The following is a 57,671-nucleotide window of genomic DNA, read 5'->3' as shown; positions in this document are numbered from 1 at the left end:
GCTATTATATTATTATCATTCGCCACAGGAAAAATTAACTGGTTTAGCGACAGTTACGAACGCGTTGTAAATTATAAAACGGCCTACGAGCCACCAGCACCATTTCAGTTTTTTGTATTGAATGATAATTTACAAGCAATTGAAAATAAAGACTTTAAGTTGAATGTGTCAACCGCAGGAAACGTCATTCCTGAGAATGCACAAATTAAATTCAACGGTCAATCGTACTTTTTACAACAAGTTGCACCAGGTGAATTTCAATACACTTTCAGTCTGCCAAAAGAAGCTATAGAATTTACATTATCTGCAAATGATGTCACCTCAAAACCATACAAACTGACTGTGGTTAACACACCAAATTTGGTCAATTTCGAAATGGTTTTAGATTATCCATCACACACCAAAAAGCAAGATGAGGTTTTAAAAAGTACAGGTTCTGCTGTTATTCCAGAAGGCACAAATGTCACGTGGAAAGCAAAGACAAAATCTACAACTGGAGTTCAAATTTATGCTGAAGACACCTTGCGTTTTACATCCAATGACAAAGGTAATTTTGAAACTACCAAACGACTTTTTAAGAATTACAATTATAGCATTACCACAAGTAATGAGGATTTAAAAGATTACGAGAATTTAGCTTATAACATTAATGTAGTTAAGGATACGTATCCAGAAATGAAGCTTAAAGTTCAAAAGGACTCCATAGATCAACAAAGCCTTTATTTCTATGGACAAGCGAGCGATGATTATGGCTTAACGAAGCTACAATTGGTGTATTACCCAACGGAAGATGAATCTAAAAAAGTAGTTGAACCCATTGCGATTTCAAAATCAAATTTTAGTGAGTTTGTAAGTGCCTTTCCAAATCAGTTTAATTTAGAAGACGGAGTGAGTTACCAACTCTATTTTGAGGTGTTCGATAATGATGTCCTTAATAATTATAAACGCACAAAAAGTGCAACATTCAGTTACCGAAAACTAACTAAAGACGAAGAAGAGCAGAAGCAACTCAATGAACAAAACGAAACCATAAAGGACATTAGTAAAACTTACGATAAACTTCAAGAACAAGACAAAAAGCTTGAAGAAATTTCCAAAACTCAAAAGGAAAAAGAAAAGCTAAATTTTAATGACAAGAAGAAATTTGAAGAGTTTTTAAAACGTCAGAAAAATCAGGAACAGTTGATGAAAAATTTCAACAAGAAACTGCAAGATAATTTAGAAGAATTTCAAAACGAAGATAAAGAAGAGGATCAATTTAAAGAAGACTTAAAGGAACGATTAAAAGAAAATGAAGAGCAACTAAAAAAAGACGAAAAGTTACTCGAAGAGCTTGAAAAATTACAGGATAAAATTAATAAAGAAGAGTTCACTCAAAAACTTGAAGAATTAGCCAAGCAAAATAAAAATAAGAAACGCAGCATGAAACAACTCTTAGAGTTGACAAAGCGTTTTTACATGATGAAGAAAGCTGAAAAAGTAGCAAATGCTTTAGAAAAATTGGCTGAAGAACAAGAAAAATTGTCAGAAAAAGAGCAGGATAATACTAAAGAGGCTCAAGAAAAATTGAATGAGGAATTTGATAAACTTCAAAAGGATATTGAAGAGTTACAACGTGAAGATAGACAACTTCAAAAGCCAATGAATCTTCCGAGAGATGAGTTTTTAGAAGATGAAATAAAATTCGATCAAAAGGAAGCTAAAGAAGCCTTAGAAAAAAAAGAAGACAACCAATCTAAAGGGAAATCACAAGAAGCTCAAGAGCAGCAAGAACAGGCTAAAGAAAAGCAAAAGAAAGCGGCTAAAAAGATGAAGCAAATGAGCGACATGATGAAATCGTCTGGTGGAGGTGGTGGTTCTGGTGAGCAAATGGCGGAAGATATTGATGCATTACGTCAAATATTAGAGAATTTGTTACGCTATTCGTTTGATCAAGAAGACCTTATGAATACTTTTGAGAGTATAGGTATTAATAATAATAAGTACGGAAAATACATTATTGAACAGAGCAATCTAAGATCGCATTTTGAACACATTGACGATAGTTTATTTGCCTTATCATTAAGGCAACCCAAAATTTCAGAACAAGTAAATTCTCAAATTACTGACGTCTATTTTAATATAGACAAAGCGCTTGATTTATTAACAGAAAACAGACTTTATCAAGGTGTTGGTGCGCAGCAATATGCTGTAACCGCTACCAATGAATTAGCCAACTTTCTAAGTAATGTTTTAGATAACATGGAAATGTCTATGAACCCATCACCTGGTCAAGGTGAAGGTGGAGAACAGCTACCAGACATTATAATGAGTCAAGAAGAACTCAACAAACAAATGGAGGAAGGTGTTAAGAAGAGCCAAAAAGGTAAGGAAGGTGAAGAAGGAAATGAAGGCGAAAAACCTGGATCTGAAGGAGAAGAAGGTAAAGATGGTGAAAAAGGTAAAGAGGGTGAAGGTGAAAAACCTGGTGAATCAGGTAAATCTGGTAAAGAAGGTCAAAGTGGTGAAAGCGGTAAAGGAGGACAACAGCAAGGTCAACAAGGTGAAGGTGGACGATCTGGTGAGAATGGAAAACAAAATGGTGAAGGAAACCAAAGTGGAAAGGGTGGAAAAAATGGTAAAGATGGCCAAAATGGAGGTGACGGGAACGATGGACAAGGTGAGCAAAATGATGGTTATGGTGAAGGTGGAAGTGAGGAACAAAATGGTGAACTCTTTAAAATATATCAGCAACAACAACAATTACGTCAAGCTTTAGAAGATCGATTAGTTAAAGATGGAAAGATTCAGTCGGCTGGTCAATTGATTAAACAAATGGAGGATATTGAACTCGATTTGCTAAACTCTGGGTTTACAAATCAAACGCTTCAGAAGATGATGGATTTGCAACATCAGTTATTAAAATTAGAGAATGCAACCTTTATGCAAGGTCAAGACTCTAAACGTAAGTCTGAAACGAATACAAAAGAATTTAATCAAACAAATCCAAGTCAAATACCAACGGCGAAACAATATTTTAATACCATTGAAATTTTAAATCGTCAAGCACTACCTTTGCAGAATCATTATAAGAAAAAGATTCAACAGTATTTTAAGCAGAGCGATGATTAGTTTTAACTACGAAACCAATTTTAATTTAGAAAATGAAAGTGATTTTTCTAAATGGATTACCGAGACTATTTTAGAGGAACACTGTAAGGAAGGTGAGATTAATTACATCTTCTGTTCAGATGATTATTTACATCAATTAAATGTCGATTTCCTAAATCACGATACCTTAACAGATATTATTAGCTTCGATTACTCAGTAGGAAAAGAACTACATGGTGACATTTATATTTCTGTAGATCGTGTTAAGGAAAATGCTCAAGAGTTTAATACGAGTTTCGAAGATGAAATGGCACGTGTAATTATTCACGGTATTTTGCATTACTGTGGTTATAAAGATAAGTCAGAAAGTGATGAAAAATTGATGCGATCTAAAGAAGATTACTACTTAGAAAAACGAAATTAGAAGCTAGCTTTTCATTGTATATTTGCAAGCTAGTTATTTTACAAATAAGTGTTCCACGTGGAACAAAAAGAAATTAAGATATGTTTAATGAAGTTTATGATGTTATTGTAGTTGGAGCAGGACATGCTGGAAGTGAAGCTGCAGCGGCTGCTGCAAACATGGGAAGTAAGACATTATTAATTACAATGAACCTTCAAAATATTGCTCAGATGTCTTGTAATCCTGCTATGGGAGGTATTGCAAAAGGACAAATTGTAAGAGAGATTGATGCGCTTGGAGGTTATAGCGGTATTGTTTCAGATACGTCTGCTATTCAATTTAAAATGCTGAATAAATCTAAAGGACCTGCTATGTGGAGTCCAAGGGTACAATCTGACAGAATGCGTTTTGCTGAAGACTGGAGGTTGTTATTAGAGAACACTAAAAATCTCGACTTTTATCAAGAAATGGTTTCAGGACTGCTTGTTGAAAATCATAAGGTGGTTGGTGTTAAAACATCTTTAGGAATTGAAGTAAAAGCTAAAACGGTTGTACTTACAAATGGAACGTTTTTAAATGGTTTAATTCATATTGGTGATAAGAATTTTGGAGGGGGAAGAGCAGGAGAGAGAGCAGCAACCGGAATTACGGAACAACTTGTAAATCTTGGTTTCGAATCTGGAAGAATGAAAACAGGAACACCACCAAGAGTCGATGGAAGATCCTTAGATTTTTCTAAAATGATTGAACAGCCAGGTGATGAAATCCCTGAAAAGTTTTCCTATTTAGATACCACAAAACCTTTAACGGAACAACGCTCTTGTCATATGTCTTATACAAGTGAATTAGTACACGATTTGTTGCGCGAAGGGTTTGATCGTTCACCTATGTTTAATGGTAGAATTAAAAGTGTTGGACCGCGTTATTGTCCTTCGATAGAGGATAAGATAAATCGATTTGCAGACAAGGATAGACATCAATTATTCGTAGAACCTGAAGGTTGGAATACATGCGAATATTATATTAATGGGTTCTCTACATCCTTACCAGAAGATGTGCAGTTTAAAGCATTACGTTCTGTTGTAGGTTTTGAAAATGTAAAATTCTTTAGACCTGGATATGCAATTGAATACGATTATTTTCCGCCAACACAATTAAAGCATACTTTAGAAACAAAGCTAGTAGAGGGTTTATATTTTGCTGGACAAATAAACGGCACTACTGGATATGAAGAAGCCGCTTCTCAAGGGTTGATGGCAGGAATAAATGCAAGTTTAAAAGTGCAAGAAAAGGAGGCTTTTACATTACAAAGAGATGAAGCTTATATAGGTGTTTTAATAGATGATTTAATAACGAAAGGAACGGAAGAGCCTTATCGTATGTTTACCTCAAGGGCAGAATATAGAACCTTATTAAGACAAGATAATGCCGATTTTAGGTTAACTCCAAAAGGTTATGATTTAGGATTAGCTTCAGAAAAACGTCTAAAACGGATGGAAGAAAAGCAATCACAATCGGATGCTTTTGTTCAGTTTTTTAGAAACACAAGTGTGACTCCAGAAGAAGCAAATCCTGTGCTAGAATCTAAAAATTCGTCACCGGTTAAGCAGCAGGATAAGATGTTTAAATTGTATGCAAGACCCAATATTACGATAGATGATGTTAGACAATTTGAAGCTGTAGAAGATTATATTCAATCTCATAATTTGGATAGGGAAGTTATAGAGCAAACAGAAATTCAAGTAAAATATGCGGGTTATATTGAAAAGGAAAAGAACAATGCAGACAAATTAAATCGATTAGAAAACTTAAAGATTCCTTCAGATTTTGACTATTTAAAATTGAAATCGATGAGTATTGAAGCACGACAAAAATTAAATAAAATTCAACCTGTAACCATTTCTCAGGCTTCTCGAATTAGCGGAGTTTCACCTAATGATATTTCTGTTTTGTTGGTTTATTTAGGACGTTAATTCCTACGAAAGTAGAAATTTCATGATTAAAATTTTAATGTTCCACGTGAAACAATTATGATAAAAGGATTGAAAAACACCCATCAAAGGGGGTAATTTACCAAATCAGAATTGAGTGCATTGAAAAATTCATTCTTCAATTTGAAATAAGATTTTTATCCTAGACCTATAAAGTTTCTTAGAACGATTGTCCCCTTGAGGGGACTTTAGGGGTGTTAGTGAAGAATGAATTATTATAAAAAGTTTACAATTATATTGTTCGAAAATTTGGTGCATTATGTTTGTAAATTGAAACAGATGTTTTTTGTTAGGATGAAAAAATATTTGCTATTTATTATTGGTTTTAATTTTATTGTTAGTTGTGCCAAACAAGAAAAGGTGCCTCTTAATGAAAGAGTAGAAGAATTTCGAGTATCTGAGTGTAGAAGCGATTATGGCTTAGATTCAATAGGAATTCTCACTAAAAAAATTGAAAATAAAAACCTGAAAGTATCATTAGGTTATGTTTTAAATTGTTCTTGGGAACAAGCTTATTTCAAAAACATTACTGAGAAAAATGACACATTGATTGTAACATTAGACCGACCTCATTCTGAAGATGGACAATATCCATTAACTTCGTGTGATTGTTTCTTCTATTTCGATTTTGTTGTTAGGGATTATGATAAATTACCAAAAGCAATTCGTGTTGTTGATATTTTTACAGAAGATAAGTTTTGGGATGAAACGGCAATTTTTAAAACTGAGATAGAAGAGATAATCATTGAATCTAATTAAACCCAACATACTTTTTCCGTGCCAAAACAAAACCCAACATATCTAACACTAAAAGACCATTCTGTTTCTAAAGAAGAGTTTCAATTATTACATAATTCTGAACTCGATATGCTAGAAACGTTTCCGCAACCGAAAGGTGAAAAATTGTCTGAATATTACAAAAGTGAAGACTACATTTCGCATACAGATACGAAGCGAAATTTATTAGAATTGGTGTATCATAAAGTGAGAGAAATTTCCCTAAAACGTAAATTGAAATTAATCAATTCGTTTCAGTCAGAATCAAAATCACTTTTAGATATTGGATGTGGAACAGGTGATTTTTTAGAAACAGCTTTAAAAGATAATTGGAAGATTACAGGAATTGAGCCTAACGAAAGTGCAAGGCAAATTGCGAATTCTAAAACCAATAATGCTGTTTTTGAAACCGAAGAATTAGCAAAACTAAAACCCAATAGTTTTGATGTAATTACCCTTTGGCATGTGTTAGAACATTTACCAGACTTAGAAATGCACGTGGCATTATTTAAATCATTATTAAAGCCAAATGGCACTTTAGTAATTGCAGTTCCTAATTATAAAAGTTATGATGCGGAATTCTATAAAAACTTTTGGGCAGCATATGATGTGCCGAGACACTTATGGCATTTTTCAAAAAGATCTATTTCTGAATTATTTAAAAAAGAACAGATGCAATTGGTAAAAACCTTACCAATGACATTTGATGCCTATTATGTCTGTTTACTTTCTGAAAAATATAAATCTGGTTTTATGAATCCGATTAAAGCATTTTGGGTTGGATGGCAGTCAAATCGCAAAGCCAAGCGATCAGGAGAGTATTCTTCGCATATTTACGTGCTAAGGAACACTAATTCTTAAATTGAAAGCATCTGTCTTTATGTTATAGTTATGAACAAGCTATAACAACAGAAAAAACTAAAACGCCCTTAAAACGCTTTATTTTGCGTTATTTTTAATAGGTTTTAGGAATAATATTTATTAATCACTATTGAAAACATCAATAGTTAAAAAATTCCACGTAACACGCACTATCTTTTATACATTTGCAAAAATTAAATTTAAACATAACCATGAAAGTTTATAGCTTTCATTAATAATTAAACATCAGAAATAAAATGAAAAAAATAATTTTAGGTTTAACAGTTTTGATTGCAGCAGCATCTTGTCAAGAACAACAAAAAATTGGATTTATTGATAATGGAGAAGTGAGTGATGCCTATCAAATGAAAATCGACATCGAAAAGAAGTTTGAAACGCAAAATGATGCCTTTACGAAACGAAGAGATAGTATTGCTCAGGTTTATCAAATGGAAATGCAATCTATTCAACAGCGTTTGGGTTCTATGTCGCCACAAAAACAACAAGAAGAATCACAAGTATTCTCTCAGAAGTGGCAACCAATTCAGCAACAAATGCAAATGCAACAACAGCAAATGGAACAAATGTTTCGTACAGAAATGGATTCTGTAATTTCTCAAATGAACAAGTTTGTTGAGTCTTATGGAGAAAAAAATGGCTACACATTTATATTAGGAAAAAACCAAGCCGGAAGTGTATTGTATGGTAAAGATGTTAATGATATTACAGATGAAGTAACGGATGCCATAAACGAAGAATATAACGGAAAAGATGCTACAAAAGAAGAAGCAACTGAGGAAGCATCTACAGAAGAATAATCTAATATTTATTTAGATTTTACTAAGCCAAGCCTAAGACGCTTGGCTTTTTTTGTGCAATAAACGGGTTAATTTAATGGATAAGTCTGTCAGTACAATCTTAGAATTTCCGTTACGCTCAATATGATATATCGCATCTTGCAATTCATCCGAAATCTCTAGGATATTAGAATCATGTACAAAAGGAGCAAAGTTTTCGAGTTTAAAGTCCTCAGATTTTGGCTCTAAATAAACTAATTCTTCAGCCTTATAGTTAAGTAATAATGCTTGTCTAAAATAACTTAAGCAGAAATTGAGAAATTTCTTTTGAGTTTCACGTCCTGTTTTAGCAATTTCATTAGACCACGAAATTAAATCGTGAATGGCAGCTTTATTTCCTCGCGCTTTAAATGCTGAACGAATCCAAAATACAAACCATTTTTCAAATTGAATATCTTCACTATCGTGATAAATTAAATCACATGCTTTATTATAGTTTCCATTAGATTGTTGTGCAATTTTGATGGCAACCGATTCTTCTATATGGTAATTTCTCACTAAAGCTTCCGTTATAGCGTCTTCTGCCAAAGGAGGAAAGTGCAAAATCTGACAACGCGACTTAATGGTACTAATAATTTGTTCTTCATCTTCAGCAATAAGCACAAATATGGTATTCTCAGGTGGCTCTTCAATAAGCTTTAATAGCTTATTGGCACTCGCTATATTCATTTTTTCGGCCATCCAAATTATCATCACCTTAGAGCCACCTTCATAAGACTTTAAGGTTAATGCTTTTACAATTTCAAGGGCTTCATCTACACCAATTTGCCCTTGTTTGTTATCTACACCTAAAAGTTTGTACCAGTCAAAAAGGTTTCCGTATGGTTGTTGGTCTAAAAGTTGGCGCCATTCTTCGAGATAATATTTTGAAACGGGCTTGCTTTTTACTTTATCGCTCGTTGTCACCGGAAAGGCAAAGTGCAAATCTGGATGCGAAAAATTCTTAAACTTTAAATTACAAGACTCGTTTCCACCACTGTTTTCGCCATTCTTGTTGCCACACAATATATATTGCGCATAAGCCAACGCCATTGGTAGCGTACCAGAACCTTCAGGACCAACAAATAATTGTGCATGGGCAATTCTGCCAGCATCTACACTTGTAGTCAAATGATTTTTAATATGTTTTTGTCCTAAAACCTTAGAAAATTGCATAAAGCAAAACTATATAAAAAATTTCTGTTTCTAATCTTTATATTTGTGTTTCAAAATCAAAAATAAAAAATGAAGACACTTAACGATTTTAACTTTGAAGATAAAAAGGCATTAATACGCGTAGATTTTAATGTACCATTAAACGATGATTTTCAAGTTACTGATGCAACGCGAATTATATCGGCAAAACCAACTATCATAAAAATTTTAGAAGATGGCGGAAGTTGTGTTTTAATGTCGCATTTAGGACGTCCAAAAGGTGTGCAAGATGAATTTTCATTAAGACATATAATTCCTAAAATTGAAGATATTTTAGGAGTAGAAGTGAAATTTGCTAGCAATTGTGTAGGATCTGAAGCAGAGGAAAAGGCTAACGCATTACAACCTGGTGAAATATTATTGCTTGAAAATTTACGTTTTCATGAAGAAGAAAAAGATGGAAATAAAGATTTTGCCGAACAATTAGCAAAACTAGGAGATATCTATGTAAACGATGCCTTTGGTACAGCACACAGAGCCCACGCTTCTACAACTATTGTGGCAGAGTTTTTTCCAGACAACAAATGCTTTGGAAGCCTTTTAGCTCAAGAGATTGAGAGTATTAAAAAAGTTTTAGAGGATGGTGAAAAACCCGTGTTAGCAGTTCTTGGTGGAGCAAAAGTATCTTCTAAAATTACAGTGATAGAAAACATTTTAGATAAAGTAGATCATTTAATTATTGGAGGAGGAATGACCTTTACCTTTATTAAAGCACAAGGTGGAAAAATTGGAGATTCTATTTGTGAAGATGATAAAATGGACTTGGCTTTAGATATTTTAAAGCAAGCCAAAGCAAAAGGAGTTACAATTCATTTACCAGTAGATGTTATCGCAGCAGATGATTTTAGTAATACTGCAAATACTCAAACTTGTGATGTAACTCAAATTCCAGATGGATGGCAAGGTTTAGATGCTGGACCAAGATCTAGAGAGATTTTTGACGACGTTGTAAACAAATGTAAAACGATACTATGGAATGGTCCTTTAGGTGTTTTTGAATTAGAAACGTTCTCTAAAGGTACTATCGCGCTTGGTGATTCTATTGCAAATGCAACCAAAAATGGTGCGTTTTCTTTAGTAGGTGGAGGCGATTCTGTTGCAGCCGTGAAACAATTTGGTTTTGAAAACAAAGTAAGTTACGTAAGTACTGGAGGTGGAGCTATGTTAGAAAGCTTAGAAGGTAAGACCTTACCAGGAATCGCTGCAATATTGAGCTAAAAGGCGAAAAAAATAGTCAATATTTCTAAACTTAATTGTGTTGGTTATCCTTTTTTAGGTCGTATACTTTTGCGTTATGATGGTATTGATAATGCTTTTGAATATGTTGCAGAAGGAGATGCTAGGCAAGACGTGGGAACAATAAATACCACTACAGGAGAGTTGTTAAAAGAAGGGATTCAAGGAGAACTACATTCTAAACATTCTCATTTTTTTATTTTTCTCCTAATTAACCAACCTATATTTTAGATTTAAATTAATGTTGTTTTAATATGCTACGAGTTATAATATTATTTTTTGGTACAATTGTTTTTGGAGCTACTGTGGTGGCACAAACCAAAACGGATAGTATTGTAAAAAAATCTTCAGAAGTTGTATCAACAAAAGATTCTGTTTTAGACGGCAATCTTTTTCAATCTGACAATAAGATTGAGGCCATTATAGATTCTTTAGATATTACCAATATTAAAGACTTACCAGAAGCTGCAGAACTCGATAAAAAATGGTTAGATGAATTGTATAGTAACTCGCTTTTCGATACGATTTACAAATCCGTTACTGAATTAGACTATGAGCCCGTAGACTATCCAGAGCTTCCAACAGATACATTAAAAGCAAGATTAGCACGTCTTAATGCAAGAACGCCGTTTAATGTAGAATACAATACTTCTCTAGAGAGTGTTATAAAAAGTTACTTAAAACACAGGCGCAATTCGCTAGAGCGGTTAATGGGTTTAAGTCACTTTTATTTCCCGATGTTTGAGCAAGAATTTGACAATCACAACATCCCTTTAGAGATGAAATATTTAGCGATTGTAGAATCTGCATTAAAACCAAGAGCACGTTCTAGAGTTGGTGCAACAGGGCTTTGGCAGTTTATGTATGGCACCGGAAAAGAACACAACTTGGATGTCAGCAGTTATGTAGACGATCGTAGCGATCCCATTAGATCTACCACAGCAGCTGCAGAATATTTAAATAGAGTCTATCGTATTTTTAACGATTGGGATTTAGCTTTAGCGGCTTATAACTCAGGACCTGGTAATGTAAATAAAGCAATTAGACGCTCTGGTGGATCTAAAAATTATTGGAATATTCGTCATAATTTACCACGAGAAACGGCTGGTTATGTACCTGCGTTTTTAGCCACTATGTATATTTTTGAATATGCTGAAGAACACGGATTTAAGCCAGAGCGACCGCCTTTTCAGCTCATACAAACGGATACAGTTCATGTAAAACAAATGATTTCGTTAGGTCATGTGTCTGAAGCCACAGGTATAAAAATTGAACAATTACAGTTTTTAAATCCAGCGTATAAATTAGATATTATCCCAAAGGTGGAAGGTAAAACCTATACCTTGCGTTTGCCACGTGAAGCAATTGGTACATTTGTAACTCATGAAGATAAAATTTATGCGTATGCAAATGCGGAATTTGCTAAGCGTGAAAAACAATTACCAAAAGTTGTTAATGCCGAAACTAAAATAAGATATCGTGTAAGAAACGGAGATTATTTAGGAAAAATTGCTAGAAAGTATGGTGTTAGAGTGAGTCAGCTAAAACAATGGAATGGACTTAGGAGTAACAACTTAAAAATAGGTCAACGATTAACTGTTTTTCCTAGAAACCATGGTGTGTCCAATGCCTCTGCACCAGTTAAAAAAGTAGTAAATGCAGAAGGAAAACAAACCTATACAGTAAGGTCTGGAGATTCACTTTGGTCTATTTCTCAAAAGTTTTCTGGAGTTACTGTTCAAAATATTAAAGATTGGAACGATATTAGTGGTAATAAACTCAAAATTGGAAAAACACTAATTGTGTCTAAATAATAAACCAACAAAAATTATAAACTTATGAAATCACTTTACACTGTATTATTTTGTGTGTTGTTATTAGCCTGTGGAGATAAAAAAGAAGATAAAACGATTTATTTACCGGCTTCTAATGGTAATTTAAATACAATTTCTATTGTTGCTGATAATATTGTTTGGGAAGGAGAAGTAGGCGAAGAGGTTCGAAATATTTTTGCTGCACCTTTAAATGGACTACCAACAGATGAGCCTATCTTTAGCATGAGACAAATTCCGACGCAGGTTTTCGATGGTTTTGCCGCACGAAATAGAATTGTTCTTAAAATTGAAAAAGGAGATATAGAATCTACCACTAAAATTGTAACTAATGCTTTTGCCAAGCCGCAAACTGTTGCTGTAGTTGGCGGTAAAACAGACAAAGAGATTATTGCTCAACTGAAAGAAAATAAAGCCAAAATAATCGATGCATTTACTAAAGAAGAGGTAAAAGAGAAGCAAAGACGTATTAAACTATCATTGTTAGATGATACAGCGATGGAAACTAAATTAGGCATAACGATCAATATTCCTGACGCCTACAGAATTAGTAAAGCTGATGATGATTTTTTCTGGATTCGTAAAAATATAAAAAACAATAAAACTATTGAGTTAATGCTTTATGAGGTTCCTTTTGAAACTATTTCGGTAAGCGACAGTACCATTGTTGATATTATTAAAATGAGAGATGAGATTACCAAATCTAAAATTCCGGGTGAAGATGGCATTTATATGGCTGTTGAAGATGCTTATGCACCATCGCTATTTGAAACCATAATAGACAACAAGCCAGCCTTTGAAGTAAGAGGTATGTGGGAAATGAGAGGTTTCACTATGGCAGGACCATTTATAACTTATGCTATTGAAGATAAAATAAACAACCGTTACTTAATTGCAGATGGTTATGTATATGCACCATCTTTAAACAAACGAGATTATATTTTTGAATTAGAATCGATTATTAAATCGATAACTATAAACTAATACAATAACACGTCGTTATTAAACCCAAAAAAGGTCATCTAAAAACATAATAGTTTTAGATGACCTTTTTTATTCTCAATGGGTCAAAGCCCATTTTACTTAGTTATTGTTTTCTTTAGTATCAGCAGATTCGTCTTTGCTAGCGTCCTTAAATTCTTTAATTCCGCTTCCTAACCCCTTCATTAATTCCGGAATTTTTTTACCACCAAATAATAAAAGAATTGCAAGCCCTATAATAACCCACTGCCATGGACCAACAAATAAAGGTATAATGCTTAAATTCATAATTTTTTAATTTAGACTGCAAAGTTAAGTAATTATAGTTTAATAATAGCGTTGTTATAGCAACTTTAAGACTTTATCATGAGACTATTTGAGTATTTTAACTAATTTTGTTTTGATGGCAAAAAAGAAAATAAAAGAAAAGAAATTCACAAAAAAATTACTTCATAAGTACCGTTTAGTTATTCTAAATGAGGATACTTTTGAAGAACGATTTGCCATTAAGTTAACACGATTAAACGTTTTTATATTATCATCGCTTTCTGCAATTTCATTGGTGTTTTTCACGGTATTGTTAATCGCTTTTACACCGTTAAGAGAGTATATACCTGGTTATTCATCGGCAAAACTGAAAAAGAAAGCTACAATCCTCAATTACAAAACCGATTCGTTGGTTCAAGAATTAGAATTGAATAAACGTTACTATGCATCTATAAGAAAAGTATTAACAGGTGATGTTGCAACTTTAGATTTTAATCGCGATTCTATAATCGAAGCAGCAAAAAATGATCTCGATATTTTACAAGTACCAACAAATAGAGAAGATTCACTTTTAAGAGAAAAAGTAGCCAAAGAAGATAAGTATAATTTGTTTGAAGTAGCAGGAGATCAATCGAGTTACATTTTATTTCCACCTGTAAATGGTACGATTTCAGAAGGTTATAACTTAGAAGAAAAACATTTTGCTGTAGATGTTGTGGTGCCAGTTAATACACCAGTGAAAGCCACTGCAGATGGTACTATAATTTTTGCCGAGTGGACCGTAGAAACCGGTTATGTGGTCATTATAGAACACAACAGGGAATTAATTTCGGTGTATAAACACAATTCGGCAATCACTAAAACACAAGGAGATGTTGTAAAGTCTGGTGAAGTTATTGCTATGTCTGGAAATGCTGGAGAACTAACTACAGGTCCACATCTTCATTTTGAATTATGGAGTAAAGGATATTCTATAGACCCAACTAATTTTATCAATTTTGAATAATGCCTTCATTTAAAGCTGCTCTTTCTAAACCCTTTGCTAAATTTATAGCAAAACGTATTCAAAAATGGTCATCTAAACCTATTGAAACGCAACAAAACGTTTTTGAAAATTTAATTTCTCAAGCTAAGCATACGGCTTTTGGTAAAGATCATAATTTTGATTCCATTACAACGTATGAAGACTTTCAAAAAAATGTTCCTATAAGAGATTACGAAGAATTAAAACCTTATGTAGAACGTGTTGTGGCTGGCGAAGAAGATATACTTTGGAAAGGCAAGCCAATTTATTTTGCAAAAACCTCTGGAACAACCTCAGGAGCAAAATACATTCCGATTACCAAGGAAAGCATGCCAACACATGTTGAAGCGGCAAGAAATGCCATTCTAATGTATATTAATGAAACAGGCAATTCAAAATTTGTAGATGGTAAAATGATTTTCCTTCAAGGAAGTCCTATTTTAGAAGAACAAAATGGTATAAAACTCGGAAGATTATCTGGTATTGTTGCACATTATGTTCCTAAATATCTTCAAAAAAACAGATTACCAAGTTTAGAAACTAACTGTATAGACGACTGGGAAACTAAGGTTGAAGCCATTGTAGATGAAACTATAAATGAAGATATGAGTATCATTTCTGGTATTCCATCTTGGGTACAAATGTACTTTGAAAAACTGATTGAAAAATCAGGAAAAAACGTTGGTGATCTTTTTAAAAACTTCAACCTTTTCATATTTGGAGGAGTTAATTACGAACCCTACAGAGCTAAATTCGAGAATTTAATAGGTCGAAAAGTAGATAGTATTGAATTGTATCCTGCTAGTGAAGGCTTTTTTGCATTTCAAGATAAACAAGGAGAAAAAGGGATGTTGCTGCAACTCAATTCTGGTATGTTTTACGAGTTTGTAGAAGCCGAGCATTTCTTTGATGAGAATCCAAAACGGATTACCATTGCAGATGTAAAGTTAAGCGTAAATTATGTCATGATTATTTCTACTACCGCAGGACTTTGGGCCTACAATATTGGAGATACTATTCAGTTTACATCACTAAAACCATATAGAGTGATTGTAAGCGGACGCATAAAACATTTTATTTCTGCCTTTGGAGAGCATGTGATAGGAAAAGAAGTGGAACAAGCCTTAAAAGAAGCTACAGAAAACACATCAATTTCTGTAAATGAGTTTACGGTTGCACCTCAAATAAGTCCGGAAGAAGGCTTACCATATCACGAATGGTTAATTGAGTTTGAAAACGAACCAGAAAACGAAGCGGAATTAATTGAAGCATTAGAACAATCCTTACAACAACAAAACAGCTATTATTTAGATTTGATTAAAGGGAAAGTTCTTAGACCATTAAAGGTGACAAAAATTAAAAAAGACGGCTTTCAAACCTATATGAAATCGATAGGAAAACTAGGAGGCCAAAATAAAATTCCAAGACTTGCTAACGACAGAAAAATTGCAGATCGTATGCATCAACTAAAATTAATCAAATAAGCCTATATTTGTAGGTCAATTTAAGATTATGATTACAAATAAAAAGAAACAAGGACGTACGCGGGCTCAGGAGAGCTCTAGTGCCATAGAACGCATGTATATTACGATGAGACACCTGTTTAATCGCGGGTTTTACAAACCTATGGGTGTTTCTGGTGAAACATTGCGCGAGGCTTTATTGCTTCTACGTCCAGAAATCTATGGTTCTATTGGAGAAGAAAAAGCAGAACTAGAAGGTTTACTTTATGTCGTAGATCGATTACCACAAGGTATAGAAGAGTGTACATTTATTAACCTTACAAGTGATGAAGGTTATGCCAATTCACATTTTAAAGCTATAATTCCACCAAAAAGAAGACGAAACTGCTATCGTATTGATGATGAGCAAATGAACATTGAAATCACAAGAGGCCGTTCTGAGATTTACGATATTCTAACACACCTTACGTTTCTGTTTGTTGAGTCTCATAAAATTAGCAAACGTGTTCTTATAGATGAAGAAGGGACCACGGTTAGAGATTGGCAAAAATTAGAAAATGCGGTAACTGCAACAAAAAAATTGACACAAAAAGAACGTGAAATAGCGATTACACATACGGCTAATATTTTAGGGAGAACGTTTAATGAACTCACTGAAGCATATCCTAAGTTTGCAACCGAAAGTCAACCAGAACGTTTATTGCACATTGTGTATTGGTTGGGAAAATTAGCCATAGAAGAAACCATTAATAATAACAAACGCACTATAACTTTTAGTCCTGTTTTAAGAGAACGATTAGGACATCATATTCATGGTGAAATATGGGCAGATACGATTAAGGCGGCTTTGCATAAAAACGATTTATTAGAACGACCTATTCATATTATTAGTGCTAATATGCACAGTGTTATGAATTCACTGTTTGCTAAAGGAACGCTAAAAGGAGCTGATGCTAAAAAGGATATTTTTCAAACGTACGAAGCGTTAAGTGATTCTAAAAATTCATTATTACGTAATAAAGTTGAAAAATCTGCGTTGCAAAATGGAATGATCTATATAAAAGATTCGTCTGGTACTAATATAGATATTCAAATTTTTGATTCAGATAAAATTGATTTTTCTAAAACAGAATTCAAATATCTTGAAGAAGCTAAAGCGAATAAAGCTGTTATTTTCGTTATGGATTATGCTTTTGGAGAGCAAGCTTATGAGACTTTAGACGAATTATTAAAACCTATTAATGTCAATGGGAAAAGTGTACACTTAGATGTGAAGTCGATTTCAATAATGGGAAAAGCGGGCATTTTAGAAGGAGGAAAAGGTGATGTTATGATTCCTAATGCACATATTTTTGAAGGTACAGCCGATAATTATCCGTTTAAAAATGAACTAAGCAAAAATGATTTATTAGATTGTGGAGTCTCTGTTTTTGAAGGAACCATGGTGACTGTTTTAGGGACATCGCTTCAAAATAAAGAGATTTTAAAGTTCTTTAAAAAATCGACATGGAATGTCATAGGTTTAGAAATGGAAGGGGCGCATTACCAAAAAGCCATACAAGCCGCCTCTAGAGTACGAGGCAGCATCAACGAAGATGTAAAAGTAAGGTACGCCTATTATGCTAGTGATAATCCATTAGAAACAGGTGGTACTTTAGCTTCTGGAGGTTTAGGAACTTCTGGTGTTAAACCAACATACGTCATTACAAAAAAAATACTAGAACAAATATTTAATTCATAACACATGAGTGAGAAATTACCACAGCAACCACAGAATGAAGAGGTTGATTTAGGTCAGTTATTTAATGCAATCGGTAGATTGTTTGAAAAATTATTTGCTTTTATTGGGCGTCTATTTAAAAGTGCTTTCTCTGCGATAATTTATTTGATAAAACCTCTATTTATATATTTTAAATTCGTTGCGGTTGCAGTAGTTATATCAATGGTTTTAGGTTTTATATTAGAACAAACTAAAGAGCCAACATATTATTCGAATATGGTAGTTAGACCTCACTTTGATTCTAAATATCAGTTATTTAGTAATATTAATTATTTTAATTCGCTAATCAGTTCTCAGAATGTTGATGAATTATCGAACATATTTGAAATAGATACTGCGAAGGCTAAAGCGTTGATTGGGTTTAATTTGGAAGCAGGTCCTGAAACGCAAAATGATTTATTTGTTGAATATGGTGAGTATGTAAAAGGAATCGATACATCTTTAGTTGATGAGTTAAGTTATGCTGACTATATTAACAACAGAAGTCTTATGTCTGGTAATTTATTTACTATTAATGCAAGATCTCATACTCAAGATGTTTTTACGCATCTTAAAAAAGGGTTTCGTAAAACGTTTGAAAATGATTTTTCAAAACAACAAAAACAAGTTAGAGATACAACGGTATACATAAAACGATTAACGTATACAACACAGTTGTCACGTTTAGATAGTATTCAAAAAACATATTTAGAGGTTCTTAGAAATCAATCTAAAAATAATAAGTTATCTCTTGGTATAAGTGGTGCATTACCAGTTCAGGAAGAAAAAACCACGACAAAAGAGTATGACCTATTTTTAAAAGAACAAGAGATTAGAAGGGCATTAAATTTATTGAATGAAACCGTAGCACAAGAAAACACATATTTTGATGTGCTATCAGCATTCGATAGAGTTGGTAAAATTGACAATAATTTTAAGCAACGCTATATAGTACTATTCCCGCTTTTAACTATAGTTTTTATACTGTTAGGTTTCTTGGTTATTAGAGTATTTAACTACATTAAAAGTTATGAGTAATATTTTAATAACTGGAGGTGCGGGTTTTATTGGTTCAAATTTTATAGTTCATTTTTTAGATAACTATAAAGATATAAAGGTCGTTAACCTAGATTTATTAACATATGCAGCTGATCTTTCTAATTTAAGTGAGCTAAAAGAAAATGATAATTATACTTTTATAGAAGGAGATATTTGTGATACCGTACTTGTAAAAAAGCTTTTTGAAGAGTATGATTTTTCTCGTGTTATTCATTTTGCAGCGGAATCTCATGTCGATAATTCTATACAGAATCCGGATGCTTTTATAAAAACGAATGTTAATGGCACTTTTAATTTATTAGACGTCGCTAAATCACATTGGATGAATGCTCCGTTTAAGTATAAAGACGGTTGTAGAGATAATAGGTTTCATCACATATCTACCGATGAGGTTTATGGAACATTAGGAGCTACTGGCTTATTTACTGAAGACACGCCTTACGCTCCAAATAGTCCTTACAGTGCCTCAAAAGCATCATCAGATTTTATTGTAAGAAGTTATTTTCATACGTATGGTATGAATGTCGTAACGACCAATTGCAGTAATAATTATGGGCCAAAACAGCACGATGAAAAGTTGATTCCAACCATCATAAGAAAAGCGATTGCCAATGAACCTATTCCTATTTATGGAGATGGAAAAAACATTAGAGATTGGCTATATGTTGATGACCATTGTAGAGGAATTGATCTGGTGTTTCAAAAAGGTAAGGCAGGAGAAACTTATAATGTTGGTGGGAAAAATGAGCGCGATAATTTATATATAGTTCATACAATTTGTGAATTGTTAGATACAATCAAACCAAAAGAAGATGGATCCTCTTATTCTGAACTAATTACATTTGTAAACGATAGACCAGGACACGATTTTAGATATGCTATCGATGCTTCTAAATTAGAAAAAGAGCTAGGGTGGAAAGCAAGAGAGAATTTTGAATCTGGCATTATGAAAACTATAGAATGGTATCTAAATAAATACAGTAGTTGAGATGAAAGGAATTATACTTGCAGGGGGATCAGGAACAAGGTTACATCCTTTAACTTTAGCTGTAAGTAAGCAATTAATGCCTATTTACGACAAACCGATGATATATTATCCTGTTTCTACGCTAATGTGGGCTGGTATAAACGATATTTTAATTATTTCTACACCTCAAGATTTACCCTTATTTAAAAAGCTGTTAGGAGATGGAAAATCTTACGGCTGTAATTTTGAATATGCAGTACAAGAATCACCCAACGGATTGGCAGAAGCCTTTATTATTGGAGAAGAGTTTATTGGCGATGATAAGGTGGCTTTAATTCTAGGTGATAACATTTTTTATGGCACTGGATTAGCAGATTTATTACAACAGAATAACGATCCTGAAGGTGGTATTATTTATGCTTACCATGTTCACGATCCAGAACGCTATGGTGTCGTTGAATTCGATGAAAATGACGTTGCCATATCCATTGAAGAAAAACCCGAAAAACCAAAATCTAATTTTGCGGTTCCTGGGATTTATTTTTATGATAACTCGGTTGTAGACATTGCGAAAAACATAGCACCTAGCAAACGAGGTGAATTAGAGATAACAGACGTTAATAAAATGTACTTAAGCCAAGGAAAATTAAAAGTGAGTGTCTTAGATAAGGGAACAGCTTGGCTAGATACAGGAACGTTTAAATCTTTAATGCAAGCGTCACAATTTGTACAAGTCATAGAAGAGCGTCAAGGCTTAAAAATTGGATCTATTGAAGAGGCTGCATACCGAATGGGTTATATTGATAAAAAACAATTTATAAACGTAGTGAAGCCGTTAACAAAAAGCGGCTATGGAAAACACTTATTAAGTTTAGTATCTGAATAATATGATTGCAAAAGAAACCAAACTAAAAGGGTGCTTTATTATAGAACCTCAAGTTTTCGAAGACAAACGCGGTTATTTTGTAGAAAACTACAATCAAAAATCATTTAAAAAAGCGCTTGGTCTAGATGTTAATTTTGTTCAAGATAATGAGTCAAAATCATCTAAAGGGGTACTTAGAGGTTTGCATTATCAAACAGGCGAATTTGCTCAAGCAAAGTTAGTAAGAGTTATAAAAGGAAGCGTTTTAGATGTTGTTGTAGATTTAAGACCCAAATCGCCAACTTTTGGGGAACATTTATCTATTGAACTTTCAGAGCAAAATAAAACACAGTTTTTTGTACCAAGAGGTTTTGCTCATGGTTTTTTGGTATTAGAAGATAATACCATTTTCAGTTATAAATGCGATAATTTTTATAATAAGCAATCTGAAGGTGGTATCATTTTTAATGATGAAAAATTAGCGATAGATTGGAAACTTTCAGCACAAGAGTTAATTATTTCAGATAAGGATAAAGAGTTGCCAAACCTTAGGAATGCTATACTATGAAAAAAGTCATTGTATTAGGAGCAAACGGTCAATTAGGTAAAACCATAAAAGATTTGCCTGATAGTGGCACCATTGATTTCCATTTTTATTCACGTAGCGATTTAGATATTACCAATAAAACTAAGTTAGAAACACTATTTGCTTATTCAGATTTTGACTATTGTATTAATTGCGCTGCATATACTAATGTAGAAGGGGCGGAGACAAATACAGAAGACGCTTTTTTAATTAATGCAGAAGGGGCAAGGCATATAGCAGAAGTCTGTAATGTGTATCACGTGAAACTTATACATATCTCAACGGATTATGTGTTTGACGGTGAAAGCATTGAACCTTATACTACCACTGATCAGACAAATCCCATTAACCAATACGGAAAATCAAAGCTGCAAGGGGAACTTTATATTCAAGAACAATTAAATGAGTATTATATAATTAGAACATCATGGCTATATGCTTTACATGGTAAAAATTTTGTAAAAACAATTATCAATAAAATTAAAGAAGACAGCACATTAAATATTACAACGGAACAAGTTGGTACACCAACGAGTTGTGTAGATTTAGCACACTTTATAATTCATTTGATTAACCAGGGTATTGTTCCCTACGGTGTTTATAATTTTTCAGCAAATGGAAGTACTACTTGGTATGAGTTTGCCAAAGAGATCGCTAAAAATTATAATTCAGATAAATTAGAAAAAATTAAAACCTCTGGCTCTTTTAAAACTGTAGCCAAGCGCCCGAAGTATAGCGTTTTTGACCTTAAGAAAACAGAGCGTATTTACAAAGAGCTCAATACTTGGCAAAACAGTGTTGGTGATTTGATTAAAGCTTATAAGGCGGGTAAATATTTGAAATAAACATTTACTGCCGCTTTATTTTAATCCTCTTAAAAAGGATCTATAACTATATCAGTGAGAATCTCAGCTTACAGGTTTTATAGTGAAATTATTAATGTAATAACAGCTTATTGTAATTGTAGACTTTTCACTAAGAATTAAAAAGATTAATACTTGTCGGTTTAGTCTCACAATATATTGCTGAAATCATTAATAATAGTATTTTTGTTAACTAAACAAGAGGTATTTATGTTCAAGTTAAAAGATAAATCAATATTAATTACAGGAGGTACAGGATCATTAGGTAAGGCACTCACAAAGCACATTTTTAAGACCTATCCAGATATAAAAAAACTGGTTATATTTTCTAGGGATGAGCAAAAGCAGTTTCAAATGGCTCAAGAATATCCGCCAGATCGTTATCCACAAATTCGATTTTTTATAGGGGATGTTCGAGATAAGGAACGCTTAGTTAGAGCATTTCAAAATATTGATTATGTTATTCATGCTGCAGCAATGAAACACGTTCATATTGCAGAATACAACCCTGACGAATGTATAAAAACAAATATCAACGGAGCAGAAAATGTCGTAGACGCATGTCTTAGAACAAATGTAGAGCGCGTTGTGGCATTATCTACAGATAAAGCTTGTGCGCCCATTAATTTATATGGAGCAACTAAATTAACTTCAGATAAATTATTTATTGCTGCTAACAATATAAAAGGGGATAAACCTATTAAGTTTTCAGTGGTGAGATATGGGAATGTTATGGGATCTAATGGTTCTGTAATTCCATTTTTTATCAATAAAAAAAACACAGAAAACTGCTTACCAATTACAGATCCTAACATGACCAGGTTTAATATATCACTTCAAGGTGGTGTAGATATGGTGATGCATGCATTAGAACATGCTTGGGGAGGAGAGTTATTCGTTCCAAAAATACCATCGTATAAAATCACCGATGTGGCAGAAGCTATTGGTCCAAACTGTGAGAAGCCAGTTGTTGGTATTAGACCAGGTGAGAAAGTGCACGAGGAAATGATAACTCCATCTGATTCTTTTTATACTTATGATTTAGGGAAATATTACACCATTTTACCAGCCATGCATAAATGGAAAACAGAAGATTTTGTAAAGGCATTTGATGCTAAAAAAGTAAAACAAGGCTTTAGTTATAATTCTGGTGATAACGAAGAGTGGGAAACAGTAGAAAGCTTAAGACATCTTATAAAGGTGCATGTAGATTCAACATTTGAAGTATAATGAGCAATCAAACTATACCATACGGAAGGCAGCATATTGATCAAGAAGATATTGATGCAGTTGTTAAGACATTAACGGCAGATTTTTTAACTCAAGGCCCCAAAGTTGCAGAATTTGAAAGCAACTTTGCAAACTATGTAGGCGCTAAATATGCTGTTGCTGTATCTAATGCTACGGCAGGGTTGCATATTGCGGTTATGGCTTTAGGTTTAAAACCAGGAGAACGTGTTATAACAACTCCAATTACATTCGCTGCCTCAGCAAACTGTGTTAAATATTGCGATGGTGAAGTGTGGTTTGCTGATATTGACCCAAATACTTACACTTTATCTTTAGAAAGTACTAAGCAATTGATAGAGAGTAAACCAAAAGGTTTTTTTAAAGGTATAATACCTGTGGATTTTGCGGGACTACCAGTTAATCTTGAAGGTTTTAGTGCATTAGCTAATAAACATGATTTGTGGATTATTGAAGATGCTTGCCACGCGCCAGGAGGCTATTTTACGGACTCTAAAGGCGAAAAACAAATGTGTGGTAATGGACGTTTTGCTGATATTGGTGTTTTTTCGTTTCACCCCGTTAAACATATCGCTTGTGGGGAAGGTGGTATGGTAACCACTAACTCTAAAGAATTATACGATTCACTTTCTAAGCTAAGAACTCACGGTATTACCAAGGATAATATGAGTGAAAATCATGGTGGTTGGTATTACGAAATGCAAGGGTTAGGTTATAATTATAGATTAACCGATATTCAATCGGCTCTAGGTATTACACAATTAGCAAAAAATGACGATGGAGTTGTTCGAAGGAATGACATAGCAGATACGTATAAAGCTGCTTTTAAGGATAAAATTAAATATCAAATTTTACCGAATGGAACTTATAATGCGCATCATTTATTTGTTGTTGAGGTAGAAGATAGAAAAGGTTTATATGATTATTTAAGAACGCACAACATCTTTGCTCAGATACATTATATACCCGTTCATACGTTGCCTTATTATAAAGCAATAGGTTATGGTGACGCAGATTTGAGTCATTCTGAAAACTACTATTCAAAATGTATTAGTTTGCCTATGTATCCTAGTTTAACGGATGAGGAACAGGCATTTGTTATTGAAAAGGTGAATCATTTTTGTGGATTTTAAAACTAAAATAGGGCTAGGAACTGTTCAATTTGGAACTAATTACGGAATTTCAAATTTTAATGGTCAAACTAGTGATGTTGAGGTAGGAGATATTCTAGATTCAGCATATCGATTAGGGCTCAAGGTCATAGATACTGCAGCGGCTTATGGAGAAGCGGAAAACGTGATTGGACATTTTGATATGGCCAGATTCAAAGTCGTTTCTAAATTTATGCCTCCTAATGAATCTGCCAATATAAATTCACTACTACAAAAAAGTTTAGATAAATTACAAACAGATCGTTTGTATGGTTTTTTAGCCCATAGACCAATGCAGTTATTAAGTAATCCAGAGCAATGGGAAGAGCTACTGAAACTTAAAAATGAAAATAAAATAAAAAAAATCGGATTCTCTTTAAATGCACCAGAAGAAATCGATTTATTGCTAAGTAAAGGGTTTATGCCAGACCTTATTCAAGTGCCTTATAATTATTTTGACAACAGATTTGAGAACTCAATGATTGCGCTTAAAGAAAGCGGTTGTGAAATACACACTAGATCCACATTTCTACAAGGATTATTTTTTTTAAATCCAGATCATTTAAATCCTTTTTTTAAAGAAGTTAAGCCTTTGATTAAGAGTCTGCAAGAAAATAATGAATATCTTGCTAGTTCACTTTTAGTATATTCCTTAAAAAAGGAGTTTATTGACAAGGTTATCATAGGTGTGGAAACTAATAATCAATTGATTCAAAATTTAAACACTATTGAAAAGGCTAAAAGCTTACCTAAATTAAACAGTATTATAGAAGAGAAAATATTAAATCCATCGTTATGGGAAAAATAAGATTTGGAGTTATTGGTATGAGCGAAGGCAATGGTCATCCTTACTCATGGAGTGCAATTTTTAATGGCTTTAATAAAGAGGCTATGGCAAATTGCCCTTTTCCAGGAATTCCTGAATACTTAAACAAAAGAAGTTTTCCTGAAGATTTTTTAACAGAGCAAGGTTGTGTAACACATATTTATACGCAGGATTTTGATCTATCAAAAGAAATAGCATTAGCGTCTAATATTGCGCATATTGTATCATCACCTGAAGATATGATTTGTGAAGTAGATGCTATTTTATTAGCCACTGATGATGGAGAAAACCACTATAAAATGGCAAAACCATTTATAGAAGCAGGTTTGCCGATTTATATAGATAAACCATTTGCAATTTCAATAGGTGATGCCTTACGGATTTATGAGATTGAAAAATATCCAAAACAGATATTTACCTGTTCTGCATTGCGATTTGCCAATGAATTAATATTAACCAGTGAAGAAAGAGAAGCATTAGGATCTATTATACATGTAGAGGCATCAGTTCCTAAAAAATGGGATACGTATGCTATTCATGTCATAGAACCAATAGTATCTCAGCTTCCCTTGAGAGGCAAATTATTAGATGTTAAATCGATAAAAAAGAATGGTTTTCATCACAGTTTAATTGAATGGGAAAACACAGCAGCTTATATTAAAACAACAGGAAGTTATAAAAGCCCTATAAGTTTTACTTACCATGGAAAAAATAATACGAGTGTAAATAAAGTCTTTGTAGATTCTTTCTCATGCTTTAAAAACGCTTTAAATTTGTTTACGACCATCATAAACAGAAATGAAGATTTGTTTATAGACCAGTCCGAAACATTAGAGATTATTGAAATCATAGATAAAGGCAGAAAATGAAATCTATATTAATTACAGGAGGAAGTGGAAAAGTTGGTTTTCAATTAGTGAAACATTTTTTAAATAAAAATTTCAAGGTTGTAACAACTACGAGAAATTCTAAAAAATTTAAAGACAATTTTTCTCAGAAGTTAGATGAAAGTAAAATGTCTAATTTGTTGATTATTGAAGTCGATTTTACGCATGATAATGCTATCGAAATTATAACAAAGAACTTACAGGAAAACGATGTCTTTTTAGAAAATATAGTGCATAATGCCAGATGCTTAGATTATTTGAAAATTGAAGAAGACAACACGGTCAGTACGGAGAATTTTTCAGGAGAATTTTATTTAGATGTTATTTTTCCATATCATTTAAATTTAGAGATTATAAATCAACAAAAAGGAGAATTAAAAAACATCATTTTTATTTCTTCAATTTATGGTGTTGTAGCACCTACACCTACTCTTTATGATGATTTACATAAATCATCACCAATAAACTATGGGGTTTCTAAAGCAGCTCAAATTCACTTAGTTAAAGAATTAGCGGTAAGGTTAGGTCCAGAAATAAGAGTCAATTGTGTGAGTTTTGGAGGTATTAAAGGAAGAACTAATAAGGAGTTTTTGGAAAGATATAGTAGCTTAAACCCTTTGCGTAAAATGTTAGAGGAAATAGATGTCGTTGCACCAGTTGATTTTTTGGTTTCTGAGGGGTCTTCAAATATGACTGGGCAGAATTTAATAATAGATGGAGGATGGACAATTTGGTAAAATATAATATTACTGCGATAATACCGGCAAGAGGAGGTTCAAAGCGAATCCCTCATAAAAATATTATTCCAATTGGAGGAAAACCAATGATTGCTTGGACGATTGAAGCAGCACTTAATTCTAAATATATTAGTAAGGTCGTAGTCAGCACTGATAATGAGGAAATAGCTGTTGTATCAAAAGCTTATGGTGCTGATGTTCCTTTTTTGAGAACAGAAAATGCAGACGATCATTCACCGATTAGTTTAGCGACGATATCAACCCTTCATCAAATGAAGACGTCAGGAATAAAAACACCTAAAATTGTTGTTCAGTTAATGGCCAATTGTCCTTTGAGAGGCACCGAGCAAATAGATGACGCGATTGAAAATTTTATTGATACAAATACAGAATTTCAAATTAGTTCTTTTAAATATGGATGGATGAACCCATGGTGGGCACATACTATGGATAAAGATAACTTAGCTAAGCCTTTGTTTAGTGATGACCAAAGAATGAAAAGGTCTCAGGATTTAGAAGATTTATATTGTCCTACAGGTGCTATTTGGATTGCTAAAACCATGTCTCTTTTAGAAAGTCAATCGTTTTATGGAGACGACTATAAATTTTTCCCAATGAACTGGGTTAATGCCATTGATATTGATGATTATGAGGATTTGGAAATGGCAAAATTCTTTATTGACCAAAGAAGAAGTTCCTGTAAATAATTCATATTTTACCCAAATATATTTTGTAATACATTCAAACAAATAAGATGTCTAAAAGGAAAATTATTTTTAGAGCTGATGGTAATTCTATTATTGGATTAGGACATTTATATAGGTTACTAAGTTTGGCTGAAATGGTTCAAGATACTGTTGATTTCCAATTTTTAATACAAGAATCTACTCTTCAAGAAATAATTCCAAATAATTATAATAGAACCATTATACCTAAGTCGGTTGCTATTAAAAATGAACCTGATTGGATATCACAAAACTTCGTAAGTAACGACTATATAATTATAATTGATGGTTATCAATTTGAATCATCTTATCAAAAAGGCCTAAAAACGAAAGGCTATAAACTGATCTATATAGATGATTTGGCAACAGAACACATGTATGCAGATGTTGTAATTAACCATTCAGCAGCATTCAAAGAAAACGATTATAAAAAAGAAATATACACACAATTCGCGTTAGGTACCGATTATGCTTTATTAAGACCTGAGTTTTTAGATTTTGCGAGCAAGAATAGGGCAATAGATCATGTAGATACTGCTTTTGTATGTTTTGGTGGTGCAGACCCATTCCACTTAACTGAAATGGCTGTAAGAGCTTTATTAGATTTACATCAAATAGAAAAAATTAATGTAGTACTTGGAGGTGCATATTCAGATAAAGAGGTGTTTTCTCTAGCGAATACAACTACAAAAATTAAGATTTATAAAAATATTTCTTCTAAGGAGATTGCTGAGGTTATGAGAAGCAGTAATATTGGCATTGTTCCGGCAAGCACTATTTTATATGAGTTATGCTGTATAAAAATGCCTATTTTAAGTGGTTACTATATTGAAAATCAAAAAAACATCTATAAAGAGTTTGTAGAAAAGAAAATTATATTTGATGGTGGTGATTTTAGAGATTATAAAAGTGAAGATTTTAAAAACAAAATAAGTGCTATAATTTCAGAGAAATCTTACGTATCTTATTTAAATAATCAAAATTCCGTTATTGATGGTAAAAGTAAAGCACGTCTTTTAGGTCTTATTAATCAATTAAATATGTCTTTTAAAAAGGCATGTGAAAAGGATTTAATTACTGTCTTTAATTGGTCTAATGACAATTTAGTTCGAAAAAATTCATTTAACTCAAATCCAATTTTATTGGAAGACCATAAAGAATGGTTTTTAAAAAAAATAAAGGATAAGAATACGTTGTTTTTAATAGTCTTAATAAATGGGGAATCAGCAGGTGTGGTTCGATTTGAAATTGGTGAAGAAAAGACAACAATAGGAATATTAGTAGATAAGAAGTTTAGAGGCCAGAAAATGGCATCAGCATTTTTAATAAATGCTGCTAAATTATATTTTTCTAATCATAAGCTTCCTATTTTTGCTTATATTAAGAAAGATAATCCTGCATCTATAAAGTCATTTGAACGTGCAGGATATAAATACTATAATGAAGAAGTTATAGACGGAAGTAATAGTTACATTTACAGATTAGAAAATAAAAATGAAAACCAATAATTGTTTTATAATAGCAGAGTTATCTGCAAATCATGGAGGCGATTTAGAAATAGCAAAAGAAACAGTTAGAGCGGCAAAACGGGCAGGTGCTGATGCTATTAAGCTACAAACTTATACAGCAGACACTATTACATTAGATGCAAAAACACCGTATTTTAAAATAGATCACGGTACCGCTTGGGATGGTCAATATTTATATGATTTATATAAGGAGGCTTCTTTACCTTGGGATTGGCATAAGCCTTTATTTGATCTAGCTAAGGAAGTGGGTTTAATCTGCTTTTCTTCACCTTTTGATTTTACTGCAGTAGATTTACTTGAAGATTTGGGAAATCCAATTTATAAAATTGCATCCTTTGAAATCACTGATATTCCATTAATAAAATATATAGCCTCTAAGCAAAAACCTATCATTATATCTACTGGAATTGCGACAATAGAGGATATTGAATTAGCTATTGAAACTTGTATTAATGAAGGCAATTCTGACATAACTATTTTAAAATGTACGTCAGCATATCCAGCTGCTCCAGAGGATGCTAACCTTTTAACGATTCCAGATATCGCGAAACGTTTTGGTGTTAAATCAGGGCTTTCAGATCACACAAAAGGAATTGAAGGACCAGTAGTAGCAGTAGCGCTTGGTGCAACAGTAATCGAAAAACATTTTATTTTAAATAAAGACATTGGTGGTCCTGATGCTCATTTCTCTTTGGATGAGAAAGAATTTAAACACATGGTAGATGCCGTAAGAGTGGCTGAAAAAATGATAGGAGGTGTAGATTATGAGATGACGGATAAAAAATTAAAAAGTAGAATGTTTTCAAGGTCGCTATTTGTAGTAAAAGACGTTAAATTAGGAGATGTAATTACAAAAGAGAATATTAGATCCATTAGACCAAGTAACGGAATGCACCCAAAACACTACAATAAAATCCTAGGAAAGAAGTTTACAAGTAATGTAAACCAAGGTGAACCCTTAGCACCTGAAATGATAGAAAATTATAAATAGGAATAACAGATTTTATCTGTACCATTTAATTATTAAAACCACCGCATATAGGAATGAAATTACTATTAATTGAGAATAGATATAAAACACATTTACTAGAAGCAGTTGCTCAAGCTTTATCTCTAAAACATGATATATATTGGATAGTTCAAAACCATTCATTTAAGCCTGAAAACGGCCATAGTTGTGTAGTACCATATCCTTCTAAAAGCGAACTGAAAGCTGTAAAACCAAATTATAAAATTGATTACGATAAGATAATTGAATCCGATAGACAAATAAACTTTTTTAAAAAACAGGATTCAAATTATTTCTACTATTATGCCAATCAGATTGCTGATTGCTTATTAAGTGTTAAACCAGATTTTGTTTTTGGTGAAGCAACGGCTTTTCATGAGCTGTTGACTATAGAATTGTGCAAAGAATTCAACATTCAATATTTAAACCCTACAACTTGTAGATATCCTACAGGTCGGTTTTCATTTTATAATTATGAATCTCTCGAACCTTTTAGAGGGAGTAATGAGGTGTTGGATAAAGTATCTGCAATGGAAATAATCACTTCGATTAATGATAGATCCATTAAGCCAGACTATATGAAAAAGTCAACGCTTACTAAAGAGCGTATTTTAAAGGATAAATTAAAAATAATAAAATCGTATTACTCAGGTGAGCGTTTTAATACTCCATCTCCGATGGTAAAATGGAAATTAGAACGACAAAAAGAGGAAAGTATAAAAAGGTGGTACACATTTGCAACAGATACTATTGATAGCTCTAAAACGGCTATACTATTTCCAATGCACATGCAGCCCGAATCTAATATTGATGTTTGGGGAAGACCATACAGAGATCAATTTAATACGATTAAGAATATTCATCAATCATTATTAAAAGATCAGGTTTTGTATGTGAAGCCTAATCCAAAATCAAAGTACGAGCTTTCAGATACGTTAATCAACTATATTCAAAATTATGATAATATTAAGGCTATAAAGCATGATGTTACAATGAATCAAATTTTTGATGATATCGATTTAGTAACAACTATTACAGGCACCATTGCTATAGAATGCATTTTAACGAATAAACCAGTTGTAACTTTAGTAGAAACGATTAACAACAAAGCTAAAAACTGTTTGTTTGCAGATGATTTTGAAGAGTTAAAAACGCATTTTAAGTTAATAGAAGCCAAGTCGTTTCCAACGATTAGTGATGATGAAAAGATTGATTTTTTAAATATGCTCAACAAACTCAGTTTTAAGGGAGTTATAACTGACCCTCATAATAATCCAAACTGTGTTTCTGAAGAAAATATAGGAAATATTAAAAAAGCATTTGAATCTGTCATAGATGACAGTATATAAAAATAAGATTAGATTGCTTTACATATACACACCCTTGAAGAATTTCATAAACATGGTATAATAATTAAAAACGAATACTTTCCTCTAAAAGTTAGGTAATTATGCTCATTTAAAAGAAATTTGTTAACTTAAATTATAAACAACTTTAGTTTTGAAAAAAATCTTAACCGGTATATCTTGCTTTATATTACCTAGCTTTATTTTGAGTTTTGTTTTAAGGTTATTAGGACATAAATTAGGTAAGGGAGCAAAAATAGGCTTTAGTATTATATTAGTTAACCAAATTGAAGTAGGTAATGATGTGAAAATTGGTCACTTCAATCTATTTTTAAATAAAAAAATAATCTTATCTGATAATACAATTATTGGTTATTTCAACATTTTAAAAGGACCATTTACTTTGGTGCTAAAAGAAAAAGCGGCACTTGGAAATAAAAATTATATGACAAGAGCAAGCCACGGTATTACTTATGGTAAAAGTCATTTAACTTTAGGAGAATTAACTAAAATTACTACAGGACACCATTTGGACTTAACGAGATCAATAACTTTAGGAGATTTTTCAATATTAGCAGGTATACGATCCCAAATGTGGACGCATGGGTATTATCATGCCGAAAAAGGAAAAGGGCGTGTACGTATTGATGGGGAAATTAAAATAGGTGATAATGTCTACATTGGTTCGGGCTGTATCTTTAACCCCGGAGTTTCCATTAATAACGCAATACATATTGGCGGTGGTTCTGTAATCTCTAAAGACCTAGACCAGTCAGGAATGTATGTAAGTCAAGGCTTAAGACATATTAACAAAACCTTTGAAGAGGTTAAGAATAGCCTTGAACAAATAAAAGATGATAACTTGGTAGAGGAAGTATATTCAAAAAACATAAAAGTTGAATAATAATACTATTATATCTCAATCGTCAATCTTATTTGGTAGGCTTACCATTATTAGTTTGTGTATTAGTTTTTATTTGGGTTTTTTGGTTGAAGGCTTATTTAATTACACTGGACTAAGGACTATTTTTCTTTTTATAGCACTACTGTTTTTTTTAATAAAAATTGTATTAAAGCCTAAGCTTCAAATTGATAATCAGTTTTTTATATACACACTAATAATGATTCCATTAGCCCTTCTATCCTTAGGGTTTTGGCACAATTTAAATGGAATAAATGTATATTTCACTATAGTAACTTTTATAATAGTTATCAGTTCGGGTTATGACTTTTTTCTTAAAGCGATTAAGTATGTAGCGTATATACTTCTCATTTTAGCCATATATGAATTTATTACCAAGTCCTATCTTTTTGTAGTTTTTAGACCAACAGAATGGGGTATTTTGCCTTTAGACCCTAAATTTTATGGTGGACATTCACAAATATTTAGAGCAAAAGGGTTGTTTGAAGGACCACTTGCTTTATCTCAATTTGCAATTGGCCTAGCTTTCTTGTTTCGATCTAATTTAAAAATTTTGGTTGTTGCTGTTTTGTTAACAATTTTAGCCAACGGAAGATTAGGTATGGTTATTACTGGAGTAATGTTTATTCTATATTTTGTATCTAAGTATGATTTAGTGAGTATTATAAAAAGTAAAAAGTTCATTAGGTTATTTTTCTTGTCTTTAGTACTTATAATAAGTGCAGCAGTGTATCTAATAGATGAAAAATCTATAGAAAGAATATCAAATAGTTTTAGTTTTGAGGATAATAGTAACACAGCTAGACTTTATTATTGGGAAGAGGCAATTAATATTTTTGGAGACTATAATATCTTTAACATACTGCTTGGAAATAGCGGCTATTTTAGAGAGGTAACTGGAAATAGCGCAGAGAATGGTTGGTTAATGCTATTATTAGATAATGGTATTTTAGGTCTTTTGTTTTATATTTTTCCTTTATTAATAGTCTCGCTTTTAAGTTTAAAGCATAAAACAGGTCACTGGCTCTATGTTGGCGTATTATTTTTGGCTATGATGGTGCAAACCTTTAATTTAGGTGTTTCTGCAAGTCTTTTATATTGGATAATAATCTATTCCTTATTTATTGATATTAAAAAAACTTAAAATTATGAATAAAATATTTTTCTGCATTATTTTTATTTTACTTGCTATAGGAGCTTCTTGTAAAGACTTGCGCAAACCAAGTAAAACAGATGATAATAAAACTTTTAATGATAGTATTTATGTGCTATATCCTGATTACGAAGTAGGAGATAGTAGACGTTATGGGGTTTTCCCAGATTCAACGTTCAATAATTATAAGCATCCCAACACCAATATGTCTAGAATGCATACGCTTATAGATTTTGCACAAGATTATGATGGAACTATTTTTTTTAGTAAAGGGTATTATCAGACTAATTTAATCATGGACTCTAAACAAAACATTGATTTTAAATTCGATAAAGCTGAGTTTAACCTTTTACATATTACTAATGAAAAAGGCCAACCCTCACACAATATTACATTAAGGGGTACACTTGTTCTTTATGACCGATTAGGAACTTATAATTCTCATAATATAAAAATTGATAGCGTAATTATAAAAACGAATGAATATAAAAATTTAGCAAAACAAAAATCTAGAGGTTGTCACATTTATAAAGGCACTGACACGCTTTCAATAAAGTATTTAGAAGTCCATGATTTAGCATCAGGTAGTGAAATATATAAAAATAACCATGCCGCACTTGCAATAGATGGTTTAAGAAACAATCCAACTCATGTTTCTATAGATGAAGTATATATTAAATCTTCAGATAGACACGGCGCATATATTACAGGCTCTAATCATATTTTTAAAAAAATTAAAATTGAAAAATACGCACAGGGAACAACAGAAGGTATGACAGGTATGCAAGATTCAGACCCTGGGGAAGAGTTAGAGTTTTCAGGACTTTGGATAAACAGGTGCAACGACTGCCAGTTTGATAATGTGGATATAAATACCAAATTATCACGTAATTATTACCCATTAAAGCTCGATGAAGGCAATATTGGCAGACCAACTTTTATAGACACCCTAACCTTAGATGTTAAATATAAGGATACCTTAGTTTTAGATAATGTGCTGACCAATATTTTAGTTAAAAAAATTATTACTATTGATTGAGGCATATCAAAAATATAGACCTTCAATTTATATACTTTTAATAGCTATCGTTTTGTGTAGCTATATGGTGTCTTTTGCTATTAATTCAATTGGTGTTGGTGTATTATGCGCATTTTTCTTTTTAGACTCAATTACAAACATTAAAGCCAAGCTGCAAAAGGCTAAGCAATCAAGGATAATAACGTTATATTTTCTTTTTTTTATTTTACAAATTGTTGGTATGCTTTATACCGATAACCGAGAGTTTGGAATGAAAAGGATAATAACTCAATTGCCTATTTTAATTTTACCTCTAATTCTCTTATCTGAGGAATTATGCCTTAAAAAAATGAATGTTCTGTTGGATGGTTTTAGATACTGGATTCTTACAGTCTTTCTTTTTTATATTGCGCAACATGTATTTATGGATGAAAATAGTTTAGAAACGTTTGTTCTCTTTATTATCACAGATCGCTTAGGTATTAGCCAATTTTATGTTGTATTTATTCTCTTAATTCCGATTATAACTACTGTTAACGCTATTAGAAATAAAAAAAACATAACTTTAAATATAATTTTATTAGCATTCTTTGTTTTCTTTTTGTTTCTGTTAGGTAATAAAACATCCGTATTTATATTATTTATACTTAGCGTCCTTTTTGCTTTTCAAAGAAATACGCTGTTTAATAGTATCTGGAAGAAAGTAACCATAATAGTTGTTGGAATTATTTTAGTTATTAGTGCTTACAACATGCCTGGTATACAAAAGCGAGTAGATGTACTTGTAAAAACAACTGACTTTAATATAGAGACTATTATCACTAAAAATAGTGTTACTCATACAAAAAACACTTTAGAGCATAGGTTACTAATTAATTACATCACCATTAACGAAGTTGTTGATAATTTCCCTTTTGGTGTAGGTACAGGAGATTATCAAGATGTACTAAATAACAATTACGACGCAATAAACTTTAAGCAAGGAATATGTCATGAGTTCAATAACCACAATCAGTATTTGTCTGAGTTTTTAAAAACAGGAATTTTGAGCGGGACTGTGTTTTTGTTATTAATGTTTTCTTTAATTAGACAATCAAATTTCAATAATCAGTATTACATATATATTGTTTTATCTTTTGCTGTTGCATGCTTATTTGAATCTTATTTAGATAGACAACATGGTGTTGTTATATTTGCATTTATTATACCGTTATTTTTAAAATATGAAATTGAAAATAAGTCCGTATAAATAACTTTTATTGGTGCAATTATAATTAATAGGAAATAAAAATAATCAGGTATAATGATGGATACTATTCAATGCGTTAAAGTGAAGAATAAAGATGATTAATGCCTTAAAAAAACATGCTGCTTTTGGTTTTGTGTTTACTGTCGCTAAGGCATTAGTTTATTTTACACCTTTGCTATTGGCCGATGTGCTTAGCACATCAGATTATGGTATTTTAGAATATGCACTAGCAGGTCTTGGAGTTATTGTTAACACGTTAATTAATTTAGGGGTTCCAGGTGCTTATCCTTATTTTATTATTCGAGAGAAAAAGGACAATCTTAAAACGGGTTTTAGTCTTCATCCTATTGTTTTATTACTGCCATTCATAATTAATCAACTCGCCTTTTTGTTCTTATCACTAGATGTAAATTTTTATTTGGCGTTTAACATTTCTTATATTATAGCCAATCAGATTTTTTACTCTACTCAATTAAAATCTCATGAGAAATCTAGTTATGCAGTTATTCTAGATTCTGGAATTTATATAATCCTCTTTCTATTTTTTATAGGGTATGAAACAGGGCTCTTTGAACCGAGTATTACTGCGATAAATCGCATTGTTTTAGTTTATGCGTTATTTTATGCTGTCATAGGAGTTTTACGCTATGTTAAAAGTGAAAAACAAAACATTACAAGCCATTACAAAACAATCTTAAAGTTTAGTGTTCACCTACTAATTTCAACATTCCTAATCTTCTTAATTACAACTTCTGGAAGAATTTTAGTGGAATTCTTTTTTGGTTTTGATGAGGTTGGTATTTATGCTTTTTATTTTAGATTGGCAGCAATTGTAGTTATGATTCATCAGATAATCAATATTGCATTTTTTAAGAAAATATACACGTTTTCACCATTGATTTTAGATCAGTATTTTTATAAGTTCTTTTTTATTATTGCAGCTTTATCCATAGTAATTTATTTTGTGTCACCATTTGTAGTTTCTGAGTTCTCTAACTTCTTTAATGATACTTTCGAAACTTATAAAAGTATTTACTTTTTATTATCTGCACAGATGATTATGTGGATTGCCAGTGCCTTAAATTCTAATATTATTGATAGAGAGAATTCCGCAAAGATTAATAATATCTTTTTTTTGATATTAATTAGTTGTATAAGTTTAATATTGTTTCTTTTCAAAGATGTTTTCTCGTTTCCGCAACTAATTTACGTTCATTTTACAACGATTTATTTAGCAAGTATGATTCAGTATTATACCTTATCGAAGAAGAAGATATATTTTAAAAAATCTGCAATATCGCTGACTATTATCTTCATACTACAAAGCTGTTATTATTTTTTATACTTTTAAATATTGGAGGTTATAAAATTATATAGACTTTTTTGGGGCAGCATAGTTTTTGGGATTCTATTGTGGATTATCAATTTTTTAGTTTTGCCAGTTGACGTTACAGAAACTGTAAAGCCAAAAACTGTACTCTTTATTGTAAGTTGTTATATGGCCCTAGTGCTAGGTTTTTTGTTATTTAAATTCAAAAGAAGCAATAAGAGTTTACAAATCAATTATAGTTGCTTCTTTAAGTTTCTCACTATTTTTTTGGTGTTTTGTTTTGTTTTGCGATGGATAGATTTATTCGTTTTAAGAGAGGTTTCTATTTTTAGAACTACTATCGAAAATAGAAACCAAAGCGAGTTAAATAACGATAATAGTGGTATTGTTTTTGTTTTAGCGTCTATCTTTAAGTCACTTTACTTCTTCCCTTTTATAATCGCATTAAAATGTAAATACCGTCTCAGCTTATCTACAATTTGTGCAACAATACTTTTAGTATTACCATTTGTTGAAGCTATAGTTTTGGGGAGTAGAAAGCCTTTTTTTGAAGTGTTCTTAATACTACTTATATCAATTTATTATTATAAAAAACCGAAAATAAACTTAAAAAGTATCGGGGTTTTATTAGTTTCAATAGTGGCTCTTTTAACCATTTCCGTTTCGCTTTTGCTTAACAGAGAAGCGAGTAGGAAAGGTTCAGAAAACGTGCAAATTGAAATTATTAATGGTAGATATAACGATCTGCTTAAACCGAAGAAACAGGTTGTGAGATTTTTTAAAGATTCTACAGTTTCATCAACACAAAAAAACTATGCACTTATCGTATTGCAGTCTGGTCAATATATAACCCATGGTTTTTTTGAATTTAATCATATCATTAATAATTCGGATTTAGAAGTAGCAAAGGGAGCATATACGTTTTACCCTTTTGTAAAAATCCTTAATAAATTGGGCTTAACTAAAGATTTTAAAGTTATTAATCCATCGCCTCGCGAATTTGTATACTTAACTGCTTTTGGAGGTGTTTATCTCGATTTTAGATGGTTTACAATAGTTTTCTTTTTCCTTTTTGGAGTGTTTCAAAGAGCTATTTATGATAAGTCGTTTTCTAGTATTATTCATTCGCCTTTACTTATTTACCTTACAATAATTAATGTATTTTTGCCTATATTAAACTATATGAGAGGTGCAGGAATATATCCAATTGTAGGATTTGTTTTTTTTGCAGTTGCTCATTATTATTTAAAAAAAACGAATGAAAAAAGCACTAATACATGATTGGTACTATGTTAATGGAGGTGCTGAAAAAGTATTACACTCTTTTAATACCGTTTGGAACGACTTTGAGCATTATGCTTTAGTAGACTTTTTAAACGATACAGATAGAGAATATATCTTAAATGGTGCTGAAGTTAATACTAGCTTTATACAAAAGCTCCCAACGGCAAAGTCTAACCATCGCAAGTTTTTACAGCTTTTTCCTTATGCAATAGAGCAGTTTGATTTAAACGAGTACGACCTAGTTTTAAGTTCTTCGGCATCTATTGCAAAAGGAGTAATGACCAACCAAAATCAATTACACATCTGTTACTGTCATTCACCTATGCGTTATGCTTGGGATTTATATCATCAGTACTTAGAAGAGTCTAATTTTGGGTTATTATCAAGTATGTATGCGAGACGTATTTTACATAAAATAAGAATGTGGGATGTTATTAACTCTAACCGAGTTGATGTCTTTATTGCTAACTCAAACTATATTAAAGGTCGAATAAAAAAAATATACAATCGAGATTCTACTGTGATATATCCGCCTGTAGATGTGGATAATTTTGAATTGGTTGAGCAAAAAGATGAGTATTATTTTACGGCATCTAGGATGGTACCTTATAAAAAAATAGAACTTATTGTTAGGGCGTTTAACAATATGCCTAATAAAAAGTTAATTGTAGCTGGTGATGGTCCTGAATATAAAAAAATTAAATCTATCGCTAAATCTAATATAAAACTTGTTGGTTTTTTAGAAATTGAAGCCTTAAAAGGCTACATGTCTAAGGCAAAAGCCTTTGTGTTTGCAGCTGAAGAAGATTTTGGAATTATACCTGTTGAAGCTCAGGCTTGTGGTACTCCCGTAATAGCGTTTAATAAAGGAGGCTCAAGAGAAACTGTGAAACATAAAGAAACCGGATTGCTGTTTAACCATCAAACCGAAGAATCTATTATTAATTCTGTTACAGTTTTTGAAAAACTAAATTTTGATCCCATAATAGTGAGACAGAATGCTATGCGATTTTCAAAACAACGATTTGAAAAAGAAATACATGATTTTGTAATGCAAGAATACAAGCGTTTTAAAGCTCAAGAATAGATAGATTTCTACTATATTCTAGGGATAGTTTTTAGATGTTTTATTGCTTTTAATCCAATAGTTATTTTTTCATTATTACTTCCACAGCTTTGCCAATACCGTATTTTTGTTTTAAATTTAATTGTTATTAGTGTTAATTTTAGTTTGTAGTTTTTAAACGAGCCCTAATCTATTTATAATCAAGAACATTGAGTTTATTTAAACAAGGAAGATATTCAGGGTACTTAAGACCTATTTCATATATTATTGATTTAACAATCATTAATAGTGTGGCGGTTTTTTATTTATTTAAAAACCAAGACCCTATTATGTTTTCTATTATAGCCTCAATAAGTTGGATCTTGTTGTCTGTTTATTCACAATTTTATGAGGTTTATAGGTTTACCAGACCAATTAACATTTTATCCCTAATTGTTAAGCAGTTCATTTTATTTCTGTTATTAGTTTTTGCGTTTTCAGGTTTGTATCATGAATTAAATATTTATCCAAGACCTATTGTTAAATATGCTTTATTGTGTTTTTTTCTTATCACAATTTTAAAGTTTACGATTTACTATTTATTGCAGAAATATAGAACGTCTTTTGGTGGAAACTTTAGAAGAACAGTCGTTTTGGGTATGAATAAAAAAACTTTAGCATTAGAGAATTTTTTTAACAAGAACCCTGAATACGGCTACGCGCATAAAAAGACTTTCAATCTTAAAAATAAAACACTTACCCTAGACGAGTGTTTTCAATATGTTATAGACAAAGGTATCGATGAAATTTACTGTTCAATTTCTGAGCTGACTAATTCGCAAATTGCAGAGGTTGTGGATTTCGCAGACAATAATCTTAAGATTTTAAAATTTATTCCAGATAGTAAAGAGATATATGCTAAAAAGCTGCGTTACGAGTACTATGACTATATTCCAATTCTTACCTTAAGAAATATTCCTCTAGAAGATTCCGTAAACACCTTTATAAAACGCGGGTTTGATATTTTGTTTTCTAGCTTCGTTATTATTTTCGTTTTATCATGGTTAACACCCATAATAGGTCTTTTAATAAAGTTAGAATCTAAAGGCCCAGTGTTTTTTAAGCAATCACGTAACGGTTTTAATTACAAAGAATTTGATTGCTACAAGTTTAGATCCATGATGCCCAACAAAGATGCTCATTTATACCAAGCTACAAGGGGTGACCAACGCGTAACCAAAGTGGGTAAATTTATTAGAAAAACAAGTATAGATGAATTACCTCAATTTTTTAACGTACTTTTTGGTGATATGTCTGTCGTTGGTCCTAGACCCCACATGGTAAGTCATACAACTATGTATGCTAAAAAAATTGACAAGTTTATGGTAAGACACTTTGTAAAACCAGGAATCACAGGTTTGGCTCAAACAAGCGGTTTTAGAGGAGAAGTAGAAACAGATAAAGATATTATAGGAAGAGTTAAATATGATATTTTTTATATCGAAAACTGGTCAATTCTTCTCGATATGAAAATTATAATACAAACTTTTATTAACGCCATTAAAGGCGACGATAAAGCGTATTAGTTTTAAACATGCATCCACTAGTTTCTATTATAACACCAATGTTTAACAATGCCAATGTTATATGTAATACAGTAAATAGTGTTATTAGTCAAACCTATTCTAATTGGGAGCTACTTCTAATTGACGATGGCTCTTCGGACGAAACCAATGCTGTTTTAAAGCCATTTACAGAGCGCGATTCAAGAATTAAGTTGTTTACTCACAAAGAAAATAAAGGTGCAGCAGAAGCCAGGAATTTAGGGACTAAAATGGCAGCAGGGAATTACATTGCTTTTTTAGATGCAGATGACCTTTGGGAAAGCAATAAACTTCAATTACAAATAGCGCAACTTAAAAGTAATACTACAGATGTTTGTTTCGGAAGTTATGAATGGGTCGATTCTCATGGGAATCCACTAAATAAAAAAGTCCATGCTTTAAAAGCACTTACGTATAAAAAGCTACTTAAAGCAAATTATATAGGAAACCTAACAGGAATTTATAATTGCGAAACATTAGGTAAAATATATACGAAAGACTTAAAAAAACGACAAGATTGGCTGCTGTGGTTAGAGGCTTTAAAACGAAGTGACAAACCAGCCGTAGGAATATCAAATACAATAGCGTACTACAGAATTACAGAAGGGTCACTCTCATCAAATAAAACGAATCTAATAAAACACAATTTTAATGTATACAGAATTGGATTGGGGTTTTCGTTTCTAAAATCCTTAGCTTATCTGATTCAATTTTTCATTGAACACTTGTTTGTGAAAAAACGATTAATTAAGCCTATAACTTAGAAACAAATTGTTTTAGTTTTCCTGATTTTGTTCGTTTTAGTTGGTCTAAACGCTCAAAGCTAACCCTAATTCCAGATTCTAAGTAGCGTTCTATTTCTGAGGTAATGAGAGTTTCCTTTTTAGATGAGAGCTCATCTCTACTCACAAATTTTATTTTAAAATGATCTAAAGCCAGTTGCTCAATTACAAACTCTGAAACCTTACCATCATTCTCAATCACGCTTTTGGTAATGTAGTAAAACGTAAGTCCTGCAGCTTTTTTTCCGCTTGGTAGTTGCACAATATCGTTTGTTCTGCCAATGAGTTGTTTTAGAATCGGTTTTCTACTAGTGCTAGCTTCAGATAAAATACCAACATCACCAATATCATAGCGAATAAAAGGATGAGCTTTGTTATATAATGAGGTGATAACAATACGCCCTTCTTCTCCGTAAGGCAAAACGGAACCATTATCGTCCAAAATTTCAACAAAAAGCGTTTCGCTATTAACTTGCCATTCGTCTTTTTGATTTTGAAACGCAATTAAATCGAGTTCTGAAGCTCCATATTCGTTAACTACAGGCACACCAAATTGTTTTTCCATTAAAGCCTTATCGTCATCAAAGAGCATTTCGGAAGTGACAATGCATACCTTAAGCGACGGACAAATTGTTTTTAAAAGGAGGTCTTTTTGCTTCAAATACTTAGCGAATTGTACTATCGGACTCGTATAACCGTTGATAAATTCAAATGTGTCGGTTTTAAATTTAGCGATGGTTTCATCAAAAGCAGCATCACTCAAATCAAATACAGAAAATCGAAATCGGTTACCAAAATAGTCCTTCAACCGCTCCTTGTAATAACCTTTTTTATCGAGCGGAATACCGTAAAATCGGGCTTGTTTAGAACTATTAAAATCAATACCATACCACCCAAAACGATTCATAATTTCCGCCCAAGTGAGTGCATGACACCATTTGTCTTTGGCAAAAATAAATGGATCGCCAGAACTGCCTGATGTTTTATTTATATAGACATTCCTTGGAGTAAAACCATCACTTAGTCGTTGCTCTAAAGGTTGTTGTAAGTGTTTTTTTGTAATAATAGGAACCGAATTCCAATCGTTAACATCAACGGTTTTCCCTAATGCTTTATAAAACGAATTGTGCTCTAAATGATAAGAAATAATGCGTTTTTTTTGCGCATTGATATAGGTTTCAAATTCAGCATCAGTTTTAGCCTGAATGTCAGCTAAAGCAGCCCTTGCCTTATCGATGTTAAAGCCATTTAGTTTTAAAGATAAATCGAATATTCGCAAGTTGTTTTTAGCATTTAAAATTATGAACTTATCATATTGTTCAGTTCTTTGGTAAAATAATTGTTTTTTAAACTTAAAACCAATTATTTTTGACGAAACAAATCAAGATTATGAATATTTTAGTACTTGGCTCTGGCGGAAGAGAACATACATTCGCATGGAAATTATCTCAAAGTAATCGTTGTAAGGCACTTTTTGTTGCGCCAGGAAACTCAGGAACAGCAGCTATTGCTACAAACCTAAATATTGGTGTTACAGATTTTAAAGCGATAAAATCTGCTGTATTAGAACATAACATCGATTTGGTCGTTGTAGGTCCCGAAGATCCATTGGTACAAGGTATTCACGATTTCTTTTTAGAAGATGAAGCGCTAAAACATGTTGCTGTTATTGGACCACAACAAGCTGCTGCAGAACTTGAGGGCAGTAAGGAATTTGCTAAAGAATTTATGATGCGTCATAACATTCCAACAGCAGCTTACGAAAGTTTTACAAAAGCTAATGTTGAAGACGGTTACAAATTTCTTGAGACCTTAAAACCTCCTTACGTTTTAAAAGCAGACGGTTTAGCGGCAGGAAAAGGGGTTTTAATCTTAAATGATTTACAAGAAGCTAAAGACGAACTAAAAAGTATGCTTGTAGATGCTAAATTCGGAGATGCAAGCACTAAAGTGGTGATTGAAGAATTTTTAGATGGCATTGAATTGAGCTGTTTTGTACTAACTGACGGAAAAGATTATAAAATTCTACCTACTGCAAAAGATTACAAACGCATAGGAGAAGGAGATACAGGGTTAAATACAGGTGGTATGGGAGCAGTGTCACCAGTACCATTTGCAACACAAGAATTCTTAGATAAAATTGAAAACCAAGTTGTAAAACCTACGGTTGAAGGTTTAAAGAAAGATAACTTACCTTATGTTGGTTTTATTTTTATTGGTTTAATAAAAGTTGGTGACGATCCAAAAGTGATTGAGTATAATGTGAGAATGGGAGATCCTGAAACGGAAGTTGTATTGCCACGGTTAAAAACAGATCTTGTTGAAATTTTTGACGCTATGGCAAATCAAACGTTAAGTCAGGTTGCTATTGAAATTGATGAGCGTGCGGCAACAACGGTAATGTTAGTTTCTGGTGGTTATCCTGAAGCTTACGAAAAAGGTAAAGAAATCACAGGTATTGAGAACGTCACAGAGTCTATAGTTTTTCATGCAGGAGCCGTTGAAAAAGACGGAAAGGTGGTAACTTCTGGTGGTCGCGTTATGGCAATTACATCGTATGGCAATACCTACCATGAAGCCATAAAAAAATCTTATCAAAATATAGAAAATCTACATTTTGATAAGATGTATTATCGTAAGGATATTGGTTTCGATTTATAAACTTCTTTAGGTTTTCTATTTGCAACCGAGAAGTTTGGCTTTTATACACTAATGAATTTGAGTTTTCTTAACATAGTAAACTACGTTTCGAAAAAACGATAAAATTAGTGTGCAAAATGTGAATTTCTTAGGTAAAAGAAAAAATTAGAGGTTTAAAGATAAGAGTGAGAAGAAATACTTTTATCTTCTTCATTATTATCATTGAATTTTTTAAGCTGTAGCATCCAATATACAAATGCTACTATACCAATTACCAAAAATACCCATGAGAAAATGTTAGCAGAAAACCAGCTTTCTAACTCTAATGCTTTAAGTGCATCAAAAGGAGCAAGTAATACATTTACAAATAAATCCGCTATTCCGTTAAAGAAATCAGTCATAACTTTATAAATTTACACCAATTCTATTTTTGAATTGGGATTGAACAGCAAAAATACAAAAAGAGTTAATGATTACAAGAATTTTTAGTAAATCTAAACCTATAAACTTCATTATTGTTGCTGTTTATGTTTCGCTGCTATTTGTAATCACAAATTATACCTCGCTTTTTTCGGACTTAAACAGTGTTTTAACAACGCTTTTTAAGTGGGCAATTACCATGTTTTTGCTTTTTCTGCTCGATTTTATTGTCTCAAAAAATAAATTGTCAAAAAGAAATAGTTATGCCTTAATGACCTTTGGACTGCTATTTGGGTTGTTTCCAGAAGCGATGGCACATTTAGATTTATTGCTAGCTAACTTATTTATAGTTTTTGCTTTAAGGCGTTTAATAAGCTTACATTCTAATCTTTATATTAAAAAGAAGTTATTCGATGCCGGATTTTGGATTGTACTAGCATCATTATTCTATTTCTGGGCAATTTTATTTTTTGCCTTAGTGATTGTTGCACTTATATATCATTCTCAAAACGATTTTAAGAATGTTATTATTCCCTTTATTGGCGTTGCAACAGTTGCTATTTTATTAGTGGCATATAATATTGTAGTGTACGATGAATATATAAGACCTTCAAACTTTAAACGTTATGCTAGTTTAGATTTTACGGCTTATGATAGTAAAGAAAGTATTCTAAAACTAACCATTTTGTTTACAGCACTTATATGGACACTCATCTATTTTTTTAAAAATATTCCAGATAAAAACAAGAAATTAAAACCCTCTTATTTTTTAATTGCTTGGGCTTCTGTTATTGCTATTTTGATTGCTGTTATTGCTCCGGTTAAAAATGGAAGTGAGTTTTTATTCTTATTTGCTCCGTTTTCAATAATTATGGCAAATTATATCGAAGTGATTTCAGAACGTTGGTTTAAAGAAGTTTTTATTGTACTCTTATTAATCACGCCAATAATAGGTTTACTGCTGTAATTTGTTTCCAAAGGCTAAATCACCAGCATCACCTAATCCTGGAATAATATACCCTTTTTCATTTAAGGAGTCATCAATGGTAGCAATCCATAGTTTTACATCGGCATCAAAAGCTTCGGCAACGTATTCAACACCTTGTTGTGCACCAATTACACTAACTAAATGAATGTCTTTAGGTGTGCCAAATGGTTTTAATGCTTCGTAAGTAGCCACCATAGATTGGCCTGTAGCGAGCATGGGATCTGCTAAAATTAAGGTTTTGCCTTCCAAACTTGGACACGCTAAATATTCAACTACAATTTCAAAACTTTCTGGATGGTGTTTGTGTTGTCTATAAGCTGAAATAAAAGCATTTTCTGCGGCATCAAAGTAGTTTAGTAAACCATTATGAAGCGGAACACCAGCTCTTAAAATAGAACATAAGACAATATCATTATGATGCAAAACCGTTTCAGAAGTTCCAAGAGGTGTTTCGATATTTTGAGCCTTAAATTGAAGTGATTTACTTAATTCGTAACCCAAAATTTCACCAATACGTTCAATATTTCGCCGAAAGCGCATACTGTCTTTTTGAACGGATTTATCTCTTAATTCAGACATAAAAGTATTTAAAATTGAAGGTGTCTTAGACAGGTTATGAATTTGCATATTATGAAATTTGTTCAGTCGTTAAAGTTAATAATTCCAACTATATTTGTAAACAATAAATCGAATTCATTATGTTTTCACAAAAAGCAAACGCCATATTTCAAGAGGTTATTAAAACCTATAAAGTTTTAAATACCGTAGATCAGCCTTTTACAAATAAGTATGATAAAAAGGAAGACCTTATCGCACATTTATTATACAGAAAATCTTGGATAGACACTGTTCAATGGGCTTACGAGGATATTATTAGAGACCCAAACATAGATCCTGTTGCGGCTTTAACGTTAAAAAGAATGATTGATGCCTCTAACCAAGATAGAACAGATACGGTTGAATACATTGATAGTTATTTCTTAGATAAATACAATGATGTAACCGTAAAACCAGATGCCAAAATTAATTCTGAAAGTCCGGCTTGGGCCATAGATAGGCTTTCAATTTTAGCATTAAAAATTTACCACATGCATCTAGAAACAGTAAGAGAAGATGCTAGTAATGCACACAAAGCCTCTTGCCAAAAGAAATTAGATGTATTGTTAGAGCAACGTGAAGATTTAAGTACTGCCATTGACGATTTACTTAACGATATCTCAAATGGTGATAAGTACATGAAAGTTTACAAGCAAATGAAAATGTATAATGACGATGAGTTAAATCCTGTTTTAAGAGGACAAAAATAATCTTTTGTCATTCTGAACAAAGTGAAGAATCTCAATTATAGATATTTCAACTGCGCTCAATATGACATACCTAAACTATGTCTACAAAACCAAAACACATACTAGTCCTCAGATTTTCCGCAATGGGAGACGTGGCAATGACTGTACCTGTGTTACGAGCATTAACTAGTCAGTATCCAGAGTTAAAAGTTACAGTAGTTACCAGAGCATTCTTTAAGCCATTTTTTCAAGATTTAGTAAACGTAAGTGTTTATGAAGCCGATTTAAAAGGCAGACACAAAGGCGTTTTTGGGCTTTATAAACTATCAAAAGAATTAAAAGCCTTAAAATTTAATGCTGTTGCAGATGTACACAACGTGCTGCGGAGTAAAATTCTAAAACTCTTTTTCTTCGGAAAAAAAGTAGTGCAACTAGATAAAGGCAGAGCCGAAAAAAAGGCATTAACTTCTGGACAAACATTTCAACAGTTAAAAACCACACACCAGCGTTATGCAGACGTTTTTGAAGCTTTGGGTTATGTCGTAGATTTATCACAACCTGTATTTTTAGAACCAAAACCATTAACCGAAAACCTAAAGGTTTTTGTTTCAAAAAAGGACTTCAAAACCATCGGAATTGCCCCTTTTGCAGCACACGACAGTAAGATGTATCCTTTAGCACAAATGGAACGTGTTATTGAAGAACTTTCAAAAAATTACAATATCATTTTATTTGGTGGTGGAAGCAAAGAGGTAGAACTATTAAACCAGGTTGAAAGCAAATTCAATACTGTAAAATCCGTAGCAGGAAAACTAAATTTTAAAGATGAATTAGTACTCATTTCCAATTTAGATGTTATGTTAGCGATGGACTCTGGCAATGCACACATAGCAGCCATGTTGGGTAAAAAAGTAATCACCATTTGGGGAGTGACGCACCCTTTTGCTGGATTTGCGCCTTTTAATCAACCAAATGACTTTGCGTTAACGGCAAATAGAGAACAGTTTCCACTAATTCCTACTTCAATTTACGGAAATAAATTCCCTGAAGGTTATGAAGATGCAGCAAGTAGTGTTTCTGTTGAAAGTGTAATTGAAAAAGTAGAGTCTGTTATTCAGAACTAAGCGTAGAATCCCCAACTTTTCAAAATAAATAAGACCTACTAGGTTTTGAAAACCTACTAGGTCTATAAGTCTATGATCTAAAAGCGAAGCGGTCTAACGTCTGTTTTACACATCATCATAATCCACTACAACATTTGCCGTAGTAGGATGCGCTTGGCAGGTTAAAATTAAGCCTTCAGCAACTTCGCTATCTGTTAAAATATTGTTTTGTCGCATTTTAGCTTCACCTTCTGTAAGTTTAGCAATGCAACTACTACAAATTCCACCTTGACAAGAATAAGGCGCGTCAATATCTTGTTTTAAAGCCGCCTCAAGAATAGATTGCTCTTGCGACATGTTGAATTCAAATTCTTCATCATCCACCAAAACTTTAATTTTAGTTTGACCTGAAGGTAAATCACCAGCCTCTTCAGAATCTGCATCAACAGGTGCTGTAAACAATTCAAATTTAATGGCATTTTCTTTTACACCATTTTCTAATAAAACATCTTTTACCGTTTGAATCATTTGTTCTGGTCCACAGAGATAAAAACTGTCTATAGTTACGTCTTTATATTTGTTTTTTACGATGAGGTTAACCGTACTTTTTTCAATACGGCCAAAAAGGGCATCTGTTTCTCGCGACTGACTGTATATAAAATGCGCATGAAAGCGATTTTTGTATTGTTTTTTTAGTTCAAGTAGATCGTCAATAAACATCGCATCAGCTAAGGTTTTGTTACCATAAACTAAGATGAAGTTACTAAAAGGCTCTTCTTCTAATAAGGTTTTTACGATGCTAAGCACAGGTGTAATTCCGCTTCCAGCGGCAAAGGCAGCTATGGTTCGGGTTTTAGCTTCGTTGGCTTCAAATACAAAACGACCATTAGGTTCTGCAACGTCTAAAACGTCACCAACTTTTAAAATGGTGTTGGCGTAAACTGAAAACGTTCCATCTTCAACAGCTTTTACGGCAACGGTTACATTTCCGCTACTTTGTGACGCACAAATTGAATAGTCTCTTCGGATGTCTTCACCATTAATAGTGGTTTTTAAGGTAATATATTGTCCGGCTTTAAAGCTGAATTTTTCCTTAAGATGTTCAGGAATATCAAAGGTTATGGCAACAGAATTATCCGTTACTTTATCAATTGACTTTATAGTGAGTGAATGAAATTGTGACATTAAAAAATAAATTTTGTGCAAAGATAACTATTCTTCCATAGACCTGACAGGTTTTTGAAACCTGTCAGGTGTTTTTTACATACATAAGCGTCTTATACATAAGAAAATTATGTATATATTTGTTTTACGATGAGCAATTCAAAATTATATAAAGGAAGTTTAACCACCATCATTTTAAAGCTATTGAATGAGCACGATAAAATGTATGGTTACGAAATTACCCAAAAGGTAAAGGCTTTAACAAAAGGTGAACTAAAAATCACAGAAGGAGCCTTATATCCTGCGTTACATAAGTTAGAAGCCGAAGGTTTGTTAGATGTTGAAGTCTCCAAAGTGGATAACCGATTGCGTAAATACTATAAACTCACTGAAACCGGAACCAAAGAAACCGTGAATAAATTGGAAGAATTAGCGGAATATATAAAGACGATGCAAGCTTTAGTAAATCCAAAATTGGCATAAGTACTAATCCTGCAAGGCATGTGCTGAACTTGATTCAGCATCTAAAACCTTGCAGGTCTTGGAACCTAACCACAAATGAAACTAACAAAACAAGACATACAATTTATAGATCTCTACTTAGAGAATTCTGATGTCATTTACGTTGATATAAGAATGGAAATGGTAGATCACGTAGCGTCTGATATTGAAAACCAAATTGAAGCAGGTGATACGAGAGGCTTTTATGATATTTTCAAAGATTACATGGTTGAAAATAAAGCACAACTCTTAAATGATAATAAACAATTTTTAAAATTGGCTGATAAAAAAATATGGAAAACCTTTGTTCAGCAGCTTAAAAGTCCACTGACACCTATACTCTTTTTAGCATCTTGTCTTGGGTTTTATATCTTATTTCAAAATTATTCCATAGAAACGTTTAGGCTGTTTATTTCTATAATTCCGCTCGTTGGATTGACTGGATTTATCCTAACCTACGTCGTTTATCAAGGTGTAAAACAGAATAAAAGATTCTCAGTAGTAGAACGCTTGGCATTTCCTTTTTTAGCTTTTTACCAATTGCCTAATATCTTTATTAGTAGAACAAAAGACATCAACGGAACAAGTGATTTGTTTTGGACAATTGGTGGTGCAAGCCTATCGCTAACTTTAGTGATGATTTTGGTTATAATAAGCATAAAGCTATTTATGGATTATGAAAGCCGATTTAAAAGTGTAGTCTAAAATGAAACTCACCAAAGAAGAAATAAAATTCATAGACAACTACCTTATTAAAAATGAGGTTAAGTTTTGGGATGTACGTTTAGAATTATTAGACCATATTGTGTCTGCTGTAGAAGATAAAATGGCAAATGATGGTATTTCTTTCAATGAAGCATTGCTTGAAATTCATAGAGGATTTGGAAATCAATTTATAGAATTCGGTGTTTCAAAGGACAGAATTTTTGAAAAAGGATTGTATCAAAGTAATATTGGATTTAAGAAATTTACGAGAAATAAGCAGAAAGAACTTGGTAGGAAATACCGAAAAATGACATGGAACCATCTTAAAACTAAATTTTTCACCTTTAAATTTTGGTTAGAATACATCGCAGTTATTTTGTCATTTATTACAATCTATCAAATTAAACCAGAGTTAAGTTTTCTTATTGGTTTGTTGGTATTAATTCTGCCTACTATTTATTCAGCATATTATACTTTTAAAGATAAGTCTACTAGAAAATCCTTGAATTTTGCAATGGCAACAAGTTCTGCGATGTTAGTTTGGTCCATGTATAATCTCTCCTATTATATCTTAAAGGAAAATTACGAAAATGCTGCAAGTATGCCTGATGGCTTCTTTGTAATTGTTGCATGTTTATTTTATCCAATGATAAGAACTAATATTGATGTATATCGGAAAGTGTATGAAGAGAATAAAAAATCTTTTAGTCTCAAGTTTTTATAAATGAAACTAACAGAACCTCAAATACAAGATCTCTACGCTTTCACAAGGCAGCATTTTGTGGAGCATTACGATTTACAAACCGAACTCGTAGATCATTTAGCTAATGATATTGAAACCCAATGGCAAAATCAACCCAAACTCAGTTTTGAAGAGGCTAAAAACAAAGCTTTCAAGAAATTTGGTGTCTGTGGTTTTATGGACGCTATTGAACAACGGACTAAAGCGATGAATAAACGTTATAGGCGTTATTTATGGAATGAACTTAAAAATTGGTTTGCGTTACCACAAATATTTGCAACGTTAAGTTTGTTTTTAGGGTTTTATTTGGCTTTCTCTACTTTTTATACGCCAATTTTAGCCTTGGTTTTTTATGGTATTATAATAATTTGGGCCATTTATAAAGGTATCCAACTTAATAGACAATTTAGACGTAGAAAGGAAATTTCGAACAAAAAATGGATGCTAGAAGAAATTATTTTTAGACAATCTGGAGTAACGTCAATGGTTTTTATGTCGCAATTATATAATGTATATAGAATACCAGAAGGTTTTATAACGAACATTTACTTTATTGTCGGTTTATCATTAGCATTTACTGCTTTCGTAATTATCAGCTATATCAGCTTTGAAGTCTTACCAAGTAAAGCCGAAAAACTACTCAACGAAACCTATCCTGAATTTTGTTTGTAACAAATCTCCTTTTTTTAATACTTACAAGGTAAACCAACCCATCATTACACTATGATAAAACAATTTATAAATCTAGAATGGAAAGCGTTTACGCGCTCTGCTTCATTTCAGGTCAACTTAGCACTTAAAATATTAATGGTTTTTGGTGCGTTCTTTATGTTATTATATGCTTTAGGAGCAGGTATTGGCGCCTATTATCTTATTGAAGAAATGGTTGATCCAGAACCATTAAAAATCATCAACCAATTTTTAATCTTCTATTTTATTTTCGATTTGGTTTTTAAGTATTTTCTACAAAAAATGCCTATTGTAAATATTAAACCGCTATTGTATTTACCATTAAAGAAGGATCAAATTGTTAAATTCGGAATCAATAAAACAATGATTTCATTTTTCAACATTTGGCATGCTTTCTTTTTTATTCCTTTTTCAATTGTTTTAATCATAGAAGGTCATCCGTTTATAAATGTGTTGGGTTGGCATTTAGCGATGCTTGCACTTGTGTATTGTAACAATTTCATAAATATTTTTGTCAATAGTAAAGATGTTGTTTTCTTCGCTGTAATTGGTGTCATAGCAATTTTAGGAGGACTACTTTATTTCAATATTTTTGATGTGACGCAATTCACAGCACCAATCTTTTCAGCATTTTATAATCAGCCTTATTTAGCTATAATCCCAATAGTATTGGCTTTTGTATTGTATAAAATGGCATTCAAATATTTTAGAGAAAACTTCTATTTAGATGCTGGTTTAGCTAAGAAAGTTGATATCGCGGAAACGGACACTATGGATTATTTAAATCGTTTCGGTAGCATTTCAACCTTTCTAAAAAATGATATTAAGCTCATAAAACGTAACAAACGTTCTAAAATGACCATTTTTATGAGCTTTCTCTTTATTTTCTATGGCTTGTTGTTTTTTACAGGAAGTATAGAAGTCTACGACGGTCCTTTTTGGCGCATTTTTGCAGGTATTTTTGTGTCGGGTGGTTTTCTGTTTAGTTTCGGTCAATTTGTGCCGAGCTGGGATAGTGCTTATTATCCGCTCTTAATGAGTCAGAATATTAGATATAAGGAATATTTAGAATCCAAATGGTATCTTATGGTTATTGCTACGGTTTTCACAACAATTATTGCCTCATTCTATCTCTACTTTGGTTGGCAAGCTTATGCAGCTGTTGTTGTAGGTGCTATTTATAATATCGGAGTTAATTCTCATATGGTCCTTTGGGGAGGAGCGTATATAAAAACACCGATAGATTTAACTTCAGCAAAAAAGGCTTTTGGAGATAAAAAATCATTTAATGTAAAGACGTTGCTGTTAACCATTCCTAAATTGGTGTTACCCATGGTAATTTATGCCATAGGTCATTTTGCTTACAGCGAAGTGTTAGGCTTTGCTTTGGTAGCAATAACAGGACTTATAGGATTATTATTTAAAAATAAGGTATTTAGTATTATCGAGAAGATTTACAAATCTGAAAAGTATAAAACACTAGTGGCTTACAAACAAAACAATTAGAATTATGATTATTACATCCAACTTATCAAAAACATATAATAGCAATACGGTTTTAAAAATCGATAGTTTAGAGATTCCTAAAGGTCAAAGTTTTGGACTTGTGGGCAATAATGGCGCAGGAAAAACAACCTATTTTAGTTTGTTGTTAGATTTAATTCAGCCTACCACAGGACATATAAAAAATAATAATGTACTGGTTAATGAAAGTGAAGACTGGAAGCCATTTACGTCTGCATTTATAGACGAAACCTTTTTAATCGGTTATTTAACACCAGAAGAATATTTTTATTTTATTGGCGAATTACGCGGCCAAAACAAAGCAGATGTTGACGCTTTATTAGCGCAGTTTCAAGATTTTTTCCATGGCGAAATTTTAAATCAAAAAAAATACCTTAGGGATTTAAGTAAAGGAAATCAAAAGAAAGCCGGAATTGTAGCGGCACTAATCGGAAATCCTGAAGTGATCATCTTAGACGAACCCTTTGCCAATTTAGATCCAACCACTCAAATCCGATTAAAAGAAATCATCAGAGATTTAGCACATAAAAAAGGAGTTACGGTATTAGTTTCTAGTCATGATCTATTACATGTTACAGATGTGTGCGAACGTATCGTTGTGTTAGAAAAAGGACATGTGATTAAAGATTTAGAAACCAATCCTGCAACATTAAAGGAATTGGAAGCACATTTTTCTGGCACTGCAATGGCAATGCAAGAGGAAGAATAAAAAATGCAGTAGATTGATATCTGCAAAATGGCAGTGTACGGACAAGTCGCAACTTGTTCGTACAACGTGCAATTTGTAAGTGTGGTTGCAAAGCATTATTCATCTCAGAAATAATTTACGATGGCATGAATATTATTTTTCAATCGATTTTATCAATTACAAATGAACCACAATCAAGCCTTATTCTTGATTCTAACAGTGAAGCGGTCTAATATCTTATAAATTTCAGCCTCAAATTCAAAAAGATCCTTATTTTTACCATCTAACACACTAAACAAGGTGTTTTTCAGTTATCTATTAACCAAATAGAACCAACGTTTGAAAACCTATTACAAATTCATATTATCGCTATGTTGCGTGGTGATGCTTACTCAAAGCTGTTCACGTACAAAGGATAAATTTATAAACCGACAATTTCATGCTATGGGCACAAAATACAATGTGCTTTATAATGGCAATATTGCTTTAGAGCGTGGAAAAGATGCCGTTAATAATGAGTTTACCGAAAACTTCTGGGAGCTTTTACCTGTGGAGCGTATGAATGTGTCCGAAGATATCTTTCTACCAGGACAAACCAAAAATGCTGATTTTGAACGTGCCGAAGAAAAAGCCATAAAAGCGATTCAGGTACATGGCATGAATATCGAAGGAAAAGAAAAAAATCCTCAAATAGATGAAGCCTATTTACTTTTAGGTCAAGCACGCTATTTCGATCAACGTTTTGTGCCAGCCATGGCTGCGTTTAATAATATTTTAAATAAGTATCCAACGAGCGATAAAATCAATCAAGTTAAAATTTGGCGCGAAAAAACAAACATGCGTTTAGATAATGACGCTGGAGCCATTGAAAAACTAAAACGTTTATTAAAAGAAGAAGACATAGAAGGGCAAGATCTGGCAGATGCTACAGCAGCTTTAGCACAAGCGTATATCAACATAAAATCTAAAGATAGTGCAATTGCTCAGCTAGATATTGCAGCAAAAAACACTGAAGTTAAAAGAGAAAAAGCACGTTACCACTTTATTAAAGGACAGTTATATAACGAGTTTGGTAAAAAAGACAGTGCTAATATTGAGTTCGATGCTATTATAGACATGCATCGTAAAGTCCCAAGATCATTTTACATTAATGCACATATAGAAAAGTCAAATAATTTTGATGTATTAAACGGTAACCAACTTGAATTTGAAGAATACCTTACAGAATTAGAAGAAAATAGAGAGAACAGACCGTTTTTAGATAAAATATATTACCGCATTGCAGAATACCATCGCACTAATACAACAGACAGTCTTGCCGAAGCATACTATAATAAATCCCTGAGAAAAACAACCTCAGACAAGCACCTTAGGGCACTTAGTTATGAAACTTTAGGGAACATGTATTTTGATAGAAACGTTTATAAAACCGCTGGAGCCTATTACGACAGTACAATGACGGCAATGGTTGAAAATTCAAAACCATACCGAATTATTAAAAGAAAGCGCGAAAATCTTGACGACGTTATCTATTACGAAGGCATAGCTCAAACTAATGATAGTATTTTAAGGATGGTAAGTCTTCCAAAATCAGAACAATTAGCGATTTATACAAAACATGCTGAAGCACTTCGTTTACAAGCATTAGAAGAACAAAAACAACAAGAAGAAGCTTTAGAAAGACAAAAAAGGCAAGTAGCGCCAACAGCTGGAAATCTAAAGCAGAAAGGCAGGGCCGTAGCATCACAAGCTTCAAAACGACCTCCAGGAACCTCTAGAACGCTACAAGCCTCAGGAGCGAGCGCAAGTAGTAGTTTTTATTTTTATAATGCAACGACAGTAGCTTATGGAAAAAATGAATTCCTAAAGCTTTGGGGAGATCGTAAGCTACAAGATAATTGGAGACATTCTAGTCAGCGTGCAGATATTGTAAATACGTCTAAAGAAGATGAGGAAACAGGCGAAACAATAGAAGATGTTCGTTTCAATCCTGAAACCTATTTAGCATCCTTACCAACAGAACAAACGGAAATAGATAGTATTGCTACAGAGCGCAACTTTGCCTATTACCAATTAGGAATTATTTATAAAGAAAAGTTTAAAGAGTTTCTGTTGGCAAAGTCTAAACTCGAAAACCTATTGGAAAATAAACCTGAAGACCGTTTAATTTTACCTTCAAAATATAATTTGTACGGAATTTATCTAGAATTAGGTTTAAACCAAAAAGCAGAAGCAATGAAGTCTGCTATTATACAAGACTATCCAGAGTCGCGCTACGCGGAGATATTATTAAATCCACAATCGGAATTGTCTAAGGATGAAAACAGTCCAGAATTCATTTACACAACCCTTTATAAACAATTTGAAAACGAAGAATATGCAGCTGTTATTACAGAAGCAGAAGCACAGATAAAGCGATTTGAAGGTGGTGATTTTGTACCTAAGTTTGAAATCTTAAAAGCATCGGCAAAAGGAAGACTTTATGGTTTTGAAGCTTACAAAGAAGGTATTAACTATATTGCATTAACTTATGCTAATACTGATGAAGGCAAAAGGGCTCAAGAAATTATAAACGAAGCACTTCCTGTGTTAGAGAAGAAAGAATTTATTTCAGATGATGATACTGACAAATTTAATGTCATATTTCAATTTGAAAATAATTCGGGTGAAGATATTGAAGCATTTATAAAGACTTTAGAAGAAGAAGTTGCAAAAATCGACTACTTTGATCTTACAGTTTCAAAAGATCTTTACACTGAAAACACCACTTTTGTGGTGGTTCATGGTCTAACAAGTATAAATGGAGCCAATGGGTTTGGTGAATTGCTTAAGTCAGAAGAAAAGGATAAAAGAGGGCGTGTCATTAAACCAAAAATAACGCGGCCATACTTTGCTATTTCATCACCAAACTATGCGATTATTCAACGACATAAAAACTTAAATGCGTATTTAAAGCTGCAGTAATTTAAAACTAATTTATTATGTTTTCCTCAGACAATAAAAAATCTAAACAACACGGAACTATGGAAACAAGTACACAACAAAATATAATAGCGCAAGGCACTAAAATTGTAGGTGATATTGCGAGCCAAGGACCATTTAGAATCGATGGAACAATTGAAGGTAATGTAAAAACCTCTGGCAAAATAGTTGTTGGTAAGTCGGGCTTTATTAAAGGAACTTTACAAGGAGAAAATGCTGATTTTGAAGGTAAGTTTTCAGGGAAGCTTATTTTGTCTGGTACATTATCCTTAAAGACTACAGCTCATATTGAAGGTGAAGTACATGTAAGTAAGTTGG

Annotated in this window: 53 protein-coding genes (2 of these 53 cut by a window edge); 47 read left to right on the top strand and 6 right to left on the bottom strand. The window is 32.4% G+C overall.

Annotation, left to right across the window (positions count from 1 at the left end):
• From K1X16_RS09630 to K1X16_RS09605, 6 genes are all read left to right on the top strand, one after another.
• Positions 1–3,111, top strand: partial view of a DUF4175 family protein gene (locus K1X16_RS09630; protein ID WP_225035936.1) — the 3' portion only. The gene continues 480 nt to the left of window position 1, outside the view; 3,111 of the gene's 3,591 nt are visible here — the last part of the coding sequence; its start codon lies off the left edge, out of view; it ends in the stop codon at positions 3,109–3,111.
• Positions 3,104–3,514, top strand: a complete 411-nt coding sequence (gene ybeY, locus K1X16_RS09625; protein WP_225035935.1) for an rRNA maturation RNase YbeY — start codon at positions 3,104–3,106, stop codon at positions 3,512–3,514. Before K1X16_RS09630 ends, ybeY begins: the two co-directional genes overlap by 8 nt.
• An 80-nt stretch (positions 3,515–3,594) precedes the next feature.
• On the top strand, positions 3,595–5,466 hold the full coding sequence (gene mnmG, locus K1X16_RS09620; protein ID WP_225035934.1) for a tRNA uridine-5-carboxymethylaminomethyl(34) synthesis enzyme MnmG: 1,872 nt from the start codon (positions 3,595–3,597) through the stop codon (positions 5,464–5,466).
• A 324-nt stretch (positions 5,467–5,790) separates the two neighbouring features.
• Positions 5,791–6,243, top strand: a complete 453-nt coding sequence (locus K1X16_RS09615; RefSeq protein ID WP_195870302.1) for a hypothetical protein — start codon at positions 5,791–5,793, stop codon at positions 6,241–6,243.
• An 18-nt stretch (positions 6,244–6,261) separates the two neighbouring features.
• The gene (locus K1X16_RS09610; RefSeq protein WP_225035933.1) at positions 6,262–7,122 is read left to right on the top strand and encodes a class I SAM-dependent methyltransferase; all 861 of its coding nucleotides are present in this window, start codon (positions 6,262–6,264) and stop codon (positions 7,120–7,122) included.
• A 257-nt stretch (positions 7,123–7,379) separates the two neighbouring features.
• The gene (locus K1X16_RS09605) at positions 7,380–7,940 is read left to right on the top strand and encodes an OmpH family outer membrane protein (protein WP_195870300.1); all 561 of its coding nucleotides are present in this window, start codon (positions 7,380–7,382) and stop codon (positions 7,938–7,940) included.
• A gap of 33 nt (positions 7,941–7,973) precedes the next feature.
• Here K1X16_RS09605 and K1X16_RS09600 read toward each other — a convergent pair whose 3' ends face one another.
• Positions 7,974–9,134, bottom strand: a complete 1,161-nt coding sequence (locus K1X16_RS09600; RefSeq protein ID WP_225035932.1) for an ATP-binding protein — start codon at positions 9,132–9,134, stop codon at positions 7,974–7,976.
• A 69-nt stretch (positions 9,135–9,203) separates the two neighbouring features.
• On the opposite strand from K1X16_RS09600, the gene K1X16_RS09595 reads away from it, so the two are divergent.
• From K1X16_RS09595 to K1X16_RS09585, 3 genes are all read left to right on the top strand, one after another.
• Positions 9,204–10,391: a phosphoglycerate kinase gene (locus tag K1X16_RS09595; protein WP_225035931.1), complete on the top strand. Its 1,188-nt coding sequence runs from the start codon at positions 9,204–9,206 to the stop codon at positions 10,389–10,391.
• A 272-nt stretch (positions 10,392–10,663) separates the two neighbouring features.
• The gene (locus K1X16_RS09590) at positions 10,664–12,223 is read left to right on the top strand and encodes a LysM peptidoglycan-binding domain-containing protein (RefSeq protein ID WP_225035930.1); all 1,560 of its coding nucleotides are present in this window, start codon (positions 10,664–10,666) and stop codon (positions 12,221–12,223) included.
• Between the two features lie 24 nt (positions 12,224–12,247).
• On the top strand, positions 12,248–13,225 hold the full coding sequence (locus K1X16_RS09585) for a DUF4837 family protein (RefSeq protein WP_225035929.1): 978 nt from the start codon (positions 12,248–12,250) through the stop codon (positions 13,223–13,225).
• Between the two features lie 99 nt (positions 13,226–13,324).
• On the opposite strand, the gene K1X16_RS09580 is transcribed toward K1X16_RS09585, so the two are convergent.
• Entirely contained in the window at positions 13,325–13,510 is a 186-nt protein-coding gene (locus K1X16_RS09580) for a twin-arginine translocase TatA/TatE family subunit (protein WP_195870295.1), read from the bottom strand.
• 115 nt (positions 13,511–13,625) lie between these two features.
• Here K1X16_RS09580 and K1X16_RS09575 point away from each other — a divergent pair, with 115 nt between their 5' ends.
• From K1X16_RS09575 to K1X16_RS09450, 26 genes are all read left to right on the top strand, one after another.
• Complete coding sequence (locus K1X16_RS09575) at positions 13,626–14,495, top strand: M23 family metallopeptidase (protein ID WP_225035928.1); 870 nt, start codon at positions 13,626–13,628, stop codon at positions 14,493–14,495.
• Positions 14,495–15,997, top strand: a complete 1,503-nt coding sequence (locus K1X16_RS09570; RefSeq protein WP_225035927.1) for a GH3 auxin-responsive promoter family protein — start codon at positions 14,495–14,497, stop codon at positions 15,995–15,997. Before K1X16_RS09575 ends, K1X16_RS09570 begins: the two co-directional genes overlap by 1 nt.
• A gap of 28 nt (positions 15,998–16,025) precedes the next feature.
• Positions 16,026–17,717, top strand: a complete 1,692-nt coding sequence (locus tag K1X16_RS09565; protein WP_195870292.1) for a DUF6909 family protein — start codon at positions 16,026–16,028, stop codon at positions 17,715–17,717.
• Positions 17,718–17,720: 3 nt separating this feature from the next.
• On the top strand, positions 17,721–18,773 hold the full coding sequence (locus K1X16_RS09560; protein WP_225035926.1) for a hypothetical protein: 1,053 nt from the start codon (positions 17,721–17,723) through the stop codon (positions 18,771–18,773).
• Complete coding sequence (rfbB, locus tag K1X16_RS09555; protein WP_225035925.1) at positions 18,766–19,782, top strand: dTDP-glucose 4,6-dehydratase; 1,017 nt, start codon at positions 18,766–18,768, stop codon at positions 19,780–19,782. The genes K1X16_RS09560 and rfbB overlap by 8 nt, the downstream gene beginning before the upstream one ends.
• A 1-nt stretch (position 19,783) precedes the next feature.
• Positions 19,784–20,647 carry a glucose-1-phosphate thymidylyltransferase RfbA gene (rfbA, locus tag K1X16_RS09550; RefSeq protein ID WP_225035924.1) on the top strand — a complete coding sequence of 288 codons (864 nt, stop codon included), beginning with the start codon at positions 19,784–19,786 and terminating at the stop codon, positions 20,645–20,647.
• Position 20,648: 1 nt separating this feature from the next.
• Positions 20,649–21,194: a dTDP-4-dehydrorhamnose 3,5-epimerase gene (gene rfbC, locus K1X16_RS09545; RefSeq protein WP_225035923.1), complete on the top strand. Its 546-nt coding sequence runs from the start codon at positions 20,649–20,651 to the stop codon at positions 21,192–21,194.
• Entirely contained in the window at positions 21,191–22,057 is an 867-nt protein-coding gene (rfbD, locus tag K1X16_RS09540) for a dTDP-4-dehydrorhamnose reductase (protein ID WP_225035922.1), read from the top strand. Before rfbC ends, rfbD begins: the two co-directional genes overlap by 4 nt.
• A 228-nt stretch (positions 22,058–22,285) precedes the next feature.
• Complete coding sequence (gene pseB / locus K1X16_RS09535) at positions 22,286–23,305, top strand: UDP-N-acetylglucosamine 4,6-dehydratase (inverting) (RefSeq protein WP_225035921.1); 1,020 nt, start codon at positions 22,286–22,288, stop codon at positions 23,303–23,305.
• The gene (gene pseC / locus K1X16_RS09530; RefSeq protein WP_225035920.1) at positions 23,305–24,456 is read left to right on the top strand and encodes a UDP-4-amino-4,6-dideoxy-N-acetyl-beta-L-altrosamine transaminase; all 1,152 of its coding nucleotides are present in this window, start codon (positions 23,305–23,307) and stop codon (positions 24,454–24,456) included. Before pseB ends, pseC begins: the two co-directional genes overlap by 1 nt.
• Positions 24,446–25,282 carry an aldo/keto reductase gene (locus K1X16_RS09525; protein ID WP_225035919.1) on the top strand — a complete coding sequence of 279 codons (837 nt, stop codon included), beginning with the start codon at positions 24,446–24,448 and terminating at the stop codon, positions 25,280–25,282. The genes pseC and K1X16_RS09525 overlap by 11 nt, the downstream gene beginning before the upstream one ends.
• A complete protein-coding gene (locus K1X16_RS09520) occupies positions 25,270–26,169 on the top strand; it encodes a Gfo/Idh/MocA family oxidoreductase (RefSeq protein WP_225035918.1) in 900 nt (299 codons plus the stop codon). The genes K1X16_RS09525 and K1X16_RS09520 overlap by 13 nt, the downstream gene beginning before the upstream one ends.
• A complete protein-coding gene (locus tag K1X16_RS09515) occupies positions 26,166–26,924 on the top strand; it encodes an SDR family oxidoreductase (protein ID WP_225035917.1) in 759 nt (252 codons plus the stop codon). The genes K1X16_RS09520 and K1X16_RS09515 overlap by 4 nt, the downstream gene beginning before the upstream one ends.
• On the top strand, positions 26,909–27,631 hold the full coding sequence (locus K1X16_RS09510; protein WP_225035916.1) for a cytidylyltransferase domain-containing protein: 723 nt from the start codon (positions 26,909–26,911) through the stop codon (positions 27,629–27,631). Before K1X16_RS09515 ends, K1X16_RS09510 begins: the two co-directional genes overlap by 16 nt.
• Before the next feature lie 47 nt (positions 27,632–27,678).
• Positions 27,679–29,157, top strand: coding sequence for a UDP-2,4-diacetamido-2,4,6-trideoxy-beta-L-altropyranose hydrolase (gene pseG / locus K1X16_RS09505; RefSeq protein ID WP_225035915.1), 1,479 nt, complete (start codon positions 27,679–27,681; stop codon positions 29,155–29,157).
• Complete coding sequence (pseI, locus tag K1X16_RS09500) at positions 29,144–30,169, top strand: pseudaminic acid synthase (protein ID WP_225035914.1); 1,026 nt, start codon at positions 29,144–29,146, stop codon at positions 30,167–30,169. The genes pseG and pseI overlap by 14 nt, the downstream gene beginning before the upstream one ends.
• A 53-nt stretch (positions 30,170–30,222) precedes the next feature.
• A complete protein-coding gene (locus K1X16_RS09495) occupies positions 30,223–31,536 on the top strand; it encodes a hypothetical protein (RefSeq protein WP_225035913.1) in 1,314 nt (437 codons plus the stop codon).
• A 151-nt stretch (positions 31,537–31,687) separates the two neighbouring features.
• Complete coding sequence (locus K1X16_RS09490; protein WP_225035912.1) at positions 31,688–32,437, top strand: acyltransferase; 750 nt, start codon at positions 31,688–31,690, stop codon at positions 32,435–32,437.
• Between the two features lie 217 nt (positions 32,438–32,654).
• Positions 32,655–33,599, top strand: a complete 945-nt coding sequence (locus K1X16_RS09485; protein ID WP_225035911.1) for an O-antigen ligase family protein — start codon at positions 32,655–32,657, stop codon at positions 33,597–33,599.
• Positions 33,600–33,603: 4 nt separating this feature from the next.
• On the top strand, positions 33,604–34,647 hold the full coding sequence (locus K1X16_RS09480) for a hypothetical protein (RefSeq protein ID WP_225035910.1): 1,044 nt from the start codon (positions 33,604–33,606) through the stop codon (positions 34,645–34,647).
• The gene (locus K1X16_RS09475; RefSeq protein WP_225035909.1) at positions 34,640–35,875 is read left to right on the top strand and encodes an O-antigen ligase family protein; all 1,236 of its coding nucleotides are present in this window, start codon (positions 34,640–34,642) and stop codon (positions 35,873–35,875) included. The genes K1X16_RS09480 and K1X16_RS09475 overlap by 8 nt, the downstream gene beginning before the upstream one ends.
• A 94-nt stretch (positions 35,876–35,969) precedes the next feature.
• Positions 35,970–37,226, top strand: coding sequence for an oligosaccharide flippase family protein (locus K1X16_RS09470; protein ID WP_225035908.1), 1,257 nt, complete (start codon positions 35,970–35,972; stop codon positions 37,224–37,226).
• 264 nt (positions 37,227–37,490) lie between these two features.
• Positions 37,491–38,486 carry a hypothetical protein gene (locus K1X16_RS09465; protein ID WP_225035907.1) on the top strand — a complete coding sequence of 332 codons (996 nt, stop codon included), beginning with the start codon at positions 37,491–37,493 and terminating at the stop codon, positions 38,484–38,486.
• Entirely contained in the window at positions 38,464–39,576 is a 1,113-nt protein-coding gene (locus tag K1X16_RS09460; RefSeq protein WP_225035906.1) for a glycosyltransferase, read from the top strand. The genes K1X16_RS09465 and K1X16_RS09460 overlap by 23 nt, the downstream gene beginning before the upstream one ends.
• Positions 39,577–39,764: 188 nt before the next feature.
• Positions 39,765–41,120, top strand: a complete 1,356-nt coding sequence (locus K1X16_RS09455; protein ID WP_225035905.1) for an exopolysaccharide biosynthesis polyprenyl glycosylphosphotransferase — start codon at positions 39,765–39,767, stop codon at positions 41,118–41,120.
• 8 nt (positions 41,121–41,128) lie between these two features.
• Positions 41,129–41,902: a glycosyltransferase family 2 protein gene (locus tag K1X16_RS09450; protein WP_225035904.1), complete on the top strand. Its 774-nt coding sequence runs from the start codon at positions 41,129–41,131 to the stop codon at positions 41,900–41,902.
• Here K1X16_RS09450 and K1X16_RS09445 read toward each other — a convergent pair.
• Positions 41,892–43,199 carry a phenylacetate--CoA ligase family protein gene (locus K1X16_RS09445; protein ID WP_225035903.1) on the bottom strand — a complete coding sequence of 436 codons (1,308 nt, stop codon included), beginning with the start codon at positions 43,197–43,199 and terminating at the stop codon, positions 41,892–41,894. The two genes, K1X16_RS09450 and K1X16_RS09445, sit on opposite strands and share 11 nt — an antisense overlap.
• Before the next feature lie 110 nt (positions 43,200–43,309).
• Here K1X16_RS09445 and purD point away from each other — a divergent pair, with 110 nt between their 5' ends.
• Positions 43,310–44,581, top strand: coding sequence for a phosphoribosylamine--glycine ligase (gene purD / locus K1X16_RS09440; RefSeq protein WP_225036128.1), 1,272 nt, complete (start codon positions 43,310–43,312; stop codon positions 44,579–44,581).
• Between the two features lie 152 nt (positions 44,582–44,733).
• Here purD and K1X16_RS09435 read toward each other — a convergent pair whose 3' ends face one another.
• The gene (locus tag K1X16_RS09435) at positions 44,734–44,961 is read right to left on the bottom strand and encodes a DUF6341 family protein (RefSeq protein ID WP_195870276.1); all 228 of its coding nucleotides are present in this window, start codon (positions 44,959–44,961) and stop codon (positions 44,734–44,736) included.
• Positions 44,962–45,029: 68 nt separating this feature from the next.
• Here K1X16_RS09435 and K1X16_RS09430 point away from each other — a divergent pair, with 68 nt between their 5' ends.
• On the top strand, positions 45,030–45,947 hold the full coding sequence (locus K1X16_RS09430) for a DUF6427 family protein (RefSeq protein ID WP_225035902.1): 918 nt from the start codon (positions 45,030–45,032) through the stop codon (positions 45,945–45,947).
• Here the strand turns inward: K1X16_RS09430 and upp are convergent.
• On the bottom strand, positions 45,936–46,595 hold the full coding sequence (upp, locus tag K1X16_RS09425) for a uracil phosphoribosyltransferase (RefSeq protein WP_195870274.1): 660 nt from the start codon (positions 46,593–46,595) through the stop codon (positions 45,936–45,938). The two genes, K1X16_RS09430 and upp, sit on opposite strands and share 12 nt — an antisense overlap.
• 71 nt (positions 46,596–46,666) lie before the next feature.
• Here upp and K1X16_RS09420 point away from each other — a divergent pair, with 71 nt between their 5' ends.
• Together K1X16_RS09420 and K1X16_RS09415 are read left to right on the top strand one after the other, a co-directional pair.
• Positions 46,667–47,275, top strand: a complete 609-nt coding sequence (locus K1X16_RS09420; RefSeq protein ID WP_225035901.1) for a DUF4254 domain-containing protein — start codon at positions 46,667–46,669, stop codon at positions 47,273–47,275.
• Positions 47,276–47,352: 77 nt separating this feature from the next.
• Positions 47,353–48,378: a glycosyltransferase family 9 protein gene (locus K1X16_RS09415; RefSeq protein ID WP_225035900.1), complete on the top strand. Its 1,026-nt coding sequence runs from the start codon at positions 47,353–47,355 to the stop codon at positions 48,376–48,378.
• 105 nt (positions 48,379–48,483) lie between these two features.
• Here K1X16_RS09415 and K1X16_RS09410 read toward each other — a convergent pair whose 3' ends face one another.
• A complete protein-coding gene (locus K1X16_RS09410; RefSeq protein WP_225035899.1) occupies positions 48,484–49,542 on the bottom strand; it encodes a ferredoxin--NADP reductase in 1,059 nt (352 codons plus the stop codon).
• Between the two features lie 129 nt (positions 49,543–49,671).
• On the opposite strand from K1X16_RS09410, the gene K1X16_RS09405 reads away from it, so the two are divergent.
• The 8 genes from K1X16_RS09405 to K1X16_RS09370 all read left to right on the top strand — a co-directional run.
• Entirely contained in the window at positions 49,672–50,004 is a 333-nt protein-coding gene (locus K1X16_RS09405; RefSeq protein WP_225035898.1) for a PadR family transcriptional regulator, read from the top strand.
• A gap of 75 nt (positions 50,005–50,079) precedes the next feature.
• Positions 50,080–50,727 (top strand): hypothetical protein, encoded by a 648-nt coding sequence (locus tag K1X16_RS09400; protein ID WP_225035897.1) that lies wholly within the window; start codon positions 50,080–50,082, stop codon positions 50,725–50,727.
• A gap of 1 nt (position 50,728) precedes the next feature.
• Complete coding sequence (locus K1X16_RS09395; protein WP_225035896.1) at positions 50,729–51,451, top strand: hypothetical protein; 723 nt, start codon at positions 50,729–50,731, stop codon at positions 51,449–51,451.
• Positions 51,452–52,141, top strand: a complete 690-nt coding sequence (locus K1X16_RS09390) for a hypothetical protein (RefSeq protein WP_225035895.1) — start codon at positions 51,452–51,454, stop codon at positions 52,139–52,141.
• A 51-nt stretch (positions 52,142–52,192) separates the two neighbouring features.
• Positions 52,193–53,665 carry a DUF5687 family protein gene (locus K1X16_RS09385; protein WP_225035894.1) on the top strand — a complete coding sequence of 491 codons (1,473 nt, stop codon included), beginning with the start codon at positions 52,193–52,195 and terminating at the stop codon, positions 53,663–53,665.
• A gap of 4 nt (positions 53,666–53,669) precedes the next feature.
• Entirely contained in the window at positions 53,670–54,392 is a 723-nt protein-coding gene (locus K1X16_RS09380) for an ABC transporter ATP-binding protein (RefSeq protein WP_225035893.1), read from the top strand.
• A 423-nt stretch (positions 54,393–54,815) separates the two neighbouring features.
• Positions 54,816–57,335: a tetratricopeptide repeat protein gene (locus K1X16_RS09375; RefSeq protein WP_225035892.1), complete on the top strand. Its 2,520-nt coding sequence runs from the start codon at positions 54,816–54,818 to the stop codon at positions 57,333–57,335.
• Positions 57,336–57,352: 17 nt separating this feature from the next.
• Positions 57,353–57,671, top strand: partial view of a polymer-forming cytoskeletal protein gene (locus K1X16_RS09370; RefSeq protein ID WP_195870265.1) — the 5' portion only. Its footprint extends 110 nt past the window's final position; the window shows 319 of its 429 coding nt (coding positions 1–319); it begins with the start codon at positions 57,353–57,355; its stop codon lies beyond the right edge, outside the window.

The sequence above is a fragment of the Winogradskyella sp. SM1960 genome (assembly GCF_020179375.1).
GTDB classification, from domain to species: domain Bacteria; phylum Bacteroidota; class Bacteroidia; order Flavobacteriales; family Flavobacteriaceae; genus Winogradskyella; species Winogradskyella marina.
This window is presented reverse-complemented; position numbering and strand designations above follow the sequence as displayed.

Excerpts from the sequence above, each read along its gene's own strand:
- ybeY (WP_225035935.1), top strand. The coding sequence starts at position 3,104 with ATGATTAGTTTTAACTACGAAACCAATTTTAATTTAGAAAATGAAAGT.
- mnmG (WP_225035934.1), top strand. The coding sequence starts at position 3,595 with ATGTTTAATGAAGTTTATGATGTTATTGTAGTTGGAGCAGGACATGCT.
- K1X16_RS09605 (WP_195870300.1), top strand. The coding sequence starts at position 7,380 with ATGAAAAAAATAATTTTAGGTTTAACAGTTTTGATTGCAGCAGCATCT.
- K1X16_RS09600 (WP_225035932.1), bottom strand. The coding sequence starts at position 9,134 with ATGCAATTTTCTAAGGTTTTAGGACAAAAACATATTAAAAATCATTTG.
- K1X16_RS09595 (WP_225035931.1), top strand. The coding sequence starts at position 9,204 with ATGAAGACACTTAACGATTTTAACTTTGAAGATAAAAAGGCATTAATA.
- K1X16_RS09590 (WP_225035930.1), top strand. The coding sequence starts at position 10,664 with ATGCTACGAGTTATAATATTATTTTTTGGTACAATTGTTTTTGGAGCT.
- K1X16_RS09585 (WP_225035929.1), top strand. The coding sequence starts at position 12,248 with ATGAAATCACTTTACACTGTATTATTTTGTGTGTTGTTATTAGCCTGT.
- K1X16_RS09580 (WP_195870295.1), bottom strand. The coding sequence starts at position 13,510 with ATGAATTTAAGCATTATACCTTTATTTGTTGGTCCATGGCAGTGGGTT.
- K1X16_RS09575 (WP_225035928.1), top strand. The coding sequence starts at position 13,626 with ATGGCAAAAAAGAAAATAAAAGAAAAGAAATTCACAAAAAAATTACTT.
- K1X16_RS09570 (WP_225035927.1), top strand. The coding sequence starts at position 14,495 with ATGCCTTCATTTAAAGCTGCTCTTTCTAAACCCTTTGCTAAATTTATA.
- K1X16_RS09565 (WP_195870292.1), top strand. The coding sequence starts at position 16,026 with ATGATTACAAATAAAAAGAAACAAGGACGTACGCGGGCTCAGGAGAGC.
- K1X16_RS09560 (WP_225035926.1), top strand. The coding sequence starts at position 17,721 with ATGAGTGAGAAATTACCACAGCAACCACAGAATGAAGAGGTTGATTTA.
- rfbB (WP_225035925.1), top strand. The coding sequence starts at position 18,766 with ATGAGTAATATTTTAATAACTGGAGGTGCGGGTTTTATTGGTTCAAAT.
- rfbA (WP_225035924.1), top strand. The coding sequence starts at position 19,784 with ATGAAAGGAATTATACTTGCAGGGGGATCAGGAACAAGGTTACATCCT.
- rfbC (WP_225035923.1), top strand. The coding sequence starts at position 20,649 with ATGATTGCAAAAGAAACCAAACTAAAAGGGTGCTTTATTATAGAACCT.
- rfbD (WP_225035922.1), top strand. The coding sequence starts at position 21,191 with ATGAAAAAAGTCATTGTATTAGGAGCAAACGGTCAATTAGGTAAAACC.
- pseB (WP_225035921.1), top strand. The coding sequence starts at position 22,286 with ATGTTCAAGTTAAAAGATAAATCAATATTAATTACAGGAGGTACAGGA.
- pseC (WP_225035920.1), top strand. The coding sequence starts at position 23,305 with ATGAGCAATCAAACTATACCATACGGAAGGCAGCATATTGATCAAGAA.
- K1X16_RS09520 (WP_225035918.1), top strand. The coding sequence starts at position 25,270 with ATGGGAAAAATAAGATTTGGAGTTATTGGTATGAGCGAAGGCAATGGT.
- K1X16_RS09515 (WP_225035917.1), top strand. The coding sequence starts at position 26,166 with ATGAAATCTATATTAATTACAGGAGGAAGTGGAAAAGTTGGTTTTCAA.
- K1X16_RS09510 (WP_225035916.1), top strand. The coding sequence starts at position 26,909 with ATGGACAATTTGGTAAAATATAATATTACTGCGATAATACCGGCAAGA.
- pseG (WP_225035915.1), top strand. The coding sequence starts at position 27,679 with ATGTCTAAAAGGAAAATTATTTTTAGAGCTGATGGTAATTCTATTATT.
- pseI (WP_225035914.1), top strand. The coding sequence starts at position 29,144 with ATGAAAACCAATAATTGTTTTATAATAGCAGAGTTATCTGCAAATCAT.
- K1X16_RS09495 (WP_225035913.1), top strand. The coding sequence starts at position 30,223 with ATGAAATTACTATTAATTGAGAATAGATATAAAACACATTTACTAGAA.
- K1X16_RS09485 (WP_225035911.1), top strand. The coding sequence starts at position 32,655 with ATGATTCCATTAGCCCTTCTATCCTTAGGGTTTTGGCACAATTTAAAT.
- K1X16_RS09480 (WP_225035910.1), top strand. The coding sequence starts at position 33,604 with ATGAATAAAATATTTTTCTGCATTATTTTTATTTTACTTGCTATAGGA.
- K1X16_RS09470 (WP_225035908.1), top strand. The coding sequence starts at position 35,970 with ATGATTAATGCCTTAAAAAAACATGCTGCTTTTGGTTTTGTGTTTACT.
- K1X16_RS09460 (WP_225035906.1), top strand. The coding sequence starts at position 38,464 with ATGAAAAAAGCACTAATACATGATTGGTACTATGTTAATGGAGGTGCT.
- K1X16_RS09450 (WP_225035904.1), top strand. The coding sequence starts at position 41,129 with ATGCATCCACTAGTTTCTATTATAACACCAATGTTTAACAATGCCAAT.
- purD (WP_225036128.1), top strand. The coding sequence starts at position 43,310 with ATGAATATTTTAGTACTTGGCTCTGGCGGAAGAGAACATACATTCGCA.
- K1X16_RS09435 (WP_195870276.1), bottom strand. The coding sequence starts at position 44,961 with ATGACTGATTTCTTTAACGGAATAGCGGATTTATTTGTAAATGTATTA.
- K1X16_RS09430 (WP_225035902.1), top strand. The coding sequence starts at position 45,030 with ATGATTACAAGAATTTTTAGTAAATCTAAACCTATAAACTTCATTATT.
- upp (WP_195870274.1), bottom strand. The coding sequence starts at position 46,595 with ATGCAAATTCATAACCTGTCTAAGACACCTTCAATTTTAAATACTTTT.
- K1X16_RS09420 (WP_225035901.1), top strand. The coding sequence starts at position 46,667 with ATGTTTTCACAAAAAGCAAACGCCATATTTCAAGAGGTTATTAAAACC.
- K1X16_RS09415 (WP_225035900.1), top strand. The coding sequence starts at position 47,353 with ATGTCTACAAAACCAAAACACATACTAGTCCTCAGATTTTCCGCAATG.
- K1X16_RS09410 (WP_225035899.1), bottom strand. The coding sequence starts at position 49,542 with ATGTCACAATTTCATTCACTCACTATAAAGTCAATTGATAAAGTAACG.
- K1X16_RS09405 (WP_225035898.1), top strand. The coding sequence starts at position 49,672 with ATGAGCAATTCAAAATTATATAAAGGAAGTTTAACCACCATCATTTTA.
- K1X16_RS09400 (WP_225035897.1), top strand. The coding sequence starts at position 50,080 with ATGAAACTAACAAAACAAGACATACAATTTATAGATCTCTACTTAGAG.
- K1X16_RS09395 (WP_225035896.1), top strand. The coding sequence starts at position 50,729 with ATGAAACTCACCAAAGAAGAAATAAAATTCATAGACAACTACCTTATT.
- K1X16_RS09390 (WP_225035895.1), top strand. The coding sequence starts at position 51,452 with ATGAAACTAACAGAACCTCAAATACAAGATCTCTACGCTTTCACAAGG.
- K1X16_RS09385 (WP_225035894.1), top strand. The coding sequence starts at position 52,193 with ATGATAAAACAATTTATAAATCTAGAATGGAAAGCGTTTACGCGCTCT.
- K1X16_RS09380 (WP_225035893.1), top strand. The coding sequence starts at position 53,670 with ATGATTATTACATCCAACTTATCAAAAACATATAATAGCAATACGGTT.
- K1X16_RS09375 (WP_225035892.1), top strand. The coding sequence starts at position 54,816 with ATGGGCACAAAATACAATGTGCTTTATAATGGCAATATTGCTTTAGAG.